We start from the raw sequence: 55,825 nt of genomic DNA on the forward strand, positions 1-55,825 counted from the left end.
AGGTGGTTCGACACCGCCGCCACGATGCCGGCGCGATCCGGACAGGACAGGGTGAGAACAAACTGGCGGCCGACGGTCATGGGCTGCGGTGGAGGATCAACTCAAGCACGGCCTTGGTGCCGAAGAAGGCAAGCAGCAATACGCCCATGCCGAACAATGTGAGATTGACGGCGCTGCGGCCGCGCCAACCATGTCGCCAGCGTCCATAGAGCAGCGTGCCGAACACCAGCCACGCAATGATCGATAGCACCGTCTTGTGGATCAGGTGTTGGCCGAACAGGTTATCGACAAACAGGATGCCGGTGAGCAGGGTCAGCGTCAGCAGCAGGAAGCCGGCGCCAATCAGGCGGAACAGCAGCATTTCCGTCAGCGTCAGCGGCGGCAGCGCCCGCAGCCAGGGTCCGAACTGGCGGTGACGGAGTGCGCGCTCCTGCACGGCGAGCAGAATGGCCAGCGCCGCGGCGATCGACAGTACGCTGAAGGCGAGCAGGGCCACGGTGACGTGCAGCTTGATCTGCCACTCCAGCGCCTCGGGTGAGGTCGTGGGCGCGGCGAAGGTGTCCACTCCAAGCAGCAGGGCGGTGAGCGGGAACACGATCACGCCCAGCGCAGCCACCGGGCGCGACAGGTTCACGACCAGCGTCAGCGCCGAAACCACGCAGGCGACCAACGACAGCGCTGCAAAGAAATGCAGGTCGAGTGCACCACGATGGGTACTCAGCAGGATGCTGGCGTGGATCAACACAGCGGTGCCCGCCAAGGCCAGGGCCATGCGGCTCAGGGGTTGTCCGCCACTCAACAACGGTCGCGCCAGCCCAGCGGCAGCGGCGAGATAGAGCACGATGGCGAGCAGGGCAAAGACGATGGTGACGGCCATAGCGGGCGAGTGTGGCATGGGGCTTTTGGGGTGGGTAGTGGGGGCGCGTCGTTGTGCCGTGTGGTGAGCCCTTTTGCAGGCATGTGACCGGGGCGGACTTGCGTCCCCACCACAGGACCCCCATCCCGCTATAATCGATTGTTTCCGCCCACCGGCCTGATCCATGTTCGAGTCCCTCAGCCAACGCCTCTCCGCCACCGTCAACCGCTTGCGTGGCCGCGGTCGCCTGACCGAGGAGAACATCCGCGAATCGCTGCGCGAAGTGCGCATCGCCTTGCTGGAAGCCGACGTCGCCCTGCCGGTGGTGCAGACGTTGATCGAGCGCGTCAAGGTGCGCGCGGTGGGTCAGGAAGTGCTCAAGAGCCTGTCGCCGGGCCAGGCACTGGTGAAGGTGGTCAGCGACGAGCTGACCGCGCTGATGGGTACCGCCAATACCGAACTCAACCTTGCCCAGCAGCCGCCGGCCGTGGTGCTGATGGCTGGCCTGCAGGGTGCCGGTAAGACCACCACGGTCGCCAAGCTCGCCCGCTTCCTTGCCGAGCGCAAAAAGAAAAAGGTGATGGTGGTGAGCTGCGACGTGTACCGTCCGGCCGCTATCGAACAGCTGCGCACGCTGGCCGAGCAGGTGGGCGTGAAGTTCTTCCCGTCGGAAGCGGGCCAGAACCCGGTCGATATTGCGAAGAACGCCATTGCCGCTGCGCGCCGCGAAGTCGTCGACGTGTTGCTGGTCGACACCGCTGGTCGCTTGCACGTGGACGAGGCGATGATGGCGGAGATCAAGGCGCTGCACGCCGCGATCACCCCGATCGAAACGCTGTTCGTGGTCGACTCCATGACCGGCCAGGACGCGGCCAATACCGCCAAGGCATTCGCAGAAGCGCTGCCGCTCACCGGCGTGGTGCTGACCAAGACGGACGGTGATGCGCGCGGTGGTGCGGCGTTGTCGGTGCGTTATGTCACCGGTCGCCCGATCAAGTTCCTCGGTGCCGGCGAAAAGACCGATGCGCTCGAGCCGTTCCATCCGGATCGCGTCGCGCAGCGCATTCTCGGCATGGGCGACGTGTTGTCGCTGGTCGAGGAGGTGGAGCGCAAGGTCGATCAGGAAAAGGCGCAGAAGCTCGCCGAGAAGGTCATCAAGGGCAAGCGCTTCGATCTCAACGACATGCGCGACCAGCTCGAGCAGATGACCAACATGGGTGGTCTCGCTGGGCTGATGGACAAGCTGCCGGGCGTTTCCAGTCTGCCCGAGAACGTGAAATCCAAGGTCAACGACGGCGAGATCAAGCGCATGGTCGCGATCATCCAGTCGATGACCAAGAAAGAACGTCGTCATCCGGACCTGCTCAACGGCTCGCGCCGTGCCCGTGTGGCACGCGGTTCGGGCACCCAGCCGGCCGACGTGAACCGTCTGCTCAAGCAGTACATGCAGATGGAAAAAATGATGTCCAAGCTCTCCAAGGGCGGCTCGAAGGGCCTGCTGCGGCAGATGCGTGGCGCCATGAAGGGCATGGGCGGTATGGGTGGTGGTTTCCCGCCGATGCGCTGAGTCTGAACGGCCTGGCCGGTGTTTTTGGCCGGATTTGCCTGTCAGCTCTTCCTTTTTCCTCAAAATTCATTAAAATGCCGCGTTTACCGCGCACGGTCTCGTGCGTGCTGCCGGCATCCGGCAACTCTGGAGCTTTTACTTATGGTCAAGATTCGTCTTTCGCGCGGCGGCGCCAAGGGCCGTCCGTTCTACCACATCGTTGTCACCGATCAGCGCAACAAGCGCGACGGTCGCAGCATCGAGAACGTGGGTTTCTACAATCCGGTTGCTTCGGGCAAGGACAAGCGCCTTGAGCTGAACGTTGCCCGCGTGCAGGAGTGGGTTGGCAAGGGTGCGCAGCTGAGCGACAAGGTCGCCGCCCTCGTCAAGGAAGCCGGCAAGCAGGCTGCCTGAGTATGACGGCAGCCAGTCGGCGCGTCCTGGTCGGGCGCATCGTCGGGCTGTACGGCGTGCAGGGCTGGGTCAAGCTTGAATCCTGGACCGAGCCCCGCGCGAAGATCTTCACTTACCAACCCTGGCTGCTGTCTTCGGCGCCGGGTGTGGAAACGGAGATCACGGGAGTAAAAGGTCGTCCGCAAGGCAAAGGGCTCATTGCCCAGTTGCCCGACGTGGATGACCGGGACACAGCAGCAGCCCTGATTGGGCAGGACATTTATGTCGCCCGCGAGCTGCTGCCACCTCCCGGCAAGGATGAGTACTACTGGGTCGACCTCGAAGGTCTTGAGGTCGTCACCACGGAAGGCGTGGCACTGGGGCGGGTCAGTCACCTGTTCGCGACCGGCGCCAACGATGTCGTGGTGGTGAAGGACGGTCCGCGTGAGCGGCTGATTCCGTTTATCCAGGGCTCTTATGTGCGTTCGGTGGATTTGTCCGGCGGGCGCATGGTGGTGGACTGGGATCCTGAATTCTGAGCGCGCCCTGCGCTGCCAAATGGGTTGAGGATCATGCGCATCGATGTCGTCACGTTGTTTCCCGACTTCATGCGTCAGTGTGCTGCGGTAGGTGTGGTGGGGCGGGCCCAGCAGCGTGAGTTGCTGCAGGTGGAAACCTGGAACCCGCGCGACTTCGCCAACGACAATTACCGCACCGTGGACGGCCGCACCTGTGGCGGCGGACCCGGAATGGTGATGCTTATTCAGCCTTTGCGTGATGCCCTCAAGGCCATGCGCGAGGCCGCACCGGAACCGGTGCATGTGATCTACCTCAGCCCGCAGGGTGCGAGGTTGACGCAGGGACGGGTGGAAGCGCTGGCGAAGCTGCCACGCATCGCCTTGCTCTGCGGGCGTTACGAAGGTGTGGACGAGCGCCTGCTGGCGCACGAGGTCGACGAGGAGCTCTCCATCGGCGATTATGTGCTGTCTGGCGGTGAGTTGGGTGCGGCAGTGATCATCGATGCCGTGGGCCGCTTGCAGGACGGTGCGTTGAACGACGCGCAGTCGGCGCAGCAGGATTCGTTTTCGGACGGACTGCTGGATTGCCCGCACTATGCAAAACCGGTGCATGACGCACTGGGCGACGTGCCGGATGTACTGCTTTCCGGTGACCACGCGGCCATTCGCCGCTGGCGCCTGAAGCAATCGCTGGGACGGACCTGGTTGCGACGTCCCGACCTTTTGGCGCAGCGCGCGTTGGATGCAGAATCCCGCGCGCTGTTGGATGACTTCCGCCGCGAGCATGCTCAGCAGTCGCGGCACGACGATACGGCCCATTAAGGGCACAGTGAATAGACAGGTGTTGCCATGAACAAGATCATCGAACAGTTCGAAGCCGAGCAGATCACCCGCCAGCTGCCGGAGTTCGGCCCTGGTGACACCGTGGTGGTCAACGTGAAGGTGAAGGAAGGTAACCGCGAGCGCGTTCAGGCGTTCGAGGGTGTCGTCATCGCCAAGCGTAGCCGCGGTCTGCATTCGGCCTTCACCGTGCGCAAGATTTCGCACGGCACCGGCGTGGAGCGCGTGTTCCAGGCTCACAGCCCGGCCATCGACTCGCTGGAAGTGAAGCGCAAGGGTAAGGTGCGTGGCGCCAAGCTGTACTACCTGCGCAATCTGGAAGGCAAGGCTGCTCGCATTAAGGAAGACGTTGCTGCTGTCTCCGCTGCCAAGGCTGCGAAGAAGGCTGCTCAGTAATTCGAGCAAGTCAATCCGATACAAGAAAACCCCGCGGAGTGATCCGCGGGGTTTTTTGTGCGCCCCATGTCATCACTGACCTTTTGTAGGAGCGCACTTGTGCGCGACCGGCCACGCGCCCGGTTGGAAGCGGTAGCTCCCCCACGCTAGAAGTGAAAAAAAGCCCACCAGGATTGGCGGGCTTTTTCATTGGCAGCGTTGCTGCACTGCCTGTCGCGCACAAGTGCGCTCCTACAGGGAGCGACGCGGATCTTAAGGTTTACATCAATCGCTGCGGCTCCTGCAGGAAGTTGCCCTGCACAAAGTCCACGCCACAGGCGAAAAGCAGCGAGGTGCTGGCGGCGTCCTCCACCCATTCGGCAATGGTCTGCTTTTTCAGCTCGCGTGCCTGGCGGCAGATCTCGGCCACCTTCTTCTGGCTTTCCTGCTGCTGCGGCAGGTCGGCCATGTAGCTGCGGTCGATTTTCAGGTAGTCGGCGTCGATGTGGTTGAGCAGCTGGAACGAGTTGAGGCCAGAGCCGAATTGCTCCAGTGCAAACTGGCCGCCCAGCTTCTTCCAGGACCTGATGAATTCCTGAGCCGGGCGCAGCGACGTCACCACCTTGCTCTCGGTGGTTTCCAGCACCAGCTTGCCGTGGGTGAGGGCGGCAAGCCTCAGGCGTTCGCCAAGCCATGGCAGCAGTTCGGAGTCCTCCAGCGAGCCGGAGGTCAGTTTGACGAAGAACGTGGTCGGAACACCTGAGCGTTCGCGCGTCTTCAGGTGCTCGATGGCCTGGTTCAGCACCCAGCGGTCGATAGACGGGGTGAGGTTGTGTTTCTCGGCAATCGGCATGAAAAAGCCGGGCAGAACCTCGCCCTGCGGGCCGTTGAGGCGTAGCAGGATTTCAGAGAACTCGCCCTCGGCGTCCTGAAGGCTGATGGACTGCTGGTGGTAGAGCACGAAATCGTTCTGGATAAGCGCCTGCTTGAGTACACCGAGCCAGTACCGCTCGCGCTCTTCGTCGGCCTTCTCGCGGGCGGCCGGATCGTGCAGATCGATGCGGTTGCCGCCCTGGCTCTGTGCGTTGCGCAGCGCCTGGCTGGACTGGTTGAGCAGCAGTTCGGTGTTGGCGTTCTTTTCGCCCAGCAGGCTGCCGCCGATGCTGGTGGTGACCGTGATAGAGCGGGTGCCCAGGTCGAAAATGCCACCGGCAATAGCCTGCTGCAGGTTGGCGATCCAGCTCTTGATGTTTTCGTCGTTGCGGGTATGCAGCAGCACGCCTACGGTGTGCTCGGCCAGCAGGCCGGCTGTGTCGTGTGCGCCGAGCACGCCTTCCACGCGGTTGGCGAAGGCGGCCAGCAGTTCGTCGGCTTTGGCCAGGCCAATGCCGGCCACGATGGACTGCCAGTTGTCCGGTTCGATAAGCAGCAGTGACTGGCCCTTGGTGCCCTGGGTCGCGGCGGCAACGGCCTGGTCGATGCACTCGAGCATTCGCGCGCGATTGAACAGGCCGGTCACTTGGTCGCGCTGCAGCTGCTCGATGACGCTGGCGTCGATCTTCTGGCGGCGGAACACCACCTGCAGGCAGGGCTCGCCTTCGAACATCGCGTGGGCGAATTCCACGCTGGCCTTGAAGCTGGTGGCGTCAGCGCGCCGCGCCTGCAGCTCGAGTGGCGCACTGGGCTTTTCGCCGCGCGAGAGGCCTTTGAGGGTGCTCTTGAAGTCGTCGGCGTCGCCGGGGCCGATCATGTCCAGCACCGGCAAGCCGAGCAGGTCGTCGAATTCGGTGTAACCGAAGGTGTCGAGGTAGGCCTGGTTGGCGCGAACGTGCATGCCTTCGTGCACATAGGCGATGGCGTCGGTGGATGAATCCAGCAGGGCGTCGCAGCGCCGCTCCGATTCGCGCAGTGCCGCTTCCAGGCGGCGCAGTTGCCGGCGGGCATTGAGCGCCTCGAACTCGCGCTGGATCACCGCCATCAGCTGCTTGGGCTGCGGCCGAAGCGCCACGCTGCGCGCGCCACCAACAAACAGCTCGGTGATGGTGGCGTTGTCCACCTGGCCAACCAGGGCGATCAGCGAAAGATCGCGGCCATGGGCATCGAGCAGGCGCGACACTTCGCGCAGCTCCAGGGTGCCAATCGCCGGGTCGAACAGAACGATATCGGGGCCCAGCTCATCGAGGGCGGCCGTGATCTGGTCAGCGCTGGTCGCCCGCGCGGGGCGCACGGCGATGCCGCTGTTGCGCAGCAAGCTGATGATCTGTTCCGCGTCTTCGACTGACTTCTCAATGAAAAGGATCTTGATGACCAGGTCAGTTTTTGTGGGCACGTCGAGCTATCCGTTGTTCGCGCTGCAGGAGATTGAGCTGCCATCAAGGCAGGGCGCGGGCCATCCGTGGTTTTAGCGGATTCCGCGGGTCACTGCCAGCAGAAATATTCTGGAAGTGACGGGGCCCACAAGTGTGCGGCAGTTCCATTACAGAGGCCGCTTGGATGCTTCGCCGCCGATCTCGCGCACCAGCTTGGGCACCAGGTAGCCGGGCAGGCGGTGGCGAACGGCTTCCACCAGCGCCAGGGCACGGGCATCGTCCACCTCGAAGTGTGCTGCGCCCTGCACCCGGTCGAGTTGATGCAGGTAGTAGGGCAGCACGCCGGCTGCGAACAGGCGTTCGGACAATGCGGCAAGCGTTTCAGCATCGTCGTTGATGCCTCGCAGCAGCACCGACTGATTGAGCAGGGTGGCGCCCGCCTCGCGCAGTCGGGCGCAGGCCGCATCAACCTGCGTATCGAACTCATTGGCGTGGTTGGCATGTAGCACCACAACTCTCTGCAGCGGCAGCGCGGTCAGCCATTGCGTGAATGGCTCATCGATACGCTCGGGCAGCACCACCGGCAAGCGAGTGTGGATACGCAGGCGGGTCACGTGCGGGATCTCGGCCAGACCGCGCGTCAGCTCCTCCAGCTTCGCCGTAGCGAGTGACAGGGGGTCGCCGCCGGACAGGATCAGCTCGGTGATCGAGGTGTCCTGCCGTACATGCTCCAACGCCTTGCGCCACTGGCCGGCGGCGGCCATCTCGTCGCCGTAGGGAAAGTGGCGGCGGAAACAGTAGCGGCAGTTGATGGCGCAGCTGCCGCTGGCGATCAGCAGGGCGCGGCCCTCGTATTTGTGCAGCACGCCCTGGGCCGAGCGGGATGCCATGTCGCCTACGGCGTCGATGGCGAACCCAGGCACCACGTCCAGCTCGGCCAGCTGGGGCAGGGCCTGGAGCAGCAAAGGGTCCTGCGCGTCGCCCTTGCGCATGCGGGCCGCAAAACCGCGCGGAACGCGCGTGGAGAAGCCGGCGTCATCCAGGGGGAGGCGGTCGGCCAGATGCCCAAGATCCACGGCATCCAGCAATTCCCGGGGATCCGTGATGGCATCGCGCCACAGCGCGCGCCAGTCGGTTTCTGGCGGCGATAGGCGGGCGGCGTGGCTTGCGGTTATCATAGTGGGTCTTGAAACGGGCCTCTGGCCCGGGCAAACCCCTATTCTAGCCGCCTCCCAGCGGCATCACATCTGGAGCGCTACGCATGGCCACCGCCGGTCTCAACGACGTCAAGAAGGGTATGAAGATCCTTCACAACAATGACCCCTGGGTCATTACGGACGCCGATTTCATCAAGCCCGGCAAGGGTCAGGCGTTTACCCGCATCTTCATCCGCAACCTGAAGAACGGTCGCACCAGCGAGTCGACCATGAAGTCCAGCGACAGCTTCGAGGTCGCCGACGTCGTCGATACCGACATGCAGTACCTGTACTCCGATGGCGAGTTCTGGCACTTCATGCACCAGGAAAGCTTCGAGCAGCACCAGGCCAGCAAGGCTGGCATGGGCGACGCCGTGAAGTGGCTGAAGGGCGAGGAAGAGTGCGTGGTCACGCTGTTCAACGGCGAGATCATCACCGTGCAGGCACCGAACTTCGTCGAGCTGAAGATTACCGAAACCGATCCGGGCCTGCGCGGCGACACCTCCGGTGGCGGCGGCAAGCCGGCCACCCTGGAAACCGGTGCCGTGGTGCGCGTGCCGTTGTTCGTCACCACCGACGAAGTGATCAAGGTCGACACCCGCACGGGCGAGTACGTCAGCCGCGTCGGCAAGTGACGAATCGGCCCGCGCGCTTGCGCGCGGCTTGCCGATTCGTCATCCCGGCGCAGGCCGGGATCCAGTGAAGTACGTAGTGCGAAGCACACTTCTCCTTCGCACATCCGGACGCAAAGTCACTGGATTCCAGCTTTCGCTGGAATGACGAATAAAGTCGTCACACCGATGAGCAACCATGGGGCGGCCACCGCAAGGTGATCCGCCCCATGTCGTATCCAAACATCGAAAAGCGAGCCCAGGATGAGCCAGACTGCCCCGCAACCCGTCGACCTGTTGATCGAAGCGCGCTGGATCGTGCCGGTCGAGCCGCACGGCGTCGTACTGGAACACCATGCCGTGGCCATCGACAAAGGCGCCATCGTGGCCCTGCTGCCGATCGGCGAAGCGCGCACCGCCTATGCACCGCGCGAGCGCGTCGAGCTGGGCGAACATGTGCTGATTCCCGGCCTGGTCAACAGCCACACCCACAACCCCATGACGCTCCTGCGCGGCCTAGCCGACGACCTGCCGCTGATGGTGTGGTTGCAGAAGCACATCTGGCCGGTGGAAGGGCAGGTGATCGGTCCCGAGTTCGTGCGCGATGGCGTGGAACTGGCCGTGGCGGAGATGATTCGTGGTGGCACCACCTGCACCAACGAAAACTACTTCTTCCCGGATGTGATTGGTGCCACCTATCGCCGCATGGGTTTCCGTGCCGTGGTGGGTCTGCCAGTGATCGAATTCCCCACGGCGTGGGCGAAGACGCAGGACGAGTATTTCGACCGCGCCATCGAAGTGCACGACAGTTTCCTGGGCGATGCGCTGGTGGGCACGTCGTTTGCGCCGCACGCGCCCTACACCGTGTCGGACGAAAGCTTCGAGCGCATCCGCGTGCTGTCCGACCAGCTCGACATTCAGGTACACCTGCATACGCACGAAACTGCGCATGAAGTGGAAGAGGAGAAGGCCAAGAGCGGCCTGCGTCCGTTCCAGCGCCTGCAGAAGCTGGGCATCGTCAACGATCGACTGATTGCGGTGCACATGACGCAGCTCACCGACGCGGAAATCACCGCGTGCGCGGAAGCCGGCGTCTCCGTGGTGCATTGCCCGGAATCGAATCTCAAGCTTGCCTCAGGCTTCTGCCCGGCGGAAAAGCTGCGTCTGGCCGGCGTAAACGTGGCCCTCGGCACCGACGGTTGCGCTTCCAACAACGATCTCGACATGTTCGGCGAAATGCGCACGGCGGCCCTGCTCGCGAAGGCTGTGGCAGGGGATGCCGCGGCATTCGACGCGGCCTATGCGCTGCGTGCGGCGACGCTTAACGGCGCGCGGGCCATGGGCTTGGAAGATCGCATCGGCTCCATCGAGGCAGGCAAGCAGGCCGACCTCGCCGCCGTGCGTCTGTCGGACCTGGAAACCCAGCCGCTGTTCCATATCGCCTCGCAGCTCGCTTACGCGACCGGTCGCCATCAGGTCACCGACGTGTGGATCAACGGTGTTCGCAAGCTCGCCGGCCGAGTGCTCACCGATATCGACACCGACGCTGTGCTGGCCAAGACCCATGCCTGGCGCGAGCGCATTGCTGCCATCGACGCGGGCTGAGGAAACTTTGATGAACCGTTACCTCGTCATGGCTATGCGCCGCCCTGATTTTGATCCGGCCATCGTGCAGCCTCACAAGGATTTCCTTGAAGGCCTGCGAGCCGGTGGCCGACTGGAGATGTCGGGTGGTTTCAGCGACAAATCCGGTGGTGCCTATCTGTTGCTCGCCAACAACATGGATGAAGCGCTTGGCATCGTCCATACGGACCCGGCCCACACCAGTGGCGGCTGGGACATCACGGTCTACGAATGGCATGCGCGCTAAGCTGCGCGCGCCGCTTTGAAGGATGCTTTCGATGCAAGCCGCAACCAATGTAAGCCCCGAGGAAATCGCCCGTTTCGGCAAGCTCGCCGCGCGCTGGTGGGATCCGGATGGCGAATCCCGTCCGCTGCATGATCTGAACCCGGTGCGAGCGGCGTATGTGGCCGATCGTCTGAATCTGCGCGGCGCACGCGTGGCCGATGTCGGCTGCGGCGGTGGCTTGCTCAGCGAAGCGCTGGCAAAGGCCGGCGCGCATGTCACCGGCATCGATTTGGGTGAGAAAGTCATCGAGATCGCGCGCCTACATATGCACGAAACGCGGCTGGACATGCCGTCGCTCGACGTGGACTACCGCGTGCAGTCTTCCGCCGATCTCGCCGCTGCGGAACCGGAAAGTTTCGACGCTGTCTGCTGCATGGAACTGATCGAGCATGTGCCCGATCCAGCGGCATTGGTGAATGATCTGGCGCGCATGGTGAAGCCGGGTGGTGTTGTGGTGATGTCCACGCTCAACCGCACGCCAGCTGCATTTGGCGCTGCCATCCTCGGCGCCGAATACATCATGCAGATGCTGCCGCGAGGCACCCACCACTACGCACAGTTCCTCAAGCCGTCGGAGCTGGGGCGTCTTTTGCGCCATGCCGGCCTCGAAGTGGACGATGTTTCCGGCCTTGGCTACAACCCCATCAACCGTAAGGCCTGGCTCAGCCGCATCACGGCGGTGAATTACCTGATCAGCGCACGCAAGCCCGCATGAAAACCCTTCCGCAAAATATCCAGGGCGTGCTGTTCGATCTCGACGGTACCTTGCTCGATAGCGCCGTCGATCTCTACGGCGCGCTGAAGCTGCAGTGTGTGGAAATGGGTGTGGCCGTGCCGTCGTTCGAGCCGGTGCGTGAGGTCGTGTCGCGCGGTTCGCGAGCGATTCTGCGTTGCGCGTTTCCCGATATCAATGAAGCACAGTTGCTGACGTTGGTGCCGCGTTATCTCGAACTGTACGAGGCGGTGATGGCGGAACACACGCGCCCCTTCGATGGCGTCGACGAGCTGCTGGCAACCATCGAAGCGCAGGGCATCGTCTGGGGCATCGTCACCAACAAGCCGGCGTTTCTCACCGACGAACTGGTGCAGCGCATCGGCTGGTCGCATCGCGCCATGGCAGTGGTCTCCGGCGATACCTTGCCGGTGAAGAAGCCGGACCCGGCGCCGGTGTTGCTGGCCTGCGAGCGGGCGGGGCTGGATCCCACACGCTGCCTGTTTGTGGGCGACGATCAACGCGACATTCTCGCGGGCGGCGCGGCCGGCATGTACACCATCGCCGTGCAGTGGGGTTACCTGGATGGTGGCGATCCGCATCAGTGGAATGCCGATCTCGTGCTCGATCAACCGTCCGATCTGACCGCGCTGCTGCGCCGTCAGCAGGTGACCGCATGAGCGAGGCGGCGCTGCAGAGCTATATCGATAAATGGCTCGCGGTACAGCCGCAGCAACGCATTGCGCTGGCCTTTGTCGATCAGAACACTTATCCGGGCCACATCGCGCTGGCGGCACTGGAGCAGGAGCTGCTTGCCGCCGCTTACGGCATCCGCGAGCCGCAGGTGGCCGCGAGCAAGTTGAACTGGTGGGCGGAAGAACTTGCAGGCGCTGCGGCCAGCGGCGGTCGCCACCCACTGACCCAGGTACTGTTTGACGACGACCGGGCGCACGACTTGCCGAGCGAACAATGGGTGGCGCCTGTACTGGCTGCCATGGCCCAGCTCGAACAGGGCACGGCCGCCGATTTCCCTGCCCAGCTCGCGGCCAGCTCCTTGCTACACGGCGCTGTCGCCTCGCTGGAAACCGCATGGTGGTTTGGGGAAAAGGCTGCCAGCGCACGGGCGGAGCGGGTGGCCACGCTGTCACATCTGTTGTTCTCGCTGCTGCGCCTGGAAGAAGACGCGGACCGTGATCGCCTGGCGCTGCCGATGTCGCGCCTCGCGCGCCATGGCCTGAACCGCAGCGAGCTGCGCGCTACCAGCCCTGCGCGAAACGAGGCGATTAGGGCCCAGTTGGACGATCTTGATGCCGCCTGGCGCGAGGCGGAACGCCTGCCCGGACCGCTCAGCGCCTTCCGGGGGCTGGAGTCTCGCTACGGCCACGCCCTGGTGGCGCGCGCCCGCAAGGCGGCCGACCCGCTGGCGGTGCTGCGCAAGGGGCAAGGGCGGCAGGGGCCGGGCGTGGTCTGGCAAGCCTGGCGGGCCGCCCGTGCCTGGCGTCGCGACGCCGAATAACCCAACGAGGGGACGCAGCGTTTCCCCGGCGCCACTATTGTTAGGCGCGGTTGCTGCCCCAAGATTGACGTCTCTCGAGCGGTCTATCCGCTCGCTGGATCATAGGATTCACCATGTACACCGAGGAAAACACCGCCCGCCTGCTGCCCGATGTGGCAGTTCATGCCCAGCCTCATCTTGTCGGTGAGCTGGATTGGGTCGGTATGGATGGCATCGAGGTGCCGGTGCGTTTCGATGCCGGCGACGGTGATGCGCAGCGCGCCAGCGCGCGCGTCGGTGCGTTCGTCAACCTGCGTCGTCCGGACAAGCGTGGCATCCATATGTCGCGGCTCTACCTGCAGGTGGAGCAGGCGCTGAGTACGCAGACGCTGAGCGCCGCTTCGTTGAGTGAACTGCTGGGTGGGTTCCTCGATTCCCATAAGGATCTATCGGACCGCGCATGCCTCAGCATCCGCTTCGAGCATTTGGTGCGTCGCCCCGCGCTGCGTAGCGGCAACAGCGGCTGGCGTGCCTACCCGGTGACCATCGAGGCCAGCCTGGTCGGCGATCAGTTTCTGCTCGAGTTCGGTACCGAGATCGTCTATTCCTCCACTTGTCCCGCGTCGGCGGCGCTATCGCGTCAGCTGATCCAGGATCAGTTCGCCAAAGACTTCGACGCCTCCGAGCCGATTGAACACGCCGCCGTGGTGGCCTGGCTGGGCAGTGAGAAGGGCATCGTGGCGACGCCGCACGCTCAGCGCAGCGTGGCTCGCCTGCGCGTGCGTCCGGCAGAAGGCGCGAACTTCGATCTGATCAGTCTGATCGATCGCACTGAGCAATCGCTGGGTACGCCCGTGCAGACCGCCGTGAAGCGCGAAGATGAACAGGCATTCGCGCTCGCCAATGGCGGCAACCTGATGTTCTGCGAAGACGCCGCGCGCCGCATTCAGAAGGCACTCGATGCCGATGGGAAACTGGCCGATTTCCATATCCGCGTGGAACACCAGGAAAGCCTCCATCCGCACGATGCCGTGGCTTATGCGAGCAAAGGCATCGAAGGTGGCTACACCGGAAAAGGCTGCGCCTGAGCCGCTGTTTAAGGCAACACTGGTGAAATATCGCCGTCGTCACCAGCCCTGTCTGTTCGCAGGCCACAGGGCCGTTGGCGAAGGCAGACTGGCCGTCTGTCGAGCCAAGGGACCGAAGGCATGCGGACAGACAGGGTTGGCCCCAACGTATTGAATTTGAAATGACGGGGTGATGTCTGGAAGGCCCGCCGGCTGCGCCGCGCGGCTTGGCAAGACGGCCAGTCTTCCCGGCGCCACGCGACACACCCTGCGGGCCTTCCAGACATCATGACGGCGGCGATACTTCACCAGTGTTGCCTTAAGGGCAGCCTGCTAGCATTCCGGGATGCCTGACCTCAGGCTCCCCAGGAGTAACGCATGCTGTCCCGTCTCACGCTATTGGCTGCCGCCACCATTGCACTGTCGGCCTGTTCGATGTTTTCGCACCACGCCAAAGGTGATGCTTCATCGGCGTCTAAGACGCAAGCTGCGGCGCCCGTGAACCAGACGTTGATGAAGTCCCTCGTCGGTGACATTCGCTACGAGTTGCCGCAGCCGTTGCCGGCAGATGCCTATCTGCTGGTGACGCTGGACGATGTAAGCAAACAAGACGTGGCAGCACGCACCATTTCCCAAACGCGCATCGAGCCCGTCGGTGCGTCGCCGGTCGACTTCCTGCTGACCTATGATCCGGCCGATCTGCGCGACGGCGTTGATTTCGCCATCGGCGTGCGCCTGCAGCAGGGCGACAAGCTGCTGGCCATCAACGATACGCGTACGAGTGTATTGGGGCGTTCTGGAGAGAATGGCCCAGTGAGCATCACGCTCAAAGCGGTGCCTTAAGCTTCTTGCTCCCTCTCCCCTTTGGGGTACGCGAAGAGCGGCCATGGATGGCCGCGGCTTTGAGGAGCGAGGAGAGGGCTGGGGTGAGGGGCAATCTCGCGATCGCTACCCAAATCAATTCACGTCGCCGATCCCGGGCAACAACAGCGGATCCAGGCGCACCTCGAACCAGTTGACGCCCCAGTGCACGTGCGGTCCCGTCGCGCGCCCGGTCATGCCGGCAGCACCGATCACGTCACCTTGCTGCACATGCTGGCCGACTTTCACGTCGAGCCGTGACAGGTGCAGAAAGTTGGAGCTGAGCCCAAAGCCATGATCGATCAGCACGGTGCCGCCAGTGAGATACAGGTCGGGCTTGGCGAACGTCACCACACCCGCCGCGGGTGCCTTGACCGGCGAGCCTTGCGGCACCGCGATATCCATGCCCGGATGTGGTGACTTGGGTGTGCCGTTGAAAATGCGCTGGCTGCCAAAACGGCCGCTGATACGGCCCTGCACGGGCCAGATGAACCCATGAAGGAAATCCTCTCGGTCATCATCGCGGCGACGTGCTGCCGCGACTTCCGCCTGCTCGCGTTGGATGCGTGCTGCGATGTCGGGCGGCGGGTTCACCGTTTTCTGAGGCACGCCGTTCACGCGTTCGAGCGGCCAGCTGCGAGGCGTCACTGTGACGCGAGCGGTTTCCCTGCGACCGTCGCGATACCCAAGGGCAATCGTCAGCGGCCCTTTTTCATCGCGACCCGCGCCGAATACCAGGGTGCCGTCCTCACCCACGCGCACGGCCTTGCCGTTGACCGTGGCTGTGGCGACCTCAGGCATCGTGGCAACCACCAGCCCGCCTTGCGAGATGGTGGATGGCAGCGTGGCCGCCATGCCGGGCAGGGCGGCCAGACACAGGGCGAGCAAGGTGCACGCCCGTGTCGTCCAATTCATCGAGCGAAAGCCAGGCGCTGACCGCGTACGCTCTGATCGATCGCACTGCCATCCCACACGCGCTGACCATTGACGAACGTCGCCGCAATCGAGCTGTTGAAGGTGTATCCCTCGAAGGGCGACCAAGCGCACTTGGACAACACTTCCTCGCGGCGCACGGTGTGCGGCTTGTTCGGATCCACCAGCACGAGGTCGGCAGCGTAGCCTTCGCGCAGGAAACCGCGCTCCTTGACGTCAAACAACGTGGCCGGCGCATGCGTCACCGCCTCCACCACGCGTTCCAGCGTCAGCTTGCCCTCGAACACACGCTGCAGCGCCGCCTGCAGGGCAAACTGCACCAGCGGCAGGCCACTCGGCGCCTTGTCGTACAACTGACCCTTTTCTTCCAGCAAGTGCGGCGCGTGGTCTGTGGCCAGTACGTCGATGCGGCCTTCTGCCAGCGCCTTGGTGATGGCCTCGCGATCTGCCGCGGTTTTCACAGCCGGGTTGCACTTGATCAGGAAGCCGAGGCGCTCGTAATCGCGGTCGTCGAAATGCAGGAAATGCACGCAGGTTTCAGCGGTGATGCGCTTGCCCTTGAGCGGGCCCGGCTGGAACAGTGCCAGCTCGTCCGCCGTAGAGATATGCAGCACGTGCAGGCGGCTGTTGTGGCGCGTCGCAAGCTCAATGGCCAGGCGCGTGGACTTGATGCAAGCCTCGCGCGAGCGGATCAGCGGATGCTCCCACGCAGGAATATCGTCGCCGTACTTCGCATGCGCCTTAGCCAGGTTCGCGTCGATCATCGGCGTGTCTTCACAGTGCGTGATGATCGGCGTAGGGGCCTCGCGGAAGATGCCGTCGAGCACTTCCGGGTTATCCACCAGCATGTTGCCGGTGGAGGCGCCCATGAACACCTTGATGCCCGGTGCGGCCAGCGGATCCAGGCGGCGAATGGCCTCAAGGTTGTCGTTGCTGGCGCCCATGTAGAACGCATAATTCACGGCGGAGGTTTCCGCCGCGCGGGCGTACTTGGCCTCCAGCGTGTCGCGATCCAGCGCGGGCGGCTTGGTGTTGGGCATCTCCATATAGCTGGTGATGCCGCCGGCGGCGCAGGCGCGCGACTCGTGCGCAATGTCGGCTTTTTGCGTCAGGCCCGGCTCACGGAAATGCACTTGGTCGTCAATCATGCCCGGGAACAACCACAGGCCGCCGGCATCGATCACCTGCTCACCCGGGCGGGCGTCGAGGTCGCCGGCAATGGCGTCGATGCGCCCCTGCTTCACGCGCACATCGGCATGGAAACGGCGGCCTTCGTTGACCAGTTCGGCGTTCTTGATCAGCCAGTCAGTGGACATGGGGTTCTCCAGGGGGGCAGCAGCGGCGAAAAGTGAACTGCTCGGGTACCGGGTCTTCACCACCCTCGCACAGCGGTTGGCACCGCAACAGGCGCCAGCCTGCCAGCATGCCACCCTTCCATGGACCAAAGCGCACGACGGCAATCCGTGCATAATCGGAACAGCTGGGGTGAAAGCGGCAGCGTTGTCCCAGCAGGGGGCTTAGCCAGCGCTTGTAGAAGCCGAGCAGTAGAAGTATTAGTCGTGTCACGACGAGGCTGCCGAAACAGCTTGCGGCATATAGTTGCGCAAGTATTCCAGAAGCATGGTTGCCGGTGTAAGGTCGTTGGGCTATAACACCGGGCCGCCAAGGCCAAAATGGTGAAGGGAAATGGCGAAAACTACGCGTAGTGCGACAGCCACCAAGCCGCAGAAGGGAAAGCCTGCCGGCAAGGTGAAGGACGTCAAGGCCAGCAAGAAGGTTGTTGCGGCCGGGCGGGGGGTTAAAACGGTGACCGCCAAGGCCGTTCCGGCCAAAAAGACGGTCTCCAAGAAAGTTGCCGTCAAAAAGGCGGTAACGAAAAAGCCTGTCGCCAAGAAGCCTGCTGCCGCCCCCGCGAAGCCTGCTCCCGCCAAACATGTGGTAACCAAGAAAGCAGCTCCCAAGCCGCCGGCCAAGAAGGTTGTTGCGGTCAAGAAGCCGGCAGTGGTCAAGAAAGAGGCAAAACCGGTAGCCAAAAAGGTAGCCGCGCCTGCCAAGAAGCAGCCGCCCAAGGTTGTGGCCAAGCCGGTCGCCGAGCCGCAGAAGGCCCCTAAGGCGGTACCGGCCAAGTCGGTAGCCAAGGTCGCACCCGCCAAGCAGCCCGTCGCTGCCCGGCAGGTGACGCCGGCGCCGGTCAAGGCAACCCCGGTTCCCCCAACGGCGCCGGCCAAGCCGGTCACATCGCCCCTCGCGGGCAAGGTGGCCAGCGCGACCGCACGTCATACCCCCATCAAAACACAGAAAGCCCAGCAGTCCTCGATGAATAAACCTGCAACTCTCGACAATGGCATCACCCGTGAAGACGGCCGCTACGCGCTGCCTTCGACGACGACAATCGACCTACCCAAGGGTTACCGTCCCTCGAATGACGAGGAGTACATGAACCCCAAGCACCTCGCTTACTTCCGCAACAAGCTGCGCGAATGGCGTGAACAGCTCGTGGAAGAGTCGCGCCAGACGATGGAGAACCTGCGTGACGAGGTGCGTGACGTCGGTGATGAGGCCGAGCGCGCCACCCGCGAAACCGAAAACTCGCTGGAACTGCGCACGCGCGATCGTTACCGCAAGCTGATCTCCAAGATCGACAAGGCGCTGCGTCGCATCGAAGAAGGCCGCTACGGCTTCTGCGAGGAAACTGACGAGGAAATCGGCCTGGAGCGTCTCGACGCCCGTCCGATCGCCACCTTGTCGCTCGATGCGCAGGAGCGCCGCGAGCATCTGCAGAAGCAGATGGGCGACTGAGGTCGCGCGTTTGGTGCCGATGAAATAAACAAAGCCCCGCTTCGAGCGGGGCTTTGTTTAAGTAGTGAGCGGAGAGAAGTGAGTAGTGAGAGAAGAGCCTGAGTGTTTTTCTCTCACTTCTCACTTCTCACTTCTCACTTCTCACTTCTCACTTCTCACTTCTGCGCCAAGGTCGCCGCAGCGTACGCCTTAATCTTCGCCAGCATGGCGGCAAGGCCGTTGGAGCGAGTGGGCGACAGATGTTTCGCCAGGCCGATCGCCTCGATGAAGCCAGGTTCGGTGGCGATGATGTCGTGTGCGGAGCGGTCGGAATACACGCGCAGCACCAGGGCAATCAGGCCGGAGACGATGGCGGAGTCGCTGGTGGCCCGGAAGTGCAGCTGGTTGGCACTGCCGCTGGGGGCCAGCCATACCATCGACTGGCAGCCATGGACGCGATAGTCCTCGGTTTTCAGTTCTTCCGGGAATTCGGGGAGTTGTTTACCGAGGTCGATGAGGTACTGGTAGCGCTCGGTCCAGTCGCCGAAGAAGGCGAATTCATCGACGATGTCTTGCTGGGCTTGAGCGGCGGTGGGTGTGGCGATGGCATTCATGTTGCCTATTATCGCGCGTTTGTCGACCCGCTGCTTTTTGTGCTCTCTCTCCCTGATGAGGAGAGGGTTGGGGTGAGAGGTGGGTGCTCGCGTGCATGCGTGTTCCCCCTCACCGTCATCCCCGCGAAAGCGGGACAAGCGCGAAGCGCGCAGAACGCCCGTAGGGCGGCCCCGAAGGGGCGAGCGAAGCGAGTCATCCAGTGACTTTGCTCTCGGCCTTGAAAGAGGCGCTACCGTCAGCGTGCCGCCTACGCGGCGGGCGTTTCGACCTTCTGCCGAAGGCCGAGTCACTTTTCTTTTGCTGGCCCAAAAGAAAAGTAACCCAAAGAAAACGGCCTTCAGAGCGGGGTTGCCGTAGCGTCGTGATTAATACGAGCCTTGCCGTCCGCGAAGCCCCGATCGTCACGATCGCCCGACAAGTGGTACGGCTACACCGCAACGCGCCATCGCGAAGAGGACTTAAGGCAGTCACTCGCTTCGTTGGTAGTTAGGAGCGCGCGATGCACCACACCCCGGCCCTCTCCCCTTCGGGGAGAGGGCCGGGGTGTGGGCCGGGTGCTTGCGCAAACGCCTGTGTTTATCGATGCGGTGTGCAGCCTTTAGGCGCGCAGAGCCATGGTTGAGAGCGGCACATATGACCGCCCCCAAAGGGCCAAAACATCACCCCTTAATCACACTCCACCGCGTGCCCTGTGCGCCATCCTCAATGGCAATACCCATTGCCGTGAGTTCTTCACGAATCTCATCAGCACGCTTGAAATTCTTCGCCGCACGAGCAGCACGACGCTCTTCCAGCAGCGCTTCGATGCGTGCCTCGTCGACTTCAGTCGCTCCGGTGGCGTGCTTGAACCACGCTTCCGCATCCTGCTGCAGCAGGCCAAGCAAGGCACCTGCGCCAAGCAGTGCAGCCTTGGCAGTGCGCTTGGATTCAAGGTCGCCAGCCTGGCGCGCGTCATCCGCCAGCTGCGAGAGCTCAGCCAATGCCTGCGGCGTGTTGAGGTCGTCGCACAGTGCAGCTTCGACGGTTGGCGGCACCGGAAGATGGGCGGTGTCGACGTCGATATCCACCAGATCGCGCAGCACGCGATACCAGCCGTCCAGGGTGCTGATCGATTGCTGGACAGCTGCTTCCGACCAGTCCAGCGGCTGGCGGTAGTGGCCGCGCAGCAGCAGCAGGCGCAGTGCTTCGGGCGGGTGTTCCTTCAGCAGCTCATGCACCAGCATCACATTGCCCAGTGACTTGGACATCTTGCGGCCGCTGAAGGTCAGCATGCCGTTGTGCAGCCAGTAGCGGGCAAACACCTTGCCGCCATGCGCGCAGGTGGACTGGGCGATTTCGTTTTCGTGGTGCGGAAACTGCAGGTCCACGCCACCGGCGTGGATGTCGATGGTCTCGCCCAGGTGGGCCTCGCTCATGGCCGAGCATTCGATATGCCAGCCCGGGCGGCCGCGGCCCCAGGGGCTGTCCCAGCCCGGCAGTTCGGGTGTGGAGGGTTTCCACAGCACGAAATCGCCGGGGCTTTTCTTGTACGGGGCCACTTCCACGCGGGCGCCGGCAAGTAGTTCTTCCGGGTCGCGTCCGGATAGGGCGCCGTAGGCCGGGTAGGACCCGACTTCGAACAGCACATGGCCTTCGGCTGCATAGGCGTGGCCGTTCGCGATCAGCTGCTCGATCATTGCGATAATCTGAGGGATGTGCGCGGTAGCGTGCGGCTCGATATCCGGCGGGGCAATGCCCAGCTTGGCCATGTCCTCGCGGTAGGCCTGGGTGTAGCGACTGGTGATTCTTTCGATGCCGACGCCTCGTTCCAGGGCGGCCGCGTTGATCTTGTCGTCCACGTCGGTGATGTTGCGGGCGTAGACCACGTGCGCGTAATGGCGACGCAGCAGGCGCGCCAGCACGTCAAACAGCACCGGGCCACGCGCGTTGCCGATGTGCACGTAGTTGTAGACCGTCGGCCCGCACAGGTACATGGTCACCCGGTCCGGGTTGAGGGGGGTGAACGGTTCAACGCGGCGCGTCAGGCTGTTGTGGAGCGAAATCGGCATCGGTCTGGAGGTCCGGACGGTGGGAGCGGGCGCCAAGCGGGCGCAAGCCGGTCGCGCATCTTAACAAGCTGCAGACCGCTCCGCAGGGGCGGAAGGGGGTTCCATGGGGCTTGTCCCGGCAACCGGCGGGCCAAACGCATGAATGCAGACTTTGGCTTACAGGGTCTCCGAAAACCTTCTAAGCCTCGATTCAGTGTGAATTTGATGCAATGAATGCTATGAGGCGCACAGAAGCGTCTGTTTGGCTCCAAGCGGAGGTCGTAATGACCAAGTGGTTGTTCCCCGCGCTGGTGTTGTCCCTCGGGACCACCGGCGTTTTCGCGCAGGATGCGCGGTACCCAAATCAGAATGACGACAACACTCACTACGGGTGGGCCGACGTGCTGCGCGTCGATCCGGTGTATGGGGTGGCGCGCACCGAGGTGCCCCGTCAAGAATGCTATGACCAGCAAGTGGTGCGTCAGGCCCCCAGCCAAGGTTCGACAGCCGGCACCATTCTGGGCGCCGTCGTGGGCGGTGTGCTGGGTAGCACCGTCGGCAAGGGCAATGGCCGTACCGCGGCCACAGTGGGCGGTGCGGTGGTCGGCGGCGCCGTGGGCAATGGCGTCACTCAATCGGGTGGCGGCGAGTACCAAACCACCGAACCCCATTGCCGCCAGGTCAGCGCGGTGAGCGAGCAGCGCCGCATCATGGGTTACGACGTGGAATACCGTTATCGTGGCGAGGTCTACCTGTCTCGTCTCAACTACGACCCGGGTGAGCGCCTGCGGGTGCGGGTCAGCGTTTCTCCCGCTGACTGAGACACGCTGCGATCGCCGCCTACGGGTGGCGATTTGCCGTCCGGCGCTGCCATCCGCGACTCCCGTTGTTGCATGGCAGCGAAAATCCCGTCATCATGCAAGTTCAACCTCCCGGAACCTCCATGTCCGCAGCCGTCTATACCGCTACTGTCCTCACCAGCGCCCGCATGGCCGCTGGCATGACGTCGCGTGCTCGCCGACCGTTGGTCCGACATTCGGCCGGGTAGGCTGTCGCACGCGTTTAATGTGTATCGACGACAAAACCCGGCCTATAGCCGGGTTTTTTTGTTTCCGGGTTTTGAAGATTCCACAAGGGCATCCACCAACATGACGCTTCGCCACTTTCTGACCACCCAGGACTACAGTCGCGCCGAGATCGACGCGCTGCTCGAGCAGGCTGCGGCCTTCAAGCGCTCGCCGCGCGGCCAGCAGTTGGCCGGCAAGTCGGTGGCGCTGATGTTCTTCAACCCATCCATGCGTACGCGTACCAGCTTCGAACTGGGCGCGTTCCATCTGGGCGGCCACGCCATCGTGCTGGCGCCTGGCAAGGACGCGTGGCCCATCGAGTTCGACGTGGGCACCGTGATGGATGGCGATACGGAAGAGCACATTGCCGAGGTGGCGCGCGTGCTCTCGCGCTATGTGGACCTGATTGCCGTGCGCGCCTTCCCGAAGTTCCAGAACTGGTCGGTGGATCGCGAGGACAACGTCATCAAGGCGTTCGCCAAGTACGCCACGGTGCCCGTGATCAACATGGAAACCATCACTCACCCGTGCCAGGAGCTGGCGCACGCTCTGGCACTCAAGGAACACCTGGGCGACCTGCAGAACAAGAAATACGTGCTGACCTGGACCTACCACCCCAAGCCGCTCAACACGGCGGTGGCCAATTCGGCCTTGCTGATCGCCACCAAGATGGGCATGGACGTGACCCTGCTATGCCCCACGCCCGATTACGTGCTCGACGAGCGCTACATGGAGTTCGGCTACCAGAACGCGAAGGAGAACGGCGGTTCGCTCAAGGTCAGCCACAACATCGAGGATGCCTACAGCGGTGCCCACGTGGTGTACGCCAAGAGCTGGGGTGCGCTGCCGTTCTTCGGCCGCTGGGATCAGGAGAAGCCCATCCGCGAGGCGAACAAGCACTTCATCGTGGACGAGGCGAAGATGGCGCTGACCGACAACGGCCTGTTCAGTCACTGCCTGCCGCTGCGCCGCAACGTGAAGGCGACCGATGCCGTGATGGATTCGCCGGCATGTATCGCCATCGATGAGGCTGAGAACCGCTTGCACGTGCAGAAGGCGGTGATGGCCTCGCTGATCGGCCAGGGCTGATCATGTACCTTCCCGCGCACTTCAAGGAAACAGACCGCGACAAGCTGCACGCGCTGATGCGCGAGTACCCGTTCGCCACGCTGGTGGCGAACGGCGAGGGCGGGCTGGCGGCGAATCATCTTCCGCTGGAACTGGTCGACGGAGTACTTCACGGACACGTCGCCCGCGGCAACGAGCTGGCAAAGCTCGATGGCGCCGAGGTGTTGGTGATCTTCCGTGGCCCCGATGCCTACGTGAGCCCGAACTGGTATCCGAGCAAGCAGGAAACGCATCGTGAAGTGCCGACGTGGAACTACGCCGTGGTGCATGTGCATGGCCGTCTGCGCACGACTACGGACGCCACGTGGTTGCGTCAGTTGCTGGAGCGTCTGACCGATCGCCATGAGGCGGGCCAGCCGCAGCCATGGCATGTCTCCGATGCGCCGGAAGATCACATTGAAAAGAACTTGCGCGCCATCGTGGGTCTGGAGATCACCATCGATCGCATCGAAGGCAAGTTCAAGTTGAGCCAGAACCATCCCGCTGCCAATCAGGCCGGTGTCATGGCCGGGTTGCATGAGCGTGGTGGTCGCGGTGATGCGGATCTGGCGGATCTGATGTTGCAGCAGGACGCATCTCGGCAAGAAGGGGACAGGTCATGAGCCATACGCATCCGCACCACTACAAGGTCGACGTGACCTGGACGGGTAATCAGGGCACCGGCACCAAGACCTACCAGGGTTATGGTCGTAGCCATGAGATCCGCATCGCCGGTAAACCGGTGATCGAAGGCTCATCCGACCCGATGTTTCGTGGCGATGCCAGCAAGCTCAACCCGGAGGACATGCTGGTGACGGCGTTGTCCACCTGCCACATGCTGTCCTATCTGCATCAGGCAGTGTTGGCTGGCGTGGTCGTTACCGCTTACGTCGACAGCGCCGAGGGCAACATGGAAACCACCGCGCACGGTGGCCACTTCACCGAAGTGGTGTTGCGCCCGGTGGTCACCATCACCGCGGACAGCGATCCTGCCAAGGCCGAGGCCGCGCATGAGGCGGCGCATCACGGTTGTTTCATCGCCAATTCCGTGAATTTTCCGGTGCGCTGTGAGCCGCGCATCGTGGTTCAATCGAACTAGTCAATTATCCGTTTAGCCTTCTATTTCAGGATCAGCAAGCCATGAGCAAAGATATCGTTCTCGCCTTCTCCGGTGGCCTCGACACCAGCTTCTGTGTGCCTTATCTCAAGGAGCGCGGTTGGGCCGTGCACACCGTCTTTGCCGATACCGGCGGCGTGGATGCCGAGGAGCGTGCCTATATCGAGCAGCGCGCCAAGGAGCTGGGCGTGGCCAGCCATGTCACCGTCGACGGTGGCCCTGCGATCTGGAACGGCTTCGTCAAGCCGTTCGTGCATGCCGGTGAGGCTTATCAGGGCCAGTACCCGCTGCTGGTGTCCGACCGCTACCTGATCGTGGATGCTGCCATCGCTCGTGCGAAGGAGCTGGGCACCAAGGCCATCGCCCACGGTTGTACCGGTATGGGCAATGACCAGGTGCGTTTCGACCTCGCCGTGAAGGCGCTGGGTGACTACGAGATCGTGGCGCCGATCCGCGAAATCCAGAAGGAGCACACCCAGACCCGCGCCTATGAGCAGGCATACCTGGAAGAGCGCGGCTTCGAAGTGCGCGCCAAGCAGAAGAGCTACACCATCAACGAGAACCTGCTGGGCGTGACGCTTTCCGGCGGCGAGATCGACCATTGGAAGACGCCGGGCGAGGGCGCCCGTGGCTGGTGCAAGCCGCGCGCCGAATGGCCGTCCGAAAAGCTGTCGGTCACCCTCGGTTTCGAGCAGGGTGAGGCAGTGTCGCTCAACGGTCAGAAGATGCCGGGTGACAAGCTGCTGGCCAAGCTCAACGAACTGTTTGCGCCGTATGGCGTGGGCCGTGGCATGTACACCGGCGACACCACCATCGGCCTGAAGGGCCGCATCGTGTATGAAGCGCCGGGCCTGATCTCCCTGCTTGCCGCACACCGCGCCCTGGAAGAGGCCGTGCTCACCAAGCAGCAGAACCGCTTCAAGCCGGACGTGGCGCGCAAGTGGGTGGAAGTGGTGTACGAAGGCTTCTATCACGACCCGATCAAGACCGACCTGGAAGCCTATCTGGCCTCCAGCCAGAGCAAGGTCAACGGTGAAGTGGTGCTGGAAACGTCCGGCGCCCAGGTCACGGCGGTGGAAGTGCGTTCGCCGCACATCCTCAATGCCAAGGGCGCGACCTACGCGCAGTCGGCCGACTGGGGTGTGGCTGAGGCCGAAGGCTTCATCAAGCTGTTCGGCATGAGCAGCACGTTGTGGGCTGAAGTGAACCGCGGCTAAGACCCATCCGGGAGCACGATGAGATGGATGGCAACCTGCAAGTTTCGACCGATAAGCAACAGCTCGATGTCGCGCTGATACATGAGTTTCTTTCGACCGGCTCGACCTGGGCGAAAGGCATTCCACTATCGACCGTACGCAGGTCCATCGAACACTCACTGTGCTTCGGCGGTTACACGGACAGCGGCCAGGTGGCGTTTGCGCGGGTCATTTCGGACTTTGCGACATTCGCCAACCTGGTTGATGTGTTCGTGCTTCCCGAGCATCGCGGCAAGGGCTACGGCAAGCGCGTGGTGGACGCGGTGATGGCACATCCGGATCTGCAGGGGTTACGCCGTTTCACCCTTGCAACGTTTGACGCGCATGATCTCTATGCGCGGCACGGTTTCACCATGCCGTCCAGCCCCGACACACTGATGGAAATCTATCGACCTGGCATCTATCAGCCGGCGCCGTTGTAACGGTCCGGGCGGCACACAACAACGACAAACTCATGAGCGAACTACTCGACGCAACCCTCAGGCATCTCCGCGCGCTGGTCAGCTACGACACGCGTAATCCGCCCCGTGAAATCGGTACGGGCGGGATCTTCGACTACCTGCGGGCGAACCTGCCGGGCTTCGATGTTACCGTGACCGACTACGGCGCTGGCGCCGTGACGCTTTATGCCGTGCGTGGCCAACCGAAAGTACTGTTCAACGTGCACATGGACACGGTGCCCGATTCGCCGCACTGGACGGCCAACCCGCATGAGCTGCGCGTGACGGAAGATCGCGCGATCGGCCTGGGCGCCTGCGATATCAAGGGCGCCGCCGCAGCGCTGCTGGCGGTGGCCAATGTGACCGACGGTGACATGGCGTTGCTGCTGTCCACCGATGAAGAGGCCAACGATCCGCGTTGCATCGCCGGCTTCCTCAAGCAAAAGCCCGCTTACGATGCCGTGATCGTGGCTGAGCCGACCAAGGGTGAGGCGGTGCTGGCGCATCGTGGCATCCATTCGGTGCAGATGCGCTTCAAGGGCAGTGCAGGGCATGCGTCCGGCGAGCAAAAGCCAAGTGACAGTGCGCTGCATCAGGTGATGCGTTGGGGCGCTGCGGCACTCGATTTCGTCGAAAAGCAGTCGCACGAGCGTTTCGGCGGCCTCACCGGTTTGCGCTTCAACATTGGCAAGGTCGAGGGTGGCATCAAGGCCAACATGATTGCGCCCTCGGCTGAGGTGCGTTTCGGCTTCCGTCCGTTGCCCACCATGGCGCCGGATCAGTTGCTGCACACCTTCCGCACCCTGGTTGAACCGCAGCCGGTGGCGTTCGAAGAACTCTTCCGTGGCGATTCGTTGCCGGCGGGCGACACCGCTACAGCAGAGGCGCGCCGGCTGGCGGCCCGTGACCTGGCAGACGAGCTGAACATCCCCATCGGCAACGCCGTGGACTTCTGGACCGAGGCCGCGTTGTTCTCCGCGGGTGGCTACATCTGCTTCGTCTACGGCCCTGGCGACATTGCCCAGGCGCACACGGCCGATGAGTGGGTTGCTCTGGGCCAGCTTCAACACTACGCCGAAACCATTTACCGCATCATCGATAAGAGCAAGTAAACGTGGAAGCTCACAAGCACACCAGGAAAACCATCGTCCGCTTGCTTTCGAGCATGGGTAGCGCGAAGGAAATCCAGCAGTACCTTAAGCGTTTTTCGCAGCTGGACGCCAAGCGCTTCGCCGTAGTGAAGGTCGGTGGCGCCGTGCTGCGCGATGATCTGCCGGCGCTCACCTCATCGCTGACTTTTTTGCAGCAGGTGGGTCTTACCCCCATCGTGCTGCATGGCGCTGGCCCGCAGCTGGATGAAGAGCTGTCGGCAGCAGGTATCGAAAAGCACACCGTGAACGGCTTGCGCGTCACCACGCCCAGGGCGCTCGCCATCGTGCGCAAGGTATTCCAGGAGCAAAACTTGCGCCTGGTCGAGGCGCTGCAGACCATGGACACCCGCGCCACCTCGGTGCTTTCGGGCGTGTTCACGGCGAGCTATATCGACCGCGACATCTATGGCCTGGTTGGCAAGGTCAGCGATATCAACCTCGCGCCGATTGAGGCCAGCCTGCGTGCCGGTTCCATTCCGGTGATCGCCAGCCTGGGCGAGACGGAAGAGGGGCAGATCCTCAACGTCAATGCCGATTTCGCAGCCAATGAGCTGGTGCGCGTGTTGCAGCCGTACAAGATCGTGTTCCTCACGGGCACGGGTGGCCTGCTGGATGACCAGGGCAAGATCATCGACTCGATCAATCTCAGCACCGAGTTCGATCATCTGATGTCGCAGCCGTGGATCAACGGCGGCATGCGCCTGAAGATTGAGCAGATTGCCGACCTGCTGAGCGATTTGCCGCTCACGTCTTCGGTCTCGATCACCAAGCCGTCCGAACTGGCGAAAGAGCTGTTCACGCATAAGGGTTCCGGCACGCTGGTGCGTCGCGGTGAGAAGGTGAAGCGCTTCGAATCCTGGGAAGGTATCGATCTGGAGCGCATGCGTCTTCTCATCGAGTCGAGCTTTGGCCGGACGCTGGTGCCGGACTACTTCGAGCGCACCAAGCCATTCCGCGTCTATGTGAGCGAAAACTATCGCACTGCGATGATCCTCACTCAGGAAAACGACTTGCCGTACCTCGACAAGTTCGCCGTGCTCGATGACGCGCAAGGTGAAGGCCTTGGCCGTGCCGTGTGGCAGGTGATGCGTGAGGAAAATCCGCAGTTGTTCTGGCGCTCGCGCCATGGCAACGCCGTTAATCATTTCTACTACGCCGAATCGGATGGCTGCCTCAAGCAGCCGCGCTGGAAAGTGTTCTGGTACGGCATTGAAGACTTCGGCACGATCGCGAGCTGCGTCGCGCACTGCGCCGAACGACAGCCGACTCTGGTGGACTGAATCATGAGCACAACTAAACATCGCATCGGCATCGTGGGCGCCCGTGGCCACACGGGCGCGGAGCTCATCCGGCTGGTGGCCGCGCACCCGGCGCTTGAGCTGATGTTCGTGTCATCGCGCGAACTTGACGGCCAGCGGGTCGCTGACCACGTCAATGGCTTCCATGGTGAGCTGCGCTATGCCAGCCTCGATCCTGAGGCTGTGGCAGCGCAGGGCGCCGACGTGGTGGTGCTGGCGCTGCCCAATGGCAAAGCGGCGCCGTTTGTCGAAGCTATCGACAAGGCCAAGCCAGATACCCTGATCGTCGACCTCTCTGCCGACTATCGCTTCAATGAAAAGTGGTACTACGGCCTACCGGAGTTGACCCGCGAGCGCTGGCGTGGCGAGAAGCGCATCAGCAATCCGGGCTGCTATGCCACCGCTATCCAGCTGTCGATTGCACCGCTGAAGGATCTGCTGGCGGCGCCGCCGGTGAGCTTCGGTGTCTCCGGCTATTCGGGCGCGGGCACCACGCCGTCGGACAAGAACGATCCGGAAAAGCTGCGTGACAACCTGATGCCGTACTCGCTCACCGGTCATATGCACGAGAAGGAGGCGAGCCGTCACCTCAACGTGCCGGTGGAGTTCATGCCGCACGTGGCGCCGCACTTCCGCGGCCTTACGGTGACCACCAACCTCTACCTTGCTCGTCAGGTGAAGCGCGAGGACATCGTCAACCGCTTCAAGGGCGCCTACGAGGGCGAGAAGCTGGTGCACGTAGTGGACGAGGCACCTTGGGTCAGCCACATCGCGCATAAGCATCATGTGGATATCGGCGGCTTCGCCGTGTCCAACGATGGCAAGCGCGTGGTGGTAGTGGCCACGCTCGATAATCTCTTGAAGGGCGCGGCGACGCAGGCCATGCAGAACATCAATCGCGCCATTGGCGTGGACGAATACACGGCAATTCCGGTTTAAGGCGATACGAACATGACCCAGCCCCTCTGGCAAAAATCCAACATCAAGATCGACGCCCGCATCATGACGTTTCTCGCCGGCGACGACGTGGTGCTGGATCGCGAGTTTTTCCTGCACGACATCACGGCCAGTGAGGCCCACGTGGAAGGTCTGGCCAATATCGGCGTGGTGAGCGCCGATGAGGCGGCAGCGCTGAAGCGCGAGCTGGATGTGCTGGCAGAAGACTTCCGCGCTGGCACCTTCGTGCTGGATGATCGCTACGAAGACGGCCATTCGGCCATCGAGGCGCGTCTCACGGAGCGCCTCGGCGACGCAGGCCGCCGCGTTCACACCGGTCGCAGCCGTAACGACCAGATCCTGGTCGCCACGCGACTGTGGCTGAAGGAAAAGCTCGCCGAGCTGGAGCATCACTGCCGCGCCATCGCCAACGTGTGTCTTGACCGTGCGGCGCAGCTGGCGATCCCGATGCCGGGCTATACGCATCTCCAGCGTGCGGTGGTGTCTTCCACCGGTATGTGGTTTGCCGGTTTTGCCGAGGGCTTCATCGACAACGCATTGCGTGCGAAGCAGACGGCCTTGTTGATCGACGCCAATCCGCTGGGTACGGCTGCCGGCTATGGCGTGAACCTCAAACTCGATCGTGAGCACACCACGCAGGCACTGGGCTTTGCCCGCATGCAGGTGTCGCCGATCTATGCGCAGCTGTCGCGCGGCAAGTTCGAAATGGCTGTGCTGGAAGCGATTGCCGGCGCCTTGCTGGACGTGCGCCGCCTGGCGTGGGATCTATCGCTGTTCACCACGGCGGAGTTCAACTTCGTGAAGCTGCCGTCGGAGTACACCACGGGCAGTTCGATCATGCCGAACAAGCGCAATCCGGACGTGGTGGAGTTGTTGCGCGCCAGCTATGCCAGCGTGGCTGCGGCACGTACCGAGATCGAGCAGCTGCTGTCGCTGCCGACCGGCTACCAGCGCGACCTGCAGTTCTCCAAGGGTTCGCTGTTCCACGGTTGCCGCCACGGCCTCGCAGCGCTTGAGCTGGTGCCTGATCTGCTCGCGCGCATGGAATGGAACGAGCCAGCCATGCGGGCGGCCATTGAGCCGGCTATGTACGCCACAGATGTGGCTATCGAGCAGGCCGCGGCAGGCGTGCCGTTCCGTGATGCCTATCGTGCCGCGGCCGATGCGGCTGCGTCGGCCGGCGCGGGCAGGACGCCGGAGACTAGTCTGGAAGCGCGCGTATCACCCGGCTCCGGGAATGATCTGCGCCTGGAATCGTTGCGCGATAGACTCAGTCGTCTAGACGGCTAAACGGAGATCGGCATGGGGGCGGTAAGCACAAGCAATGCCGAACACTACACATGGGGGCAAGGTTGCGACGGCTGGCATCTGCTGGCCGGCGACGACCTGAGTGTGATCGAAGAGCGCATGCTGCCGGGGACGTGGGAAAGGCGGCATCGGCATGCGCGCTCCCGGCAGTTCTTCTACGTGCTCGAAGGTGAGCTGACCATCGAGCTGGAGGGCAAGGCACACCACCTTGCTGCGGCACAAGGCCTGCACGTGCCCCCTGGCTCCGCGCATCAGGTCCGCAACGAAGGCGAGGCGGATGCGCGCATGCTTGTCGTGTCCTCGCCCCGCAGTCATGGTGATCGCATCGACGCCCCCGTGGACGCCGACCTATGAACGAGAGGCGGCGCACCGAGGTCATTCCTACGCAAGCGCTGCCTATCTGGCGTCGCGCTGTTCTGAAGGTTGGGAGCAACTTGCTCGCGGCTGACGGCGGCGGTCTTACGCCGCGTTACGCTTCGGCGTTGGCGAGTTTCATCCAGGCCAGTCACGTGGCTGGCCGGCAAGTGGTGCTGGTGTCATCCGGCGCGGTGGCTGCCGGAAGGGCGCAGTTGCGTGCCCACGCCCCTAGCGGCGGCGATCTTGCTGCGCGGCAGGCGTTGGCTGCACTCGGCCAGGCGCCCATGATCGCCCTGTGGCAGTCGCTCAGTACGCGCCCGGTGGCACAGGTGTTGCTGACTCACGACGATCTTCGCAACCGGCGTCGTTATCTCAATGCACGCGCCACCTTGCGCGAGCTGCTCGCGTTCGACGTGCTGCCGGTGGTGAACGAGAACGACACTGTCGCCGTCGACGAACTGAAGCTGGGCGATAACGATAACCTTGCTGCCATCGTGGCCGCGCTGGTGGATGCGGATCTGCTGCTGATCGCATCCGACATTGACGCGCTTTACACCGCCGATCCCCGCCACGATGCGTCGGCCGTGCCTTTGGGCCGGGTAGAGTCGCTGACGCCTGAAGTGCTGGCGATGGCGGGCGGCAGCGGCAGTGCCGTCGGCACCGGCGGCATGCGCACCAAGTTGGAAGCCGCATCAAAAGCTGGCGCGGCGGGCATCCCCACGGCCATCTTCAGTGGCAGGCATGACGCGACCGTACAGGCGCTTGCGCAGGACCAGCTGCATGGCACGTTCTTTGTGGCGGGCCGAAGCCGCATGCAGGCGCGCAAGTACTGGCTGCGTCATGCACCCACGGCGCCTGGACGCATTCAGGTGGATGCGGGCGCGGTCAGGGCGCTCGCCGGTGGCAAGGCATCTCTGCTTCCTGGCGGCGTGCTTGAAGTCGCGGGGGAGTTTCATCGCGGCGATCTTGTCGAGATCGTGGACCAGGCAGGCCGCCAGGTGGCGCGCGGACTCAGTCAGTACGGCGCTGGCGAGGCAAGGCGCCTGGCGGGTCGACACAGTCGCGACATAGAAACCCTGCTGGGCTACAGCTACGGCGCAGAGATTGTGCATCGCGATGACCTCGCCACGCTGTCTGATATCGAGACGATGGGAGACATCGACGCATGATGAGTGACATTCGTTCCCTGGCGCTTGCTTGTCGCGATGCGGCTCCCTTGCTTGCCGCGCTGGATACGCCAGCGAAGCGGGCTCTGTTGATCGAAATGGCGGATGCGCTGCGTCGCCACGTCGATGACGTCTTGGCCGCCAATGCGCGGGACATGCAGCATGCCGCCGAGAAAGGCGTGCAGGGTGCGATGCTGGACCGGCTTCGGTTGGATGAGGCGCGACTCAACGGCATCGCGGACGCATTGCGCGACGTGGCTGCGTTGCCTGACCCGGTGGGTGTCGTTACACGCCGTGACACACTCGCCAATGGCGTGGTGGTGGAGCGCGTGCGCATTCCGCTCGGTGTGGTGGCGATGATTTATGAGGCACGTCCCAACGTGACCGCTGATGCTGCCGCACTGTGCCTGATGGCTGGCAATGCGGTGATCCTGCGTGGCGGCTCCGAAGCCATTTATTCCAACCGGGCGATCGCGGCGGCACTGCATGAGGCGCTGCGCATTCACGGCTTGCCTGAGGCGGCTGTGACGCTGGTGGAGGATTTGAGTCGGGAGGCGATGGTCGAGCTATTGCAGCTGAGCGATATCGTGGACCTGGCCATTCCACGCGGCGGCGAGGGCCTCATCCGGTTTGTGACCGAGCACGCGCGCGTGCCTGTCATCAAGCATTACAAGGGTGTTTGCCACCTGTATGTGGATCGTTCTGCCGACCTTTCGCTTGCGCTGAACCTGCTGGTCGACGGCAAGACGTCTCGCCCCGGTGTGTGCAATGCGCTGGAAACGTTGCTGGTGCATCGCGATGCCGCCGAGCGCTTTCTGCCACGCATGGCGGTGGCTCTTGGTGAGCGAGGCGTGGCATTGCGGGGTGACGCTACCACGCGGGCATGGGTACCTGAGGCAAGCTCCGCTACGGAAGACGATTACGCCGCGGAGTTTCTGGACCTCATCATCGCCGTACGTGTGGTGGATAGCCTGGATGAAGCCATCGCACATATCCGCCGTTATGGATCGGATCACACTGAAGTGATTGCCACCAGCGATGAGGCCGCGGCGCAGCGGTTCGTGCAATCGCTGCGCTCTGCGGTGGTGATGGTCAACGCATCGTCGCGCTTTTCCGATGGTGGGCAGCTGGGGCTGGGTGCGGAGATCGGTATTTCAACAACGCGTCTGCATGCCTACGGACCGATGGGTGCGGAGTCGCTGACGATTGAACGTTTCGTGGTGCGCGGTGAAGGGCAAGTGCGCCACCCGGAAAGCCAAATCGACTGATGACGCGAGCTTTTTGTTGGAGCGCACTTGTGCGCGACCGAGCGTATCGGGTCGCGCACAAGTGCGCTCCTACAGCGAGGCGTGCTGTTTGTCGTTACGCGCGGCTTGGCGTAAGCCGCGCACAGATCAGCCCTGTGCCGCCCAGTGACGGGTGGTTTCGACAAACGCCAGGCAGTCGGCGTAGCGGTTGTACAGAGGCGTCGGCGAAATGCGGATGACATCGGGCTCGCGCCAGTCGCCGATGATGCCTTGCTCCATCAAGTACTCAAACAGCGAGCGTCCGCGCTCGCGGCCACCTAGCACGCGAATGGAAAGCTGGCTGCCGCGTCGCGCGGGATCACTCGGCGTGACCACTTCCAGCACGTTGTGCAGCTGGCTTTGCACCAGCCATTCCAGATAACCGGTCAGGCGCAGCGACTTTTCGCGCAAGCGCTGCATGCCTGCACGACGGAAGATTTCCAGCGACACGCGTAGCGGCGTGAGAGCGAGGATCGGCGGATTGCTGAGCTGCCAGCCATCGGCGCCGTAGGTAGGCACGAATTCCGGCCCCATCTGGAAGCGCGTGGTCTTGTCATGACCCCACCAGCCGGCAAAGCGCGGCAACGTGGTGCGTGCATGGCGCTCGTGCACGAAGGCGCCGCCCACGGCACCGGGGCCGCTGTTGAGATACTTGTAGCTGCACCAGATGGCGAAATCGGCGCCTGTGTCGTGCAGTTGAAGGGGGAGGTTGCCCACTGCATGCGCGAGATCGAAACCGACCATGCAACCGTGGCGGCTGGCAAGGCGAGTGATTGCGGCAAAATCGAAGGCCTGGCCGGTGCGGTACTGAATGCCCGGCAACATCACCAGCGCGATGCGCGAGCCATGCTCGGCCAGGATGCGCTCGATGGCTTCCATGGAAATCAGGCCGTTCGCCTCATCACCTTTCAGCTCGATCAGCGCCGTGGTCGGGTCGTAGCCATGAAAACGGATCTGGGATTCCACCGCGTAACGATCGGTGGGAAACGCGCCGGCTTCGACAAGTATGGCGTGCCGCTCCGGCGTGGGGCGGTAGAAGCTCACCATCATCAGGTGCAGGTTCACACCCAGCGTATTCATCGCCACCACTTCGTGCGGTTGCGCGCCGACGACCGTAGCGAGGTCGTCACGCACGAACTCGTGGTAGTCCATCCACGGCAGGCGGCCCTTGAAGTGGCCTTCCACGCCCAGTTCGCCCCAGTAGTCCAGCTCGGCGTTGAGTGCAGGGCGCACCGCGCGAGGTTGCAGGCCCAGCGAGTTGCCGCAGAAGTAGTGGCTGTCGCGGCCTTCGTGCGGCGGAATCAGGAACTCATCGCGGAAGCTGCGTAGCGGATCGGCGGCGTCCTGAGCCTGAGCCCAGGCAAGAGTGGCTTCGTACGGAGCGGACATCAGGGAATCTCGTGCAGAAGCGTCGCGCCGTCGATCGGCGCGACACGGAAGAATCGGCTTACTTCATGCGCGCGGCGATGGCGTCGCAGCCCTTGTCAAACGCAGCCTTCCATGCAGCGCCGGCCTGACTGACGGACGGGCGCACACAGCGCAATTGGATGGCGTGGCCATCCTTGAACCAGTAGCGCTCGCTGTAGCTGAACTGCGCACCGTTTTCCTGTGCCGTATACACGTAGTTGTCCGATGAACCACCTGTGCTGGCCTGATAACCGGTCAGCGCCTTGGACTTGCTCATGGCGCCGGCAACGTACTGCTGGAACGCATTGACGTCAGGCACCTGCTTCACGGTCACGCTGACGCGGGCCAAGTTGTTGTTGCCACCGGGGGAGGTGTCAGGCACCTGGAACACGCGTACTTCCGGGTCACCCTGCGTTTCCATGATGCCCATCCACTGGTCGGGCGTGCTGAAGTTGACGCTGCCATTGGCCATGCTGATGTCGGTGGCGTGGGCTACGCCGACCACAGCCAGCGCGCTGGCGAAAACCATGTTGCGGAAGAAGCTCATGCCTGCTCCTGTGAGACGGCGTTGGATTCGAAGCGATTTAGCGGCAGCCCCAGCCACTCCAGGGCAGTGCCATGGAAGAGCCGCGCACGGGCGACGTCATCCAGGCCTAGCGCCTCGATGCCACTCCCCGGATGCTGTTCCCCCAGCGGGAAAGGATAGTCGGTCCCCAGCATGACGCGATCGACGCCTGTCACATCCAGGAGATAGCGGAGGGCATGCGGGTCGTGCACGCAGGAGTCGAAGTAAAGGCGCTGGAGATACTCGCGCGGATTGCGGGGGTTGTCGGTGGCCACCAGGTCCGGACGCATGCGGAAGCCGTGCTCGATGCGGCCGATGCTCCAGGGGAAGCTGCCGCCGCCGTGGGCCAGCATCACGCGCAACTTCGGCAGGCGTTCCAGCACGCCGCCAAAGACCAGGCAGCAGGCGGCGCGTGATTGCTCTGCCGGCATGCCTACCAGCCATGGCAGCCAGTACTTGGGCATGCTGGCGGCGCCCATCATGTCCCACGGGTGCACCATCACCGCCGCGCCGAGATCGGCAGCGGCCTCGAAGAACGGAAACAGCTCCGGCGCGTCCAGGTTCCAGTCGTTGCAATGCGAGCCGACCTGCACGCCCTGCAAGCCCAGTTCGTCGATGCAGCGCTCCAGCTCGCGAATGGCCAGTTCCGGCGACTGCAATGGCACCGTGCCGATGCCCGCGTAATGGCGCGGGTAGTTGTTGCAGAGCAGGGCCGTCTGGTCGTTCAGGTGGCGATGCAGCTCCAGCGCCTGGTAACCCGGCGCCCAGTACGAGAACAACACCGGCACGGTGGACACCACCTGCACGCCGACGCCGAAGCGCGCGTAATCCTCGATGCGCTGCTCGGCGTCGAACGCGGAATCCCATACCTCCCGGAAGAACTTGCCATCCTTGTAGATGCGGTGGCGCCCGTCGTTGTGAATCATCACCGGGAAGCGTTCATCGCCGAACTTGGCCGCCAGGTTGGGCCAGTCGCGCGGAAGGATATGGGCGTGGGTATCGATTTTGAGCATATGGCCGAGTCTAAGGCAGCACTGATGAAGTATCGCCGACGTCATGATGTCTGGAAGGCCCGCCGGCTGTGTCGCGTGGGGCCGGGAAGACTGGCCGTCTTGCCAAGCCGCGCGGCGCAGCCGGCGGGCCTTCCAGACATCACCCCGTCATTTCAAATTCAATACGTTGGGGCCAGCCCTGTCTGTCCGCATGCCTTCGGTCCCCTGGCTCGATAGACGGCCAGTCTACCTTCGCCAACGGCCCTGTGGCGTGCGAACAGACAGGGCTGGTGACGACGGCGATACTTCATCAGTGCTGCCTAAATCCTGGATGCAAAACCGTCGCGGGCACCCCGGGCGCATGGCCGGGGTACACCGCCAGCCTATGAAGGTATCAGTGTGGCGCCCCGGCAGGAATCCGGAGTGGCCGGCGATCTGACTTACCGGGCCGGTGCGTCTCACGATCTGACAGATTAGTACGGCATAAACCCCGACCAGGGCTGGCGTGCATCGGTCCTCCGTTTCCCGGCATGATGTCGGGCGCGATCACGTCAGCCAGCCATGGGAGGCCGTATGAAGTTCCTGGTCATGATCTACAACGACGACACGCTGCTGGACGCCATGACAGCGGACGAGCGCGACACGATGATGCGTGGTTGCTTCGTCAAGGCCGATGCACTGCGCGATGAGGGTTATCTGCTCGATTCGGTGCAGTTGGAATCACCGAAGGAAACGAAGTCGCTGCGCGTGCGTGACGACAAGATGAGCATCGTCGATGGGCCGTTTGCCGAGGCCAAGGAGTATCTCGGTGGGTTCAATCTGATTGAGGCGGCGGATATGGATGAGGCGTTGCGAATTGCCAAGGAGTTTCCCTGGGCGCGGACGGGGAGGATTGAGGTTAGGGCGGTGCGGGATATTGATGCGGTTAGGCGGAGGGTGGGGGCGTAAGCGCCTTTCTCCTGCTTCCCTCGGGTGAGGGGCGGGGGAGGGCGAGAACGCGTGTTTCTCCCTCACCGTCATCCCTGCGAAGGCAGGGATCCAGTGACTTTGCTCTTGGCTCTCGTTGAGCGTTCCCGCCAGCGTGCCGCCTACGCGGCGGGCGTTTCGATCGTCTGCCGACGCTCGAGTCACTTTTCTTTTGCTGGACCAAAAGAAAAGTAACCCAAAGAAAATGGCCTCCAGAGCGAGGTGGTCGTAGCGTCGTGCTGAATAAAAGACTTGGCGGTCGTGAAGTCCGGATCGTCACGATCGCCCGACACTCGGTACGGCTACACCGCAACGCGTCATCGCGAAGAGGACTTAAAGCAGAAAGGTGCAGCGTGCGCCAGCTTTGATGACTTAAAGCGGATTGTCGCTGCGCTCCTTCTTCGCTTTTTGGGCTGGTCGGTGCACCGCACCTCTCCCTCTCCCCTTAGGGGAGAGGGTTGGGGTGAGGGGTGGGCTCGCGGTAGCGCTGCAATAGAAGCGCGCCTCGTATTCAATCCCCTCGCAACGTTACCCGTAGGGCGAGAGAGGCTTGGCGCCCTAAACCGTCGCCGCCGACTTGCTCCGGCTACGCCCAATCACATGCGCCAACGTATTGATGTTATCCACCAATCGATCGCTGATACGGGTGAGCAATTCCGCCGCCTGGCGGTCCTCCGCCATATTGAGCAAGGCCGCATAAGTGCGCTGCAAGCTGCGCAGGTCAGGCAATCGCTCCGGTGTGCGTGAGGCGCGCAAGGCCTCCGCAATCTCGTGAAGCGTCGACGCGGCATGATCGACGAAGGCACACATCTCCACTGTTTCCGGCAGGTTGTCGTGGTCGTCGATCAGCGCTTCCAGTGTCATCGCGGTGCGTGCGAGACGGTTGCCGTTGGCGAATAGTGCGTTGGCAAGCTCAAGCAAGGGCGCTGGCGTGGCTGGCTCGGCCCGCATGCGATCCAGCGACGCCTGGGCATTGCTGCGCGCAGTGCGCGCGGCGGTGCGTGCTTCGCGGCGGGCATCGCGTCGTTCGGGGCGGGCGAGGGCATGCAGGTAGTCGGCGTAGGCATCGAGCATGTCCGACAGCGCTGCACGTGCGCGGCCGCGTTCCCAGGTGGGCCACAGAACGTAGGCCAGCAAGGCCATGCCGCTGCCCAGCGCGGTGTTGATCACGCGGTCAGTTACTGCATCGCCGGGGTTCACACCTTCGAACGAGAGCAGGATGACGACCGTGCCGGTCAGCGCGGCCACTGCTATTCCGTAGTGCGCGGTGGCCAGGTAGCGGAACGCCATGCACAACACCGCCATCAGGGCGAGGTGGGCCCAGACTTCGTGAGGGGCGAAGTGCAGCAGCGCGGTGGTGAGTACCAGGCCGAGCACGGTGCCGACCACGCGCAGCAGGCCGAAGTTGAAGGTGGCGGCAAAGTCGGGCCGTAGCACGATGGCGGCCGTCATGGGCAGCCAATAGCCGTGGGGCAGGGCGAGCTGGCGCGCGACAAACAGCGTGGCGGTGAGCGTCACCGCGCTGCGGATAGCGTGGCGGAAGGCTACCGAGTGCGGTGTCAGGTTCGCGCGCAGGGTGGCGCGTGTCGAATTGCTCCGCAGTACGGCGGGCAGCGGCGTTTCGGCAGCAGCTGCACGCAGTTCGCCACGGCTGCCGGCCCAGTTCGCATTACGCACCGCGGCGGCGAGCTGGCCGGACAGGGCATGGATATGCGTCGCCAGTCCATCTGCATTACCGCCGTTGCTGAGCAGTGCGTTCTCGCTGGCCTGCAGCGTTTGTAGCGCGCGTTCAGCCTGGCGGGGCGATTCGCCCACTTCCAGGGCATCGGCAATGGCGGCGAGCACGCGTGCGGCGTCGCCACGGAACATGGCGTGGATATTGGGGTTGGCGCGCAGCTCGGCCATGGCGGTGAGCTCCAGGCGAATGCGCTCGGCCAACTCCAGCAACACGCCGAAGGCCTCCATGGCTCGGCCTCGCGCATGGTGCCGGCCCAGCAGGGTGTGCTGCAGGGTGGTCATGGCATCGGTCAGCGCCGGGACATCGGCTTCGTCATGGGCCTGCTGTCGCGCCAGCTGGGAGAGGCCGCGATACACCTCGGCCAGTGCGTGGCGTTCCGGGCGGTAGCGTTGCAGTGGCCATGCCGCGACCGAGAACACCGTCAGCAGCAGACCGCCGGCAAAGATCAGGCTGGCCGCCCCGATAGCTTCGTGCAGCGGGCGGGGCGTTGCGGCGGTGACCACCAGCAGGATCATGCTGGTCATGCCCACACGGGTCATGTCGGTGCCGAACACCACCAGCAGGCCACCAATGAAACCGAACACCGCGGTGGCGATCAGCATGGGAATCAGCTGGTCGCCGATCAGAAAACCGGTCAATGACGCCAGACCCGCCGCCAACGAAGCGAGCAGCAGGCGCACCATGCGCTGCCGATACGGCCCCGGCTGGTCGGAGAACATGGTGTCCAGTGCGCCCGCGCCAATACCCAGGCCGATACCCGGGTGCCCGCTGGCAATACCGATGGCCAGTGGCAGGATGACCGCGGCCGTGTTGCGTGCGGCCACACGCAGGGGCACATCCGGCCGTTTGGCGGTCAACAGACTGTCGACGACCGTAGCGCGCAGCGAATAACCACTCGAGGACATGACGCTTCGTTCACTCCTAAACGATAAAGCGATTTTGCCTCAACGCGCCTGAAGCGTACGCGACGATGTGGCGTAATCAGCCGCCCGGCGCTCCGAGCTGGCGGCTGAGTGCGTAGAGCACGCGCAAGTCTTGCGCGTCCAGCGTGTCGCCGTCCATGCCGCGGAAGTGGTGGCGGAATGAACGAACTGCTGCCGTGCGGTTGTCCAGCGGGTAGCCGATCAGCCCGAGTGCCATCCACGGGTTGAAGTCCGCTGGTGGGTCGATCAGCGGTCCCTGCGGCCACAGGCCGAAACCTGCCTGAGCCAGCTGCTGCCATGGAAAGCGCGGGCCCGGATCGTCCTTGCGGCCGGGGGCCAGGTCTTCGTGGCCGATGATCTGGGTGCGGGGAATGCGCAAGCGGTCCGTGAGATCAGCCAGCAGGCGCAGCAGGCTGTCGATCTGCACCTGGGTGAACGGCGAGTCGCCGTCGTTATCCAGCTCGATGCCGATCGAGGCGGCATTGACGTCGGTGATGGTGCCCCAGCGACCGGCGCCGGCATGCCACGCGCGCATGTCGTCCGCTACCAGTTGATAGATGTGGCCGTCGTTGCCGATCAGGTAATGCGAACTCACCGGGCCGCCATTGTTGGCGGTGCGCAGCGTGTGTAGCGCCTGCTCGGCCGAGTGCTCGTTGGTGAAGTGCAGCACGATCAGCACGGGGCGACGCGCGTCGTAGTTGGGCGAAGGCACCCAGGTCGCCATGGGATTGCGCACCGGAGCCGGCGCACAGCCGGCGAGCGCCAGCAGGCCTAGCAGTAGCACGCGTCGCACCGGAGTCGAAATCATGGTCGCCTTCAAGGGAATGGAGTGAGAAGTGAGAGGAGAGCGGGCTCTTGCCACTCTCACTTCCCACTCCTCCTCACTCACTTCTGGATCAAGCGCGTCCGGCGAACTCGCCCGTCAGCGTATTCACCCACACCTTTTCTTCATTGGTGATGTACTCGGGCACCTGGATTTCGATACCGGTGTTGAGCTTGGCCGGCTTGGTGCGCTTGGTGGCGCTGGCACCCTTGAGTTCCGGCGCGGTGTCGACCACGGTCAGCGTGACACTGGTCGGCACCTGCAGGCCCACTGGCGCGTCGTCGATCAGCTGCACGTAGTAGCCCTCGGTGCCTTCCACGATGTAACCGGCGTTGTCGCCAACCAGCTCGGGCGACAGCATGTACTGGGTGTAGTCCTCGTTGTCCATGAACACGAATGCATCGCCGTCCATGTACGAGAAGTTCACCTCGCGGCGCACCAGGTCCATTTCCTTGAGATCGTCGTCGGCGCGCAGGCTCAGGTCGAACTTGCGGCCACCGGGGATCGAATACATGGTGAAGCGGAAGGTGACGTTGCCGCCACGCGCGGTGGGCGAGCTGCGCTCGATATCGCGCACCTGGTACACGTTGCCTTCGTGTTCGACTACGTTACCTTTCTTGACGTCGGAAGCTTTCATAAGAGCCAGAAGTGAGTGAATAGAAGTGAGAGGTGAGAGAGAGCAAGGTGTGGGAAGTGCATCTCTCACTCCTCACTCCTCTCCACTATTTTTCTGTTACTTGGGCTGCAAACGCACCGCGCCGTCGAGGCGGATGGTTTCACCGTTGATATAACGATTACCCAGGATGAAGCCCACGGTGTTGGCGAATTCGTCCGGCTTGCCCAGGCGCGACGGGAACGGAATCGACGCCGAGAGCGACTCCTGCACCTGCGGCGGCATGCCGTCGACCATGGGGGTCCAGAAGATGCCCGGGGCGATGGTGGCCACGCGGATGCCGAAGCGCGAAAGCTCGCGAGCCATCGGCAGCGTCATGCCGACCACGCCACCCTTCGATGCGGAGTACGCGGCCTGGCCGACCTGGCCTTCATAGGCGGCGACCGAGGCGGTGTTGATGATCACGCCGCGCTCACCGTCGTCGCCGGTTTCATTCGTCTGCATCAGGTTGGCGCCAGCCTTGGCCACGTTGAAGCTGCCCACCAGGTTCACCATCACGGTGGTCGCGAAGGTGTTGAGCGGCATCGGGCCTTCCTTGCCCAGCATGCGGCCAGCGCCGAGGATGCCTGCGCAGTTCACCACCACGTTGAGGCCACCCAGGGCATCACGCGCGGCGGCGACGTTGGCGGACACGCCTTCTTCGGAGGTGACATCCGTACGGAAGAAGTGACCACCGAGCGACTTGGCGGCTTCCTGGCCCTTTTCTTCGTTGACGTCGAACAGGGCGACCTTGCCGCCATTGGCGACCAGAAACTGCGCCACAGCGTGGCCGAGACCGGAGGCGCCGCCGGTAATGATCGCCTTGACCTGATTGAGCTGCATGAGTAGTCCCAAAAGCGGTGGAAAACGCCAATGGTAGCCCAGGGCAGGTGATCCGGTCCGCTGGGTACCCGGGCGCACACCGAAGCGGGGGGCGGGCCGTGGGCGCATAGCGGCCCTCAGACGTTGGGTCCGAGGGGCTGGAAGGGACCAGATAGAGCCCAAGACGTAGTCGTCAACCTACAACCGGCGGCCGTACTTAGAGCTTTTGTAGGCGCCACTTATATCGATTCTCCGGGCTATTTCGACGCCGAACGGGAGTACAACCTTTGCGGTTGATCAATGGCGCCGTCGATAAGGGAGGCCGCCATGGCATGTTGGGCCGACCAGGTATGGGGTGCCAGGGGGCGCGTGCTCGACGTGGGCTGCTCGCGGGCGGGTAAGCCCAGGGGTTCATGCGCGCCTCTGTCGCTTCGAGCACGGCTTTTTCCGCGGTTAGTGCTGGCGTGCTTGCTCCTGAGCGTTGGCGTCGTCCACGCAGCATCGGAATCGGTCACTTCATCTGGCGCGTCGGAGAAGGCTCCCCGCTCGCCTTACTTCATGACCACGTCGCAGTTGAGCGACCCCGCCATGCCGTTCGCCAACTTGCCCAAAGAAGCCGCGGTCCGCGTGCACGCCGTGGTCGTTGCGGTACCCGACCCGCTGGAGACACGACTGGGGCGCGCATTCGACGTCGAAATGGGTGCGCTGATGAGCGCATTCCGCGCCAGTGGGTACGTGCTCGATGGATTCGCCTTTCCTTGGATACCCAAGACACAAGGTAACGATGGTGCTTATCCCGCCAGTGACGGCAGTGCACGCAAGCTTCCGGGCGTGATGCTGTTTCGCAACGACAACTGGCGTAACTGCAGAGCTGATTCGGCGCCCTCCACGTTCTGCGGCTCGACGTACTACGCGCTCTTTCTTGTGGGGGAGACGCCGACTTCGGGTGTCCATCCGGAGGCGTTCAAACGCGCAGCGCGCTGCGTCCTGGCGCTCGATAGTGGCAACCGTGGTGATGCCTGGGTACTCCCCGACGACCTGCGAGAGGCAGATTGCGGCGCGCAAGTCGAGAACGATGCGAAAACGTCCTCCGCTTTGTACTGTGACCGGGCGATCGATGTTGTAGGCCCCTCGTTCTCAGGCTCCATGGAGTCGATGGCAGCGGCGTTGAGCCAGGTGGCGGCAGAGGTGTCGAGCAGGTCGTGTCAAATGCGATCGGCCGAGCATGCAGCGAAAAGTCTTCACGTTCGCCTGCTTTCACCATCTGCGAGCATCAGCGACAACGACGAAATTCAGCTGCATGCCTATATCGCAAGGGCAAACTCGCCTGAATTCCAGGTGCACCTGACCTACCAGTCACTCGCGACAAAAGTGTCGGAGCAGTTGGAACGAGTGCTGTCGTACCTGCAGCCACGCATTGGCCAGGACGATAGCGTGGTGGTGTTCAGCGAGGAATCGAGCTTTGGCGCAGGCGTCATGACTGACCTTGGCCTCAGGCGGACACTCGGTCCCGGCAGCATGATTTGCCAAAAACCCGTCAAAGGGGCGCCGCTGGAACGCGACCATTGCTGGGGACGTTTGGTTGACGTCCAGTTTCCACCCAATATCGCCGCTATCCGAACGGAGCACGTGAAGATTGATCAGGCAAAGGACGCGGAACGTCGACAGATCCTGCCTGAGCCATTGCTTGAGCTGGACCTTACCGGCGTGGACAAGGGCACCGACCAGCCCCCGACCTATCAGCCGAGTCTGAGCTCCCGCTCGGACGAGCTGATGCTCTATCAAACGTTCGACACCTTAGAAAAGAAAGTCCGCCCGAAAGCGGTGATCATCGTCGCGACCGATGTGCGCGATCGCTTGTTTCTCCTGGGCGAGACACGCGACCTGCTGCCAGGCGTACTGCCAGTCCTGCTCGAACAGGACAACCTTGTCGTGCATCCGGATTACCGGGACATCAGTCGCGGCAGCATCAGCATGCCTGCAGGTAACACGCACGTTTGCCTGAACAGTTACAACGAGCTGATGCCGTGCGTTGATGGCGAAACCGTGGATGGCGCCTGGGGACAGTTCGCGGGCAAGCAGGATCCCGCCAAGTGTCCCGCATTACCTCGCCATTTCGCGTTTGCGACTGACTACGCGGCGAACATGTTCACCGCCATGGTTCGTCTGGTAAAAGACGTCGACGCCTCGGACAGGCCAAGTGCAAAACTGGCCAATCGCGATGCCAAGACATGGGGAGAGGAAAGGACAGCATCTCCACTGCTTGTCGCAACTCTGGCGGGCTTTCAATACGTAGGTGATCCCGAGCGCCTCGCGGCAAAGCAATACAGGCGCGGAGGTGACAACGTCGCTGGTTGCGCTCCCGTGCAAGGAAAGTCAATGCCGGACATGCTCATTGCGAGCGACACACGTCTCCATCTACAGGGGCCGGCTTACCTGGCGATGACTTTGATTCTTGCGACGATGTTGATCGTGGCAAGCTGGCTCGCCTGGCATAAGTGCGATAGGGCACTGCTTGTTTTCCCCATCCATCGGTACGCGCTTCGCCTGGCTCGGATCGATCCTGCCGATGCCACGAAAGCCATCAGTCCTGTTTCGATTGCCTGCGTAGTGGCGTGGCTGGCCATGGCGGCGACGGGGTTTGCGATCGTTGGCTATCGCATGGTCATGGCCCTGTCATCGCATGAGTCAATGAACACGGATCTGGTTCATGGTCGAGCGCTCTGGGTGTTGTTCGCGCTAAATCTTGGCTATGGGTGCTTTGTCATCCTTACGCTTTTCAGGGTGGCAGAGTGGAGCCGGCATTGCGGCGAACTTTCTGCTGCCGTGGGCAGCAAAACGCCGTTGGGCCAGCGCTTGCGGCGTCGCGGTTTTCCTTATGCGGCAATCAGTGCGATCACTGTGTTGACTGGCCTTTGGATGAGTATCGAGGACGTGAATCCTGTCGGCGCAAGTAGCGAGTGGATATCCGAGCTGGCGGGGGCCTTTGCGCTTGCGGGCAGCGTTTTCTTCCTCGCGCTGTTTGCCGAGGCGTTTGATCGCCTGATCCGCATCAGCATGGAGTTCGATAAGACGATTGGCTTGATCAGGAGCAAATCCAACGAAGGCGACTGGCCCACGCCGTGCCTCCTTGGCGAGCGACCGGCTAGCCCATTCAATATCACGATGCGGCTGCACAATTACTTCACCTGGCGCACCTACGGCTCTCGCGAATGGGCGGCGCAGACCAGGCATTTGCTGGATGGTCAATGGGAGTTCGGCGAAAAGAGCCGTGTCGATTTCAAGACGTGGCAAGCATTGCTGGTCGCGGAGATGAAGTTTGCGGTAGCGGCCATGCGCTCTTGCGCCTGGTGTGCGGCCATGGGGGCCACGCTTGCCATGTTGCAGATTCAGATCTATCCATCGACGTACTCGCGGCTGCAGATCACGACAGCCACCACACTGCTGGCGCTGTGCTTTGCCGCGGTCGTTTACGTCGTGCTGAAGCTCGAAAAAGATAGCCTGTTGGGACGCATGTTCACCAGGGATAAGGACGCATTGACGTTTGGCAACGCACTCGCAGCCTTGTGGCCCAAGCTGCTGGCTTTTGGTTCGATCCTGGTGATGGTGTTCCTGCCGGGGACGTGGAATTGGCTTGGCGGTCTGCTGAAAGCCGCCAATCTGTTGCACTGAGCCGTTGGCAGGTCACAGTGCCAGACATCGTCGCAACGCTTCGGAATCCACCAATTCGCGGAAGGGAGTAACCGGACGCGGCGGTGCTTCCGGTGCCTGCAGCTCCTTCTGCCAGACGCCGACATCCCACCACTTGCCGAGTTTGTACCCCGAGCTTCGCCACACGCCGGCCGGTTCGAACCCCATGGATTCGTGCATGGTCACGCTGGTTTCGCCGGGAAGGGTGATGACGCCAACGGCCTGGTTGAGCCCTTGCAGCCGCATGGTGTCGAGCAGTGCACTGTAGAGGCGTCGAGCGATGCCGCGGCGGCGTGCATCCGCATGCACATAGATGGAGGTCTCGGCGATCCAGTCGTAAGCCGCGCGTTCGCGAAAGCGGCTCGCATAGGCGTAGGCCAGTACGCGGCCATCATCTTCCCAGACAAGCCACGGGTAGTGCTGCAGGCGCGCCTCGATGCGCTGACGCATGGCGTCGACGCCGGGTAGCTCGGTTTCAAAAGTTTCGACGCCATGCAGCACCGAGGGCGTGTAGATGTCGTGGACGGCGGCAGCGTCGTCGGCGCGGGCAATGCGGATCATGAGAACACTTTTTCCATACAGATGCTGCGGTGGTTGGCGTGATGTTCGCCGAATGGCGCGCAGCGGCGGTAGCCTGCGCGTTCGTACAGCTCCAGCGCCTCGGTCTGAGCTGTGCCGGTTTCCAGCTTGATGACCCGGTCGCCACGACCACGCACCACGTTTTCCAGCGCCTCCAGCAACTGCTTGCCCAGGCCCAGGCCGCGGCAGGCCGGTAGCACGTACATGCGCTTCACCTCGACGTAGTCGTCGTGTCGCACGCAGGCACCGCAAGCCACCGGCACGCCATCGACGCGGGCGGTAAGGAAGGTGACATTGGCTTGCCTGAGTTCTTCGAGTGGCACAGGTTGAATGTTGCCGGTGGGGTAGAGCTCTGCCAGATAGCCGTCCAATTGCTTGATCAACGGGGCGACATCCGGCGATCCCGGGTCATCGACCTCGAATTTCAGTACAGGCGTATTCAACATGCTTCGTATTTCCAGTTGCGTCGCTTGCCCTCGGCCAGCCATTCCAGTGTAGTGGCTATACGCTTCTGACGCGTGGAGTCTGTCCTGGCCTCGGTGATCCAGGCGACGTATTCTCGTTGCGCACCCGGTGGAAAGCCCTCGTAGGCTTTGCGAGCAGCAGCATGTTTCTTCATGGCGAGCAAGGCGGCGAGGTCTTCCGGCACAGCGACCGCGGGTTTGGCGGCCGTCGCGCGCTTCACCTTTACACCGGCTTCGTTGAGTGCCATCGCCTTGCGGATCAGTGCAGTCAGCGTCTTCCTGGAAGGGAGATCCTTCAGCGAGGTCAGTTTACCGAACTGGCCCATGCCTTCTTGCGCGCTTTCGCCAAACACTTCCTTGTGCAGCCAGAAACCGAAGGCGCAATGCTGCTTGAAGGCGGCCATGTTGCAAAGCGGCGCACCCTTGTAGCTGTAGAAAGGCATGCTCCATTTCACGCCTTCCTCCACCTCGGGGCAGGTGGCATGAACCACTTCGCGCAGGTGCTGCAGGATGGGTTGGGCAAACGGCGCGGCCTTGGCGATATAGGCGTCGATGCGAGGATCGTGACTGGCCATGGCAGCACTCCTATAGCTCGCGTATGTAGAACTGATCGCAGCTGAAATGGCCCGTGCCGCCCAGAGGACAGGGCAGCGTGGTGAAGCCGTGGCGTCGGTACAGCGTTTGCGCCGCGTCCATGCCCGTGAGTGTTTCCAGGTAGCAGCGGCGAAAGCCATGCGCGCGAGCTGCGTCCAGGCAGCGATGCATCAGCGCGCTGCCTGCGCCAAGGCCTCGCGTCTGCGGGAGAAAGTACATCTTGCGCAGTTCGCAGACATCGGCATCGCCGCCCTCCAGCGGTGCGATGCCACCGCCACCCAGCACCTCGCCATGGCGCTCCACGACGAAATAGGCGCTGCGCGGATGAGCGTAGGCTTCGTACATCGTGTCCACTTCGGCATCGTGAATGGCGAAGCCGGGGCCGTCCGCGCCGAATTCCGGCATCACCGAACGGATGATGTGGGCCATGGCGATGTTGTCGCGCGCTTCGATGGGGCGGATGAGGAAATCAGTCATGGTGTGGTTTGCGGTGTGCGATAGACGACGCCGTCCTTCATCACCAAGACGGCGTGCTGAAGATCGTCGATATGCATGGTGGGGTCGCCGTTGAACGCGGCCAGATCGGCGCGCAGGCCAGGGGCGATCCGCCCGAACGATTGCTGCTGGCGAAGAATGCGGGCGGCGACGTCGGTGGCAGCGTGCAGCGCCTGCGCAGGTGTCATGCCATCGCGCACCATATTGGCCGGCTCGCGCCAGTTGTCGCCGTGAGTGAAGACGCCGACGTCGCTGCCGTTGCCGATGGTCACGCCGAGTTTGAGGGCAGTGCGGAAGGCGTGTTCGGCCTCGCGCATGCGTGCCGTGGGTTCGCTTTGGCCTGGCACATAGTGCTCGAAGTATTGAGCCGTGGATTCCACGGCGGTAAGCGTGGGCTCGTACGCGACGCTGTGTTGTTTGAGCAATCGAAAGGTGGCTTCGCTGGCGCCGTAGCCGTGCTCGATGCTGTCTACGCCGGCCTCCACGGCGAGTCGCACACCTTCGTCGCTGGCGGCATGCGCAGCCACCGGGCGACCCGAGAGATGCGCGGTGTCCACAATGGCCTTCATCTCGGCCAGTGACAGCGTGGGCTGCGTGCTGCCATCCGCGCCAATGCGGTAGTCGGCATACAGCTTGATCCAGTCCGCCCCGTGTCCGGCCTGCTCGCGTGTGGCGCGGATGGCTTCATCCACGCCGCTGACTTCCTGGGCGCCGCCGGGTAGCTCCATGTCGGGGCGAAACCCGCGCGGGCCGGGCCCGTAACTGGCGGTCGCGACGATGGCGCGTGTCGCGATGAACATACGCGGCCCGGGGATCATGCCCTCGTCGATGGCGCGCTTGATCGACACATCGGCATAGCCTGCGCCCTCAGTGCCGAGATCGCGCAGGGTGGTGAAGCCAGCAAGCAGGGTCGCACGCGCATGCGCGGCGGCTTCGAGCGTACGGTAGTCCTGCGGCTCCTTCAGCACCTGATCGTTCCACAACGTTTCGTTGTAGGGATGCAGAAAAACGTGGGAGTGGAGGTCGATCAGGCCCGGTGTAAGCGTGGCGCCCGGGAGCTCGATGCGTTGCACGCCAGCGGGTGCGTGGATGGTGCTCAGTGGGCCGACTGCGGCGATAGCACCGTCGAGGGTGAGCACGGCCCAGCCGGTATGCACCGTGTCTCCTTCAGCCGTCCAAATGCGTTCGGGAACCAGTAGGACATCGTTGTGTACTGCCGAAGCCGCCGACGTGCCGCTCAGCAGCAGCGCTGTCAGTAGGCCAAGCCCGCCGTTCCGCCAATTCCACCGCATCGTCGCCTCCCACCCCTTATACGTCTGATTCTAGCGACGGGAGGCCATGGAAAGGGAAGTGGATTCAGGGAGAGACGCTGGCGATCTGCTGCGCGCACTCGCTGGCGGCAACGGGCGTGTCCGTGACACAGCTGGCGAAGCCGGCCGGCAGGTCGGTAAGCATCAGCGACTTACCTTCGCGCATGCTGAAGTTGGTCAGTGGTGGCTTGCAGTCGTTGCCGCTGGTGGCACAGCGCTTGGGTAGCACGGTGTAGTGGCACACACCGCTCTTGCTGCGCAGGCAGCGGAAGGTCGCCATGGGCCCATCGATCTGGACCTGACTGTCGACCACGTTTTCACCATCCACGACAGCATGCGTGACGACGGTGTGCCCATGCTCGTATCCGGTGAGGGCGAGCAGCAGATAAAACAGCAGGATCAACTTGTCCATGATGACCTCTTGCAGGGTGCGTATGGCTTACATGTTGCGGAACAAGGCCATGAATGGCTGGCTTACCACCAGCGTTTCGGGGCGCTGCTTCAGGCGCAGCGTGCCCTTGCCGGTGTCATCGCGAACGATGGATGCCACGGCCTTGAGATTGACGATGGTGGAGCGATGGATTTGCTTGAACGTCGAAGGGTCGAGCATGCCGGCCAGCTCGCGGATGGGCGTGCGCAGCAGTGCTTCGCCATCGGCCGTCATGGCGACGGTGTATTTGTTGTCAGCGCGGAAATAGGCCACGTCGTCCACCATGATCAGACGTGTCTCGCGGCCGTTGCTGGCGGTGATCCAGGTCAGCGGCGGCGCGCCTGGTGCTCCGTGGCCGGCCAATTGGCGCAACAGCGCGTTGAGTGTGTCGGCGTCCGTCGGACGGTTACGCGCCTTCAGGCGTTGCACGGTGGCGTCCATGCGTGCACGCGTGATGGGCTTGAGCAGATAGTCCACGGCACCGCGCTCGAATGCATCCACGGCGTATTGGTCGTAAGCGGTGGTGAAAACCACCTGCGTTTCGGGGCTTGCTTGCGTGGTGGCAGCCGCGACTTCCAAGCCACTGAGGCCAGGCATGCGAATGTCGAGAAAGGCGATGTCGGGTCGGTGCGTGTCGATGGCTTCGAGCGCGCTGGCGCCGTCTTCGCACTCGGCCACGATCTCCAGCTCGGGCCACGCTTGAGCGAGTAGATCGCGCAGGGCGGCACGCAGCAGCGTTTCGTCTTCGGCAAGGATGGCGGTGGTCACGGCGTTGCCTCCGGACGGCCGTTGTCCGCGACACGCGCTGGCACCGTGATGGTGCTGGCCACGCCTGCGGGGGCATTGCTCACCACCGAGAGCGACGCCTCGGCACCGTAGATAAGACGCAGGCGTTCGCGCACATTCTTCAGGCCGATGCCGGTGCCCGCCGTGGCGGCACTGAAACCCACGCCGTCGTCAGCTACGGTGATGGCGACAGCGCCGTCGTCGCGACGGGCGAGTATCCACACCGTGCCACCGCCGGGCTTGGGCTCCAGCCCGTGCTTGATGGCGTTTTCCACCAGGGTCTGCAGCATCATCGGCGGCAGCGAGATCGGGCGCAGTACGTCGGGCACATCGATCTGCAGTGACAGGCGCTGACCCATGCGCAGTTTCATGATTTCGAGATAGGCGCGGGTGCGTTCCAGTTCATCGCCCAACGTGGACTGTGCGTCTTCAGTGAGCGGCAAGGAGTGGCGCAAGTAGTGGATCAGATGTCCCAGCATCTGGTCGGCTCGTGAAGGATCGGTACGGGTGAGGTATTGCGCGCTGGCCAGCGTGTTGTACAGAAAGTGCGGCTCGACCTGTGCGTGCAGCAGATTTAGCCGCGCCACGGTCCGCTCTTTCTCACTCTCTGACTGTTTGGCGCGCTGTGCCTCATCACGGCGCTTCTCGGCGATACGTCGCGAGATGGCGCGAATAATGGCCTCCGCGTTCTCCAGGTTGCTGCCTTCGTCCACGCGGAACCAGTCGCTCCAGGCCGCCGCCTCAGGCTCGCAGATCAGCGTGACGCTGCTGGCGCCATCGCCGGGTGTGACCGTGGCGTAGATCTGGTTGCGCAAATTGCCAAACCAGGTGGAAGGGTCCCACCGCCCGAGCGGGCCGCGGCCGTAGGGTGTGGGGCGTTGAACCTTGGCGCGAATCTGCAGGCTGTCGCGGGCGCTTTCGATATCTTCGGTACGCGGCAACTCGCGGATAGCGGCGTCGAGCAGGTCAAACGTTTCGTCCGCCCCGAAAGGTACTTCCACGCGCCGGCGCTGGCGGTTGCCCAGTGTGTCGTCGTCGATATGCCCGGCAATGAGGCGGACGCGGCGCAGGTGGGTCACTGCACTGGTGATGACCAATAGCAGCGCGATAGCTACCAGCAGCACGGCCATGCCACCGGTGTCGTGATGGCGGAAGGGGGCGCTGTTGGTGATCAGCAAGGCGGCGAACAGCAGGGCAAGGAACCATGCCAAGACCAGTCGGAAAACGAAGAGCAGGCTCTTGATCACGTTTTTGGGCGCCGGTGGGTGAAGAGGACGGATCGGAGCATACCCAGCACGGACGCCCCTGGCCGCTGTTTTTCGACAGAACCGGGATTCCGGCGACGAAAACATCTCTGACGGGGATGAAAGGCGGCGGGAAAGGGCGTCAGTGCGGGTAGAACGAGCGGTGTGGCCCGTAGCAGTACCACGTCAGCACTGTGGCGGGCAGCAGCTGCTCAAGCGGCAGGGCCAGGCTTTCGCACAAGTCCAGCGTGTCCAGCAGCACCTGCTCCGTGGGTCCCGCCCGGCCGAGATACTCGCGCTCCAGCTGGCTATGGCCAAGTATCTGTTCGCTCCAGCTATAGAGCGCGTCGGCACGATCCATGAGTTGCGCGGCCAGCCAGGGCCGTAGCGGCGCGTACAGCGGCAGGGCTTCACGCCGAGCGAGCTGGTGGGCCAAGGGTGTCACCTCGTCATCGATGCCGCGATACCACTCGGTATGGCCGGCCGCCGCCATCGGAACGACCAGTGGCGCTGGCGCCCGGTTTTCCGCCCAGGTGGTGAGAAATAAACGTTCGATGCGGCGCGCCTGCGCGACGCGATCCACTTCGATCAGTAGCCCACGCTCCAGGTCGAAGAATTCGAAAAAGCGTCGGTGCAAGGTGCGGAAGCGCTGCAGTGGCTCGCGTGAGAAGCCGATCTTTAGCAGATCCTCGCCGCGGCAGGGCAGTACGTAGACGTACGCACGGCCACGTGATGCGAAGCGCGGTTCAGTGAAATCCTCATCCATGGCGATGCGTGAAAGGCTGCATGGCGCGCAACGTATCCAAGAGAAGGTGCCAGCTTGCACCTTTCCCGTCTCATCAGGACAGACAGGTTGCTCTTCGCGCACGTCCCAAAAGTATCAGCCGCCTTCAAGGGTCAACTACACGACAATTTTGCCGTCATCCCCGCGAGGCGCTCGTCAATAGCCGAAGGCTGGTCAAGCGGGGATCCAGTGACTTTCGGTTGCCCTCAGCGATTGAAGGGCGCTGGATGACCAACTTCGCTGTTGTGAAGCGCCTCCCGCCTTCGCGGGGATGGCGGTGAGGCGACGACAAGTGTTGCTGGGAATCTTTGATAGGGCTTTTAAGACGCCGTGCGCGCCTTGGTCACGCGGCTGGCCGTTTCCTTGTGCAGCTGCGCTGCGAGCCAGGCACCGGTGGCAACGAGAATGTCCAGATCGATACCGGTGTGCATGCCCATGCCATGCAGCATGTACACCACGTCCTCGCTGGCGACATTGCCCGTGGCACCTTTCGCATACGGGCAGCCGCCGGTGCCGGAGACGGCGCTGTCGACCACGCGCACACCTTCCTCGAGACAGGTGAGGATGTTGGCCAGCGCCTGGCCGTAGGTGTCGTGGAAATGCACGGCCAGCGCAGCCATCGGCACTTCCTGCGCCACGGCGTGCAACATCGCGCGCGCTTTCGCCGGCGTGCCGACGCCGATGGTGTCACCCAGCGAAACTTCGTAGCAGCCGAACTCGTGCAGTCGTCGCGCAACGCGTACGACGTCGCTCACTGGCACGTCACCCTGGTACGGACAGCCGAGCACGGTGGAGACATAGCCGCGCACTTTCACGCCATCCGCCTTGGCGCGAGCCATCACCGGCACGAAGCGCTCGATCGATTCATCGATCGAGGCGTTGATGTTCTTCTGGTTGAATGCTTCGGATGCGGCAGTAAATACCGCGATCTCGCTGACGCCCTCGGCGCGTGCGCGCTCGTAGCCTTGTTCGTTGGGCACCAGCACCGGGTAGCTCACGCCGGGCACTTTGCGAATGCCCCGGTAGACCTCGGCCGCGTCGGCCATCTGCGGTACCCACTTGGGGCTGACGAAGCTGGTGGCTTCGACGGTTTGCAGGCCGGTGCTGGAAAGGCGGTCGATCAACGCGATCTTCACGTCGGTCGGCAGCAGGGTCTTTTCATTCTGCAGGCCGTCGCGGGCGCCGACTTCTACGATGCGGACATGGTTGCTGGTGTTCATGTCGTTGAGCATAGCGCGTTCGTGTGGTTCAAGGCGGTGCTTCGGCTGGCGGTGGTTCTCGGCTTGTTACTGAGATCTGTGCCGGAATGATGGTGCGGGAGAGGCTCCTTCAGCCCGCACCAACAGGCTTAATCGGCAAAACGCACCAGTACCGCATCCGCTTCGACGAAATCGCCTTGCACGGCGCTGATACTTGCGATGGTGCCGGCGCGCGGCGCCTTCAAGGCGAGCTCCATCTTCATGGCTTCCATCACCAGCAGTTCCTGACCTTCTTCCACTGCATCACCGGCGTTCGCCTTCACCAGCACGATGCGGCCAGGCATGGGGGCCACGATCTGGTTGCCACCGCCGCCTTCCTTTGATTGCCAGGCAAACGCGGCCGCTCGTTCGAACGCATGTCGATGGCCGGCGGCATCGTGCACCGTGATGCGAGCGCCATCGGCACGCACGGGCAGTCGCAATGCTTCGCCGTTGAAACGTGCGCTCAGTGCTTCACCGTCATGGCGCGCACCGTGTACATCAGCCGCTGCCTCGCCATGTTGCAGACGGTAATCGCCGTCGTGGCCGTAGGCCTCAATTTCGTAGCGCTGCCCGTGCAGTGACAGGGCGACAATGCGTTTGCCGGCATGGCCTATGCGCCACGCGTCGGCGCGCGACCAGGGCGAGAACGGATCAACACCGTTCTGCGTCTTCTTCACCACGGCAGCTTCATCGTGTAGCAGTGCAGCCACGGTGGCAGCAAACAGCACGCGGTCGCTCGGCGGTGCGTCGCCTGCAAGGAATTCGTCGAGATGCCGATCAAGATAACCGGTGTCGATGCGACCCTCGACCACCACGGGATGCCGTGCCAGTCGCTCAAGGAAGGCGATATTGGATTTGGGGCCGACGATCTCGCTGGCCATCAGCGCATCGCGCAAACGTTGCAGGGCTTGAGGGCGATCCTGATCCCATACGATCAACTTGGCGATCATCGGGTCGTAGAAGATGGTTACCGTGTCGCCTTCGATGACGCCACCGTCGATACGCACATGGCGCGACGATGCCGGCAGGCGCAGCGTGAGCAGCTTGCCGGAACCGGGCAGGAAGTTCTGATCCGGATCTTCGGCATACAGGCGCACTTCGATGGCATGGCCGCGTGCCTTGATCTGATCCTGCGTCAGCGGCAACGGCTCACCCGCCGCGATGCGCAACTGCCACTCGACCAGGTCGAGCCCCAGCGTTTCCTCGGTAACGGGGTGTTCGACCTGCAGGCGCGTGTTCATCTCCATGAAAAAGAACTCGCCGCTCTGGCCCACGATGAATTCCACCGTGCCCGCGCCCACGTAGTTCACCGCCTTCGCTGCCGCCACCGCCGCCGCACCCATCGCAGCGCGGCGTGCATCATCGAGAAACGGTGAAGGCGTTTCTTCCAGCACCTTCTGGTAGCGGCGCTGTGCTGAGCATTCGCGCTCGTTAAGATGGATGACATGACCGTGCGTGTCGCCAAACACCTGGAACTCGATGTGGCGCGGATGGTCCACATAGCGCTCGAGGATGACGCGCGTGTCACCGAACGCACTGGCGGCTTCGCGCTGCGCCGAGGCTAGCGCATCGGCAAATTCACTCTCGTTGCGCACAATGCGCATACCCTTGCCGCCACCGCCCGCTGCCGCCTTGATCATCAGCGGGAAGCCGGTGCGACGCGCCTGGTCGGCCAGCACGTCGGGCGACTGGTCCGCGCCGTGGTAGCCGGGCACCAACGGCACCTCGTGCTGCTCCATCAGCGCCTTGGCGGCGGCTTTGGAACCCAT

General features: G+C 63.1%; 56 protein-coding genes (2 of these 56 running past the window's edge). 29 read left to right on the forward strand and 27 right to left on the reverse strand.

From position 1 onward, the window contains the following. A protein-coding gene (purU, locus tag AC0GUR_RS01270; RefSeq protein ID WP_472875648.1) for a formyltetrahydrofolate deformylase crosses the window boundary here: on the reverse strand, positions 1-80 show its 5' portion. It extends 781 nt beyond the left edge of the window; 80 of the gene's 861 nt are visible here — the first part of the coding sequence; its start codon is at positions 78-80; the stop codon falls past the left edge of the window. Beyond that, entirely contained in the window at positions 77-895 is an 819-nt protein-coding gene (locus tag AC0GUR_RS01275; RefSeq protein ID WP_472875649.1) for a cytochrome C assembly family protein, read from the reverse strand. The genes purU and AC0GUR_RS01275 overlap by 4 nt, the downstream gene beginning before the upstream one ends. A 145-nt stretch (positions 896-1,040) precedes the next feature. On the opposite strand from AC0GUR_RS01275, the gene ffh reads away from it, so the two are divergent. The 5 genes from ffh to rplS all read left to right on the forward strand — a co-directional run bounded on the left by ffh (position 1,041) and on the right by rplS (position 4,549). Next, on the forward strand, positions 1,041-2,423 hold the full coding sequence (ffh, locus tag AC0GUR_RS01280) for a signal recognition particle protein (protein WP_472875650.1): 1,383 nt from the start codon (positions 1,041-1,043) through the stop codon (positions 2,421-2,423). Between the two features lie 141 nt (positions 2,424-2,564). Continuing rightward, positions 2,565-2,816, forward strand: coding sequence for a 30S ribosomal protein S16 (gene rpsP, locus AC0GUR_RS01285; RefSeq protein ID WP_472875651.1), 252 nt, complete (start codon positions 2,565-2,567; stop codon positions 2,814-2,816). Between the two features lie 2 nt (positions 2,817-2,818). Beyond that, a complete protein-coding gene (rimM, locus tag AC0GUR_RS01290) occupies positions 2,819-3,334 on the forward strand; it encodes a ribosome maturation factor RimM (RefSeq protein WP_472875652.1) in 516 nt (171 codons plus the stop codon). Between the two features lie 33 nt (positions 3,335-3,367). Further along, positions 3,368-4,135: a tRNA (guanosine(37)-N1)-methyltransferase TrmD gene (gene trmD / locus AC0GUR_RS01295; RefSeq protein WP_472875653.1), complete on the forward strand. Its 768-nt coding sequence runs from the start codon at positions 3,368-3,370 to the stop codon at positions 4,133-4,135. 27 nt (positions 4,136-4,162) lie between these two features. Beyond that, complete coding sequence (gene rplS / locus AC0GUR_RS01300) at positions 4,163-4,549, forward strand: 50S ribosomal protein L19 (protein ID WP_472875654.1); 387 nt, start codon at positions 4,163-4,165, stop codon at positions 4,547-4,549. 259 nt (positions 4,550-4,808) lie between these two features. On the opposite strand, the gene AC0GUR_RS01305 is transcribed toward rplS, so the two are convergent. Then, positions 4,809-6,857 (reverse strand): EAL domain-containing response regulator, encoded by a 2,049-nt coding sequence (locus tag AC0GUR_RS01305; protein ID WP_472875655.1) that lies wholly within the window; start codon positions 6,855-6,857, stop codon positions 4,809-4,811. 147 nt (positions 6,858-7,004) lie between these two features. Further along, complete coding sequence (gene epmB / locus AC0GUR_RS01310) at positions 7,005-8,015, reverse strand: EF-P beta-lysylation protein EpmB (protein ID WP_472875656.1); 1,011 nt, start codon at positions 8,013-8,015, stop codon at positions 7,005-7,007. Positions 8,016-8,098: 83 nt separating this feature from the next. Here epmB and efp point away from each other — a divergent pair, with 83 nt between their 5' ends. From efp to AC0GUR_RS01350, 8 genes are all read left to right on the forward strand, one after another. Continuing rightward, positions 8,099-8,668 carry an elongation factor P gene (efp, locus tag AC0GUR_RS01315; protein ID WP_472875657.1) on the forward strand — a complete coding sequence of 190 codons (570 nt, stop codon included), beginning with the start codon at positions 8,099-8,101 and terminating at the stop codon, positions 8,666-8,668. Positions 8,669-8,908: 240 nt separating this feature from the next. After that, positions 8,909-10,249, forward strand: a complete 1,341-nt coding sequence (locus AC0GUR_RS01320) for a TRZ/ATZ family hydrolase (RefSeq protein WP_472875658.1) — start codon at positions 8,909-8,911, stop codon at positions 10,247-10,249. A 10-nt stretch (positions 10,250-10,259) separates the two neighbouring features. Further along, positions 10,260-10,514, forward strand: coding sequence for a YciI family protein (locus AC0GUR_RS01325; protein ID WP_472875659.1), 255 nt, complete (start codon positions 10,260-10,262; stop codon positions 10,512-10,514). Positions 10,515-10,545: 31 nt separating this feature from the next. Then, positions 10,546-11,268 (forward strand): bifunctional 2-polyprenyl-6-hydroxyphenol methylase/3-demethylubiquinol 3-O-methyltransferase UbiG, encoded by a 723-nt coding sequence (ubiG, locus tag AC0GUR_RS01330; RefSeq protein WP_472875660.1) that lies wholly within the window; start codon positions 10,546-10,548, stop codon positions 11,266-11,268. Next, positions 11,265-11,945: a phosphoglycolate phosphatase gene (gene gph, locus AC0GUR_RS01335; RefSeq protein WP_472875661.1), complete on the forward strand. Its 681-nt coding sequence runs from the start codon at positions 11,265-11,267 to the stop codon at positions 11,943-11,945. The genes ubiG and gph overlap by 4 nt, the downstream gene beginning before the upstream one ends. Further along, positions 11,942-12,781: a squalene/phytoene synthase family protein gene (locus tag AC0GUR_RS01340; protein WP_472875662.1), complete on the forward strand. Its 840-nt coding sequence runs from the start codon at positions 11,942-11,944 to the stop codon at positions 12,779-12,781. The genes gph and AC0GUR_RS01340 overlap by 4 nt, the downstream gene beginning before the upstream one ends. A gap of 113 nt (positions 12,782-12,894) precedes the next feature. Continuing rightward, positions 12,895-13,848 (forward strand): GTP cyclohydrolase FolE2, encoded by a 954-nt coding sequence (gene folE2 / locus AC0GUR_RS01345; protein ID WP_472875663.1) that lies wholly within the window; start codon positions 12,895-12,897, stop codon positions 13,846-13,848. Between the two features lie 357 nt (positions 13,849-14,205). Beyond that, a complete protein-coding gene (locus tag AC0GUR_RS01350) occupies positions 14,206-14,670 on the forward strand; it encodes a YbaY family lipoprotein (RefSeq protein WP_472875664.1) in 465 nt (154 codons plus the stop codon). A gap of 114 nt (positions 14,671-14,784) precedes the next feature. Here the strand turns inward: AC0GUR_RS01350 and AC0GUR_RS01355 are convergent, their stop codons facing one another. From AC0GUR_RS01355 to yidD, 3 genes are read right to left on the reverse strand one after another with little or no spacing between them, the layout of a single operon-like run. Beyond that, positions 14,785-15,603, reverse strand: coding sequence for a M23 family metallopeptidase (locus AC0GUR_RS01355; RefSeq protein ID WP_472875665.1), 819 nt, complete (start codon positions 15,601-15,603; stop codon positions 14,785-14,787). Beyond that, positions 15,600-16,937 (reverse strand): dihydroorotase, encoded by a 1,338-nt coding sequence (locus tag AC0GUR_RS01360; RefSeq protein WP_472875666.1) that lies wholly within the window; start codon positions 16,935-16,937, stop codon positions 15,600-15,602. The genes AC0GUR_RS01355 and AC0GUR_RS01360 overlap by 4 nt, the downstream gene beginning before the upstream one ends. Next, positions 16,927-17,187 carry a membrane protein insertion efficiency factor YidD gene (yidD, locus tag AC0GUR_RS01365; protein WP_472875667.1) on the reverse strand — a complete coding sequence of 87 codons (261 nt, stop codon included), beginning with the start codon at positions 17,185-17,187 and terminating at the stop codon, positions 16,927-16,929. The genes AC0GUR_RS01360 and yidD overlap by 11 nt, the downstream gene beginning before the upstream one ends. Positions 17,188-17,307: 120 nt before the next feature. On the opposite strand from yidD, the gene dksA reads away from it, so the two are divergent. Further along, a complete protein-coding gene (gene dksA / locus AC0GUR_RS01370) occupies positions 17,308-18,420 on the forward strand; it encodes an RNA polymerase-binding protein DksA (protein ID WP_472875668.1) in 1,113 nt (370 codons plus the stop codon). 155 nt (positions 18,421-18,575) lie between these two features. Here dksA and AC0GUR_RS01375 read toward each other — a convergent pair whose 3' ends face one another. Beyond that, positions 18,576-19,013: a SufE family protein gene (locus AC0GUR_RS01375; RefSeq protein ID WP_472875669.1), complete on the reverse strand. Its 438-nt coding sequence runs from the start codon at positions 19,011-19,013 to the stop codon at positions 18,576-18,578. Positions 19,014-19,673: 660 nt separating this feature from the next. Then, positions 19,674-21,062 carry a cysteine--tRNA ligase gene (gene cysS / locus AC0GUR_RS01380; protein ID WP_472875670.1) on the reverse strand — a complete coding sequence of 463 codons (1,389 nt, stop codon included), beginning with the start codon at positions 21,060-21,062 and terminating at the stop codon, positions 19,674-19,676. Between the two features lie 263 nt (positions 21,063-21,325). Between cysS and AC0GUR_RS01385 the strand changes: the two genes are divergently transcribed. From AC0GUR_RS01385 to AC0GUR_RS01445, 13 genes are all read left to right on the forward strand, one after another. After that, positions 21,326-21,862 (forward strand): glycine zipper 2TM domain-containing protein, encoded by a 537-nt coding sequence (locus tag AC0GUR_RS01385; protein ID WP_472875671.1) that lies wholly within the window; start codon positions 21,326-21,328, stop codon positions 21,860-21,862. Between the two features lie 327 nt (positions 21,863-22,189). Continuing rightward, on the forward strand, positions 22,190-23,197 hold the full coding sequence (locus AC0GUR_RS01390; protein ID WP_472875672.1) for an N-acetylornithine carbamoyltransferase: 1,008 nt from the start codon (positions 22,190-22,192) through the stop codon (positions 23,195-23,197). A 2-nt stretch (positions 23,198-23,199) separates the two neighbouring features. After that, positions 23,200-23,838, forward strand: coding sequence for an FMN-binding negative transcriptional regulator (locus AC0GUR_RS01395; protein ID WP_472875673.1), 639 nt, complete (start codon positions 23,200-23,202; stop codon positions 23,836-23,838). Next, entirely contained in the window at positions 23,835-24,314 is a 480-nt protein-coding gene (locus tag AC0GUR_RS01400) for an OsmC family protein (protein WP_472875674.1), read from the forward strand. The genes AC0GUR_RS01395 and AC0GUR_RS01400 overlap by 4 nt, the downstream gene beginning before the upstream one ends. Before the next feature lie 41 nt (positions 24,315-24,355). After that, the gene (locus AC0GUR_RS01405; protein WP_472875675.1) at positions 24,356-25,549 is read left to right on the forward strand and encodes an argininosuccinate synthase; all 1,194 of its coding nucleotides are present in this window, start codon (positions 24,356-24,358) and stop codon (positions 25,547-25,549) included. Positions 25,550-25,572: 23 nt separating this feature from the next. Further along, positions 25,573-26,010 (forward strand): GNAT family N-acetyltransferase, encoded by a 438-nt coding sequence (locus AC0GUR_RS01410; RefSeq protein WP_472875676.1) that lies wholly within the window; start codon positions 25,573-25,575, stop codon positions 26,008-26,010. 32 nt (positions 26,011-26,042) lie between these two features. Next, positions 26,043-27,140, forward strand: a complete 1,098-nt coding sequence (locus tag AC0GUR_RS01415; RefSeq protein ID WP_472875677.1) for an acetylornithine deacetylase — start codon at positions 26,043-26,045, stop codon at positions 27,138-27,140. A gap of 2 nt (positions 27,141-27,142) precedes the next feature. Then, the gene (locus AC0GUR_RS01420) at positions 27,143-28,459 is read left to right on the forward strand and encodes an acetylglutamate kinase (RefSeq protein ID WP_472875678.1); all 1,317 of its coding nucleotides are present in this window, start codon (positions 27,143-27,145) and stop codon (positions 28,457-28,459) included. Between the two features lie 3 nt (positions 28,460-28,462). Beyond that, entirely contained in the window at positions 28,463-29,416 is a 954-nt protein-coding gene (argC, locus tag AC0GUR_RS01425; protein WP_472875679.1) for an N-acetyl-gamma-glutamyl-phosphate reductase, read from the forward strand. Between the two features lie 12 nt (positions 29,417-29,428). After that, positions 29,429-30,724: an argininosuccinate lyase gene (gene argH / locus AC0GUR_RS01430; protein ID WP_472875680.1), complete on the forward strand. Its 1,296-nt coding sequence runs from the start codon at positions 29,429-29,431 to the stop codon at positions 30,722-30,724. Between the two features lie 12 nt (positions 30,725-30,736). Beyond that, positions 30,737-31,096 (forward strand): cupin domain-containing protein, encoded by a 360-nt coding sequence (locus AC0GUR_RS01435; RefSeq protein WP_472875681.1) that lies wholly within the window; start codon positions 30,737-30,739, stop codon positions 31,094-31,096. Continuing rightward, on the forward strand, positions 31,093-32,268 hold the full coding sequence (gene proB, locus AC0GUR_RS01440; protein ID WP_472875682.1) for a glutamate 5-kinase: 1,176 nt from the start codon (positions 31,093-31,095) through the stop codon (positions 32,266-32,268). The genes AC0GUR_RS01435 and proB overlap by 4 nt, the downstream gene beginning before the upstream one ends. After that, positions 32,268-33,533 (forward strand): glutamate-5-semialdehyde dehydrogenase, encoded by a 1,266-nt coding sequence (locus AC0GUR_RS01445; RefSeq protein WP_472876278.1) that lies wholly within the window; start codon positions 32,268-32,270, stop codon positions 33,531-33,533. The genes proB and AC0GUR_RS01445 overlap by 1 nt, the downstream gene beginning before the upstream one ends. Positions 33,534-33,659: 126 nt before the next feature. On the opposite strand, the gene kynU is transcribed toward AC0GUR_RS01445, so the two are convergent. Genes kynU through AC0GUR_RS01460 form a run of 3 tightly spaced genes read right to left on the reverse strand, consistent with a single transcriptional unit; the run spans position 33,660 to position 36,536 of the window. Further along, the gene (gene kynU / locus AC0GUR_RS01450; RefSeq protein WP_472875683.1) at positions 33,660-34,940 is read right to left on the reverse strand and encodes a kynureninase; all 1,281 of its coding nucleotides are present in this window, start codon (positions 34,938-34,940) and stop codon (positions 33,660-33,662) included. Between the two features lie 58 nt (positions 34,941-34,998). Continuing rightward, positions 34,999-35,505 carry a hypothetical protein gene (locus tag AC0GUR_RS01455; RefSeq protein WP_472875684.1) on the reverse strand — a complete coding sequence of 169 codons (507 nt, stop codon included), beginning with the start codon at positions 35,503-35,505 and terminating at the stop codon, positions 34,999-35,001. Continuing rightward, positions 35,502-36,536, reverse strand: a complete 1,035-nt coding sequence (locus tag AC0GUR_RS01460) for an amidohydrolase family protein (RefSeq protein ID WP_472875685.1) — start codon at positions 36,534-36,536, stop codon at positions 35,502-35,504. Before AC0GUR_RS01460 ends, AC0GUR_RS01455 begins: the two co-directional genes overlap by 4 nt. Positions 36,537-37,088: 552 nt before the next feature. Between AC0GUR_RS01460 and AC0GUR_RS01465 the strand changes: the two genes are divergently transcribed. Further along, on the forward strand, positions 37,089-37,463 hold the full coding sequence (locus AC0GUR_RS01465) for a YciI family protein (RefSeq protein ID WP_472875686.1): 375 nt from the start codon (positions 37,089-37,091) through the stop codon (positions 37,461-37,463). A 576-nt stretch (positions 37,464-38,039) separates the two neighbouring features. Here AC0GUR_RS01465 and AC0GUR_RS01470 read toward each other — a convergent pair. The 4 genes from AC0GUR_RS01470 to AC0GUR_RS01485 form a co-directional block, all read right to left on the reverse strand. Beyond that, positions 38,040-40,124 (reverse strand): FUSC family protein, encoded by a 2,085-nt coding sequence (locus AC0GUR_RS01470; protein WP_472875687.1) that lies wholly within the window; start codon positions 40,122-40,124, stop codon positions 38,040-38,042. A 76-nt stretch (positions 40,125-40,200) separates the two neighbouring features. Then, on the reverse strand, positions 40,201-40,950 hold the full coding sequence (locus tag AC0GUR_RS01475; protein ID WP_472875688.1) for an N-acetylmuramoyl-L-alanine amidase: 750 nt from the start codon (positions 40,948-40,950) through the stop codon (positions 40,201-40,203). A gap of 88 nt (positions 40,951-41,038) precedes the next feature. Then, a complete protein-coding gene (gene efpL, locus AC0GUR_RS01480) occupies positions 41,039-41,602 on the reverse strand; it encodes an elongation factor P-like protein EfpL (RefSeq protein WP_267223116.1) in 564 nt (187 codons plus the stop codon). Positions 41,603-41,698: 96 nt separating this feature from the next. Further along, the gene (locus tag AC0GUR_RS01485; RefSeq protein ID WP_472875689.1) at positions 41,699-42,460 is read right to left on the reverse strand and encodes an SDR family NAD(P)-dependent oxidoreductase; all 762 of its coding nucleotides are present in this window, start codon (positions 42,458-42,460) and stop codon (positions 41,699-41,701) included. Positions 42,461-42,997: 537 nt separating this feature from the next. On the opposite strand from AC0GUR_RS01485, the gene AC0GUR_RS01490 reads away from it, so the two are divergent. After that, positions 42,998-46,111, forward strand: coding sequence for a hypothetical protein (locus AC0GUR_RS01490; protein ID WP_472875690.1), 3,114 nt, complete (start codon positions 42,998-43,000; stop codon positions 46,109-46,111). A 12-nt stretch (positions 46,112-46,123) separates the two neighbouring features. Here AC0GUR_RS01490 and AC0GUR_RS01495 read toward each other — a convergent pair whose 3' ends face one another. The 11 genes from AC0GUR_RS01495 to AC0GUR_RS01545 all read right to left on the reverse strand — a co-directional run. After that, entirely contained in the window at positions 46,124-46,690 is a 567-nt protein-coding gene (locus AC0GUR_RS01495) for a GNAT family N-acetyltransferase (protein ID WP_472875691.1), read from the reverse strand. Next, positions 46,687-47,154 (reverse strand): GNAT family N-acetyltransferase, encoded by a 468-nt coding sequence (locus tag AC0GUR_RS01500; RefSeq protein ID WP_472875692.1) that lies wholly within the window; start codon positions 47,152-47,154, stop codon positions 46,687-46,689. The genes AC0GUR_RS01495 and AC0GUR_RS01500 overlap by 4 nt, the downstream gene beginning before the upstream one ends. Next, positions 47,148-47,747: a YdeI/OmpD-associated family protein gene (locus tag AC0GUR_RS01505; protein WP_472875693.1), complete on the reverse strand. Its 600-nt coding sequence runs from the start codon at positions 47,745-47,747 to the stop codon at positions 47,148-47,150. Before AC0GUR_RS01505 ends, AC0GUR_RS01500 begins: the two co-directional genes overlap by 7 nt. Before the next feature lie 10 nt (positions 47,748-47,757). After that, complete coding sequence (locus tag AC0GUR_RS01510) at positions 47,758-48,243, reverse strand: GNAT family N-acetyltransferase (protein WP_472875694.1); 486 nt, start codon at positions 48,241-48,243, stop codon at positions 47,758-47,760. After that, positions 48,240-49,418, reverse strand: a complete 1,179-nt coding sequence (locus AC0GUR_RS01515; protein ID WP_472875695.1) for a metal-dependent hydrolase family protein — start codon at positions 49,416-49,418, stop codon at positions 48,240-48,242. The genes AC0GUR_RS01510 and AC0GUR_RS01515 overlap by 4 nt, the downstream gene beginning before the upstream one ends. 199 nt (positions 49,419-49,617) lie before the next feature. Next, positions 49,618-49,983: a hypothetical protein gene (locus AC0GUR_RS01520; protein WP_472875696.1), complete on the reverse strand. Its 366-nt coding sequence runs from the start codon at positions 49,981-49,983 to the stop codon at positions 49,618-49,620. Between the two features lie 27 nt (positions 49,984-50,010). Then, complete coding sequence (locus tag AC0GUR_RS01525) at positions 50,011-50,769, reverse strand: LytR/AlgR family response regulator transcription factor (protein ID WP_472875697.1); 759 nt, start codon at positions 50,767-50,769, stop codon at positions 50,011-50,013. Further along, on the reverse strand, positions 50,766-52,034 hold the full coding sequence (locus AC0GUR_RS01530) for a sensor histidine kinase (RefSeq protein WP_472875698.1): 1,269 nt from the start codon (positions 52,032-52,034) through the stop codon (positions 50,766-50,768). The genes AC0GUR_RS01525 and AC0GUR_RS01530 overlap by 4 nt, the downstream gene beginning before the upstream one ends. Positions 52,035-52,173: 139 nt before the next feature. After that, the gene (locus AC0GUR_RS01535; RefSeq protein ID WP_472875699.1) at positions 52,174-52,797 is read right to left on the reverse strand and encodes a GIY-YIG nuclease family protein; all 624 of its coding nucleotides are present in this window, start codon (positions 52,795-52,797) and stop codon (positions 52,174-52,176) included. A 338-nt stretch (positions 52,798-53,135) separates the two neighbouring features. Continuing rightward, positions 53,136-54,035, reverse strand: a complete 900-nt coding sequence (locus AC0GUR_RS01540) for a hydroxymethylglutaryl-CoA lyase (RefSeq protein WP_472876279.1) — start codon at positions 54,033-54,035, stop codon at positions 53,136-53,138. Between the two features lie 128 nt (positions 54,036-54,163). Next, positions 54,164-55,825, reverse strand: partial view of an acetyl/propionyl/methylcrotonyl-CoA carboxylase subunit alpha gene (locus AC0GUR_RS01545; RefSeq protein WP_472875700.1) — the 3' portion only. 336 nt of this gene lie beyond the right edge of the window; the window shows 1,662 of its 1,998 coding nt (coding positions 337-1,998); its start codon lies off the right edge, out of view — the gene reads right to left on this strand; it ends in the stop codon at positions 54,164-54,166.

This window comes from Dyella sp. PARNA 12/25, from assembly GCF_055702865.1.

Coding starts and splice junctions, on each gene's coding strand:
- AC0GUR_RS01275 (WP_472875649.1), bottom strand. CDS start 895: ATGCCACACTCGCCCGCTATGGCCGTCACCATCGTCTTTGCCCTGCTC.
- ffh (WP_472875650.1), top strand. CDS start 1,041: ATGTTCGAGTCCCTCAGCCAACGCCTCTCCGCCACCGTCAACCGCTTG.
- rpsP (WP_472875651.1), top strand. CDS start 2,565: ATGGTCAAGATTCGTCTTTCGCGCGGCGGCGCCAAGGGCCGTCCGTTC.
- rimM (WP_472875652.1), top strand. CDS start 2,819: ATGACGGCAGCCAGTCGGCGCGTCCTGGTCGGGCGCATCGTCGGGCTG.
- trmD (WP_472875653.1), top strand. CDS start 3,368: ATGCGCATCGATGTCGTCACGTTGTTTCCCGACTTCATGCGTCAGTGT.
- rplS (WP_472875654.1), top strand. CDS start 4,163: ATGAACAAGATCATCGAACAGTTCGAAGCCGAGCAGATCACCCGCCAG.
- epmB (WP_472875656.1), bottom strand. CDS start 8,015: ATGATAACCGCAAGCCACGCCGCCCGCCTATCGCCGCCAGAAACCGAC.
- efp (WP_472875657.1), top strand. CDS start 8,099: ATGGCCACCGCCGGTCTCAACGACGTCAAGAAGGGTATGAAGATCCTT.
- AC0GUR_RS01320 (WP_472875658.1), top strand. CDS start 8,909: ATGAGCCAGACTGCCCCGCAACCCGTCGACCTGTTGATCGAAGCGCGC.
- AC0GUR_RS01325 (WP_472875659.1), top strand. CDS start 10,260: ATGAACCGTTACCTCGTCATGGCTATGCGCCGCCCTGATTTTGATCCG.
- ubiG (WP_472875660.1), top strand. CDS start 10,546: ATGCAAGCCGCAACCAATGTAAGCCCCGAGGAAATCGCCCGTTTCGGC.
- gph (WP_472875661.1), top strand. CDS start 11,265: ATGAAAACCCTTCCGCAAAATATCCAGGGCGTGCTGTTCGATCTCGAC.
- AC0GUR_RS01340 (WP_472875662.1), top strand. CDS start 11,942: ATGAGCGAGGCGGCGCTGCAGAGCTATATCGATAAATGGCTCGCGGTA.
- folE2 (WP_472875663.1), top strand. CDS start 12,895: ATGTACACCGAGGAAAACACCGCCCGCCTGCTGCCCGATGTGGCAGTT.
- AC0GUR_RS01350 (WP_472875664.1), top strand. CDS start 14,206: ATGCTGTCCCGTCTCACGCTATTGGCTGCCGCCACCATTGCACTGTCG.
- AC0GUR_RS01355 (WP_472875665.1), bottom strand. CDS start 15,603: ATGAATTGGACGACACGGGCGTGCACCTTGCTCGCCCTGTGTCTGGCC.
- AC0GUR_RS01360 (WP_472875666.1), bottom strand. CDS start 16,937: ATGTCCACTGACTGGCTGATCAAGAACGCCGAACTGGTCAACGAAGGC.
- dksA (WP_472875668.1), top strand. CDS start 17,308: ATGGCGAAAACTACGCGTAGTGCGACAGCCACCAAGCCGCAGAAGGGA.
- AC0GUR_RS01375 (WP_472875669.1), bottom strand. CDS start 19,013: ATGAATGCCATCGCCACACCCACCGCCGCTCAAGCCCAGCAAGACATC.
- cysS (WP_472875670.1), bottom strand. CDS start 21,062: ATGCCGATTTCGCTCCACAACAGCCTGACGCGCCGCGTTGAACCGTTC.
- AC0GUR_RS01385 (WP_472875671.1), top strand. CDS start 21,326: ATGACCAAGTGGTTGTTCCCCGCGCTGGTGTTGTCCCTCGGGACCACC.
- AC0GUR_RS01390 (WP_472875672.1), top strand. CDS start 22,190: ATGACGCTTCGCCACTTTCTGACCACCCAGGACTACAGTCGCGCCGAG.
- AC0GUR_RS01395 (WP_472875673.1), top strand. CDS start 23,200: ATGTACCTTCCCGCGCACTTCAAGGAAACAGACCGCGACAAGCTGCAC.
- AC0GUR_RS01400 (WP_472875674.1), top strand. CDS start 23,835: ATGAGCCATACGCATCCGCACCACTACAAGGTCGACGTGACCTGGACG.
- AC0GUR_RS01405 (WP_472875675.1), top strand. CDS start 24,356: ATGAGCAAAGATATCGTTCTCGCCTTCTCCGGTGGCCTCGACACCAGC.
- AC0GUR_RS01410 (WP_472875676.1), top strand. CDS start 25,573: ATGGATGGCAACCTGCAAGTTTCGACCGATAAGCAACAGCTCGATGTC.
- AC0GUR_RS01415 (WP_472875677.1), top strand. CDS start 26,043: ATGAGCGAACTACTCGACGCAACCCTCAGGCATCTCCGCGCGCTGGTC.
- argC (WP_472875679.1), top strand. CDS start 28,463: ATGAGCACAACTAAACATCGCATCGGCATCGTGGGCGCCCGTGGCCAC.
- argH (WP_472875680.1), top strand. CDS start 29,429: ATGACCCAGCCCCTCTGGCAAAAATCCAACATCAAGATCGACGCCCGC.
- AC0GUR_RS01435 (WP_472875681.1), top strand. CDS start 30,737: ATGGGGGCGGTAAGCACAAGCAATGCCGAACACTACACATGGGGGCAA.
- proB (WP_472875682.1), top strand. CDS start 31,093: ATGAACGAGAGGCGGCGCACCGAGGTCATTCCTACGCAAGCGCTGCCT.
- AC0GUR_RS01445 (WP_472876278.1), top strand. CDS start 32,268: ATGAGTGACATTCGTTCCCTGGCGCTTGCTTGTCGCGATGCGGCTCCC.
- kynU (WP_472875683.1), bottom strand. CDS start 34,940: ATGTCCGCTCCGTACGAAGCCACTCTTGCCTGGGCTCAGGCTCAGGAC.
- AC0GUR_RS01455 (WP_472875684.1), bottom strand. CDS start 35,505: ATGAGCTTCTTCCGCAACATGGTTTTCGCCAGCGCGCTGGCTGTGGTC.
- AC0GUR_RS01460 (WP_472875685.1), bottom strand. CDS start 36,536: ATGCTCAAAATCGATACCCACGCCCATATCCTTCCGCGCGACTGGCCC.
- AC0GUR_RS01465 (WP_472875686.1), top strand. CDS start 37,089: ATGAAGTTCCTGGTCATGATCTACAACGACGACACGCTGCTGGACGCC.
- AC0GUR_RS01470 (WP_472875687.1), bottom strand. CDS start 40,124: ATGTCCTCGAGTGGTTATTCGCTGCGCGCTACGGTCGTCGACAGTCTG.
- AC0GUR_RS01475 (WP_472875688.1), bottom strand. CDS start 40,950: ATGATTTCGACTCCGGTGCGACGCGTGCTACTGCTAGGCCTGCTGGCG.
- efpL (WP_267223116.1), bottom strand. CDS start 41,602: ATGAAAGCTTCCGACGTCAAGAAAGGTAACGTAGTCGAACACGAAGGC.
- AC0GUR_RS01485 (WP_472875689.1), bottom strand. CDS start 42,460: ATGCAGCTCAATCAGGTCAAGGCGATCATTACCGGCGGCGCCTCCGGT.
- AC0GUR_RS01490 (WP_472875690.1), top strand. CDS start 42,998: ATGACCACGTCGCAGTTGAGCGACCCCGCCATGCCGTTCGCCAACTTG.
- AC0GUR_RS01495 (WP_472875691.1), bottom strand. CDS start 46,690: ATGATCCGCATTGCCCGCGCCGACGACGCTGCCGCCGTCCACGACATC.
- AC0GUR_RS01500 (WP_472875692.1), bottom strand. CDS start 47,154: ATGTTGAATACGCCTGTACTGAAATTCGAGGTCGATGACCCGGGATCG.
- AC0GUR_RS01505 (WP_472875693.1), bottom strand. CDS start 47,747: ATGGCCAGTCACGATCCTCGCATCGACGCCTATATCGCCAAGGCCGCG.
- AC0GUR_RS01510 (WP_472875694.1), bottom strand. CDS start 48,243: ATGACTGATTTCCTCATCCGCCCCATCGAAGCGCGCGACAACATCGCC.
- AC0GUR_RS01520 (WP_472875696.1), bottom strand. CDS start 49,983: ATGGACAAGTTGATCCTGCTGTTTTATCTGCTGCTCGCCCTCACCGGA.
- AC0GUR_RS01535 (WP_472875699.1), bottom strand. CDS start 52,797: ATGGATGAGGATTTCACTGAACCGCGCTTCGCATCACGTGGCCGTGCG.
- AC0GUR_RS01540 (WP_472876279.1), bottom strand. CDS start 54,035: ATGAACACCAGCAACCATGTCCGCATCGTAGAAGTCGGCGCCCGCGAC.